Below are 55,304 nucleotides of genomic sequence, written 5' to 3'. Positions count from 1 at the left end.
ACGCGCGCGGTGCTGCGGCGGCTGGAGGGGCGGCTGCCGGGGTACGGGACGCTGTTCGAGGTGGCGGGGGCTGCCGTGGCCGAGGCGGAGTGCGCGGCGCTCGCGGAGGCGGTGCGCCGGGTGGCCGTGGTGGCGGACGGGAGCAGCCCGGTGCGGCTGGACTTCTCGGCCGCCGAGGGCTCGCTGCTGGTGCGGGCGGGATACGGGGACGACGTGGCGGCGCAGCGCCTTCCGGTCGCCCTGAACGGGGCGGACGAGGTGACGGTGGCCTTCAATCCGTCGTACCTGCTCGACGCGCTGAACACCTTCGAGGGCGGTGAGCTGCGGCTGGAGATGCTGGGGGCGGGCCAGCGGGTGCTGCTCGGCGCGGGCGGGCCGCGGTCCGCGCACCGCCATCTGCTCATGTCCGTGAAGCAACTGGTCTGAGCTGGGCATTTTCGGACTCGGGGGGCCATTGTCAGTGGGCTGCGGTAGCTTCCGAAGTGCTGGGGCGCGAGGGTGCGCGAACAGGACGGCCACAGGGGTGGGTGGACGATGGGTGACAGCACGGCGACGGTGGACCTGGACGTCGCACTGGAGAAGCACCGGACCGAGCTGACCGGATACTGCTACCGCATGCTCGGCTCCTCCTTCGAGGCCGAGGACGCGGTGCAGGACACCCTGGTGCGGGCCTGGCGGAGCTACGAGAAGTTCGAGGGCCGCTCCTCCCTGCGCTCGTGGCTGTACCGGATCGCGACGAACGTGTGCCTGGACATGCTGACGGCGGGCAACAAGCGGGCGAGGCCGATGGACCTGACGGAGTCGACCCCACTGGCGCAGGCGGCGCTCTCCCCCCGCCCGGAGAACACCTGGCTGGAGCCGATGCCGGACGCGCGGGTGCTGCCCCAGGTGCAGGACCCGGCGGAGGCAGCCGTCGCCAAGGAGTCCATCCGGCTCGCGTTCATGGCGGCACTGCAGCAACTGCCGCCCAAGCAGCGGGCGGTGCTGATCCTGCGCGAGGTGCTGGCCTGGAAGGCGAGCGAGGTCGCCGAACTGCTGGGCACCTCGGTCGCGTCGGTCAACAGCGCGCTCCAGCGGGCCCGGGCCACGCTCGCGGAGCGTGCCGACGCAAGCCCCGAGGGCGCGGTGTCCGACCCGCTGGACGAGGAGCAGCAAAAACTCCTGGAGCGGTACGTCAAGGCCTTCGAGGGCTACGACATGGCGGCGCTCACGGCGCTGCTCCACGAGGACGCCGTCATGACGATGCCGCCGTTCGACCTGTGGCTGCGCGGTACGGCGGACATCACCGGCTTCATGACCACCCTCGGCGCCTCCTGCGCGGGCTCCCGTCTGCGGCCGGTCATGGCCAACGGCCTGCCGGGCTTCGCGCACTACAAGCCGGACGAGGAGAAGGGCGGGTTCAGCCCCTGGGCGGTGCAGATCCTGGAGATCTCAGACGGCCGGATCACCGGTTTCCACTGCTTCCTCGACACCCGGCGCTGGTTCCCCCTCTTCGGTCTGCCCCTCCACCTGGAAGCGGAGTCCGACGAGGTCGAGAAGGGAGAGTAACGACGGGGCGGGATCCCGCAGCCGTATCCGCCCGCCGGCCCGGCGGGCGGTCAGCTCCAGCCGCGCCAGCAGATCGACGGCGCCCAGCCCCGGGGGCCCGAGCCCGCCCACGTCACACACGACGACCCGTGCACCGGTCGCCGCCAGCAGCGCCCGCACGTCGTCGCACAACTCCGGCACCTGGTCACGGCTGACGGCGCCGGGCAGCACGAACACGGCAGGTGTCTCGGCATTCACGACCGGTAGACCGCCGGGGCGGTCGTAACTCATCGCGCACGCCGAAGGGGACCGGCGCAGGTCCACCGATCCCCTTCACCCGAACGGGAAATCCCCTGGTCAGGCGATCCGCTCCAGCACCACCGGCGACGCCGTGAAGTCCGTGCCGGCCGGGGCGATGTCGTACGAGCCCTCCACGGCCTCCAGCGCGTAGGCGAAGCGCTCGGGGGTGTCCGTGTGGAGGGTCAGGAGGGGCTGGCCCTCCTTGACCGTGTCGCCCGGCTTGGCGTGCATCTCGACGCCAGCGCCCGCCTGCACCGGGTCCTCCTTGCGCGCACGCCCCGCGCCCAGGCGCCAGGCGGCGACGCCGATGTCGTACGCGTCCAGACGGGTCAGCACGCCCGTGGACGGGGCCTTGATGACGTGCTGCTCCTTCGAGGTGGGCAGCGTGGCGTCCGGGTCGCCGCCCTGGGCCGCGATCATGCGGCGCCAGACGTCCATCGCCGAGCCGTCGGCCAGGGCCTTCGCCGGGTCGGCGTCCTTGATGCCGGCCGCGTCGAGCATCTCGCGGGCCAGGGCCAGCGTCAGTTCCACGACGTCCGCCGGGCCGCCGCCCGCCAGGACCTCGACCGACTCGCGGACCTCCAGGGCGTTGCCCGCCGTGAGGCCCAGCGGGGTCGACATGTCCGTCAGGAGGGCGACCGTCCGCACGCCGTGGTCGGTGCCGAGGCCGACCATCGTCGAGGCCAGTTCGCGGGCGTCCGCAAGTGTCTTCATGAAGGCGCCCGAGCCCACCTTCACGTCCAGGACCAGCGAGCCCGTGCCCTCGGCGATCTTCTTCGACATGATGGAGGACGCGATCAGGGGGATCGCCTCGACCGTGCCGGTGACGTCGCGCAGTGCGTAGAGCTTCTTGTCCGCCGGGGCCAGGCCGTCGCCCGCCGCGCAGATCACCGCGCCCGTGCCGTCCAGCACGGACAGCATCTCCTCGTTCGAGAGCAGCGCGCGCCAGCCGGGGATCGACTCCAGCTTGTCCAGGGTGCCGCCGGTGTGGCCGAGGCCGCGGCCGGAGAGCTGCGGGACCGCCGCGCCGCAGGCCGCGACCAGCGGGGCCAGCGGGAGCGTGATCTTGTCGCCGACGCCGCCCGTGGAGTGCTTGTCCGCCGTCGGGCGGGACAGCGACGAGAAGTCCATGCGCTCGCCCGACGCGATCATCGCCGCGGTCCAGCGGGCGATCTCGCGCCGGTTCATGCCGTTGAGCAGGATCGCCATCGCCAGCGAGGACATCTGCTCGTCGGCGACCTCGCCCCGCGTGTACGCGTCGATGACCCAGTCGATCTGCTCGTCGGTCAGCTCGCCGCGGTCCCGCTTGGTGCGGATGACGGAGATGGCGTCCATGGCCATGGCGTTCCCTTCGGAAGATGTGCGAAGTGTGCGGCCCCCCTGCGCGGATGCGGGTCAGGGGGGCCGTACACCGGAGTTACTTGGTGAGATGGGCCGGGCCGAAGGCCTGGGGCAGCATCTCGGAGAGGGGCAGGACGCCCTCCGGGGTGTCCAGGAGGAGGTCCGGGCCGCCGAACTCGTGGAGGAGCTGGCGGCAGCGGCCGCAGGGGACCAGCAGGGCGCCCTCGCCGTCGACGCAGGTGAAGTGCGTCAGCCGGCCGCCGCCCGAGCGCTGGAGGTCCGAGACCAGACCGCACTCGGCGCACAGGCTGAGTCCGTAGGAGGCGTTCTCCACGTTGCAGCCGGTGACCGTGCGGCCGTCGTCGACCCGGGCCGCCACGCCGACCGGGTAGCCGGAGTAGGGGGCGTACGCGCGGGACATCGCCTCGCGCGCCACCACCCGCAGGGCCTCCCAGTCGAACACTGCGGCTGCGCCCGTCACTTGCCCTGGCCCTTCCGGTAGCGCATGCCGTCCGCCTTGGGCATCCGCAGGCGCTGTGCCGACAGGGACAGCACCAGCAGCGTGACGACGTACGGGGTGGCGCCGACGAAGTCGCTCGGAACCGTGTCGGTGAGCAGGTACCAGACCAGGATCACCGCGGCCACGGCGAGGCTGACCACGCCCTGGAGCATCGCCTTGCGGTACAGCTTCCAGGCGGCCAGGGCCACCAGCAGCACCACCAGCAGGAGCAGCAGCGCGTGGACGGTCGTACCGCCGTTGCGCAGCTGGAGCGCGTCGGAGTAGCCGAACAGGCCGGCGCCCATGGCCAGGCCGCCCGGACGCCAGTTGCCGAAGATCATCGCCGCGAGGCCGATGTAGCCGCGGCCGCCGGTCTGGCCCTCCAGGTAGGTGTGCGAGGTGACCAGGGCGAGGAAGGCGCCGCCGAGGCCGGCGAGGCCGCCGGAGACGGCGACGGCCGCGTACTTGTAGGAGTACACGTTGACGCCGAGCGACTCCGCGGCGGTCGGGTTCTCGCCGCAGGAGCGCAGCCGCAGGCCGAACGGGGTGCGCCACAGCAGCCACCAGGTGCCGGCGAACAGCAGCGCGGCCAGGACCGTGACGACGGACAGGTGGGTGACCAGGCCGCCGAGGATGCCGGCGAGGTCGGAGACCAGGAACCAGTGGTGTTTCTCGATCGACTGCAGGCTGTCGGAGAGGCCGGGCACGGTGACGTCGGGCAGCGCGGCCACCGGCGGGGACTGCTTGGGGTTGCCGCCCGCGTTGGCCGCCGCGCCGCTGTTGAAGAACAGCTTGGCGAGGTACTGCGTGGCGCCGAGGGCGAGGAGGTTGATCGCGACACCGGAGACGATGTGGTCGACGCCGAAGGTGACGGTGGCGACGGCGTGCACCAGGCCGCCGAGGACGCCGAAGGCGATGCCCATCAGCAGGCCGAGCCAGGGGTTGGTCTGCCAGCCGATCCAGCCGGCGCCGAAGGTGCCGAGGATCATCATGCCTTCGAGGCCGATGTTGACCACGCCGGCCCGCTCGGACCACAGACCGGCGAGACCGGCGAGGCCGATCGGCACGGCGAGGCCGAGGGCGGCGCTGACCTGTCCGGTGGAGTCGAGGTCCTGCGAGCCGGTGATCACGCGGACGGCGGCGAGGAGCAGCAGTCCACCGGCGACGATCATGAGGATCTGGCCGACGGAGCGGCCCGAGCGCTGCGGCGCGCCCGCCGCCTTGGGCGCCGCGGGCGGCGGCGTGTCGGTCATCGTGGCAGTCATTACGCCACCTCCTGCTTCTTCGTCGCGGCGGCCTGGGCCGCGAGTTCGGCGCCGACCTTCTGCTGCTGGCGCTTGAGGCCGTAGCGGCGCACGACCTCGTAGGCGATGACGACACACAGGACGATGACGCCCTGGATGACGCCGAGGATCTCCTTGTCGTAGCCCTGGAACTCCAAGTGGTTGGTGGTGCGTTCCAGGAAGCCCCACAGCAGGGCGCCGATGGCGATGCCGATCGGGTTGTTGCGGCCGAGCAGGGCGATGGCGATGCCGGTGAAGCCGATGCCGGTCGGGAAGTCGCTGCTGAACTGGTAGCTGTCGTTGAGCAGGGTCGGCATGCCGATCAGACCGGCCACCGCACCCGAGATGATCATGCTGGTGGCGACCATCTTCTTCACCGACACACCGCTCGCGGCGGCGGCGCTCTCGGACTGGCCGACGGTGCGCAGGTCGTAGCCGAAGCGGGTGCGGCCGAGGATGAACCAGTACGCGATGCCGACCGCGGCGGCGATGAAGATGAAGCCCCACAGCTCGCCGGACGGGCCGGTGTTGATGTTGAAGAAGTGCGACGAGGACGGCAGCGGCTTGGTGGCGACGACCGTGCCGCCCTGGTAGAGCTGGGCCAGCTTTCCGGGCTGCAGCAGGTAGGCGATGATCGCGGTGGCGATCGAGTTCAGCATGATCGTCGAGATGACCTCGCTGACGCCCCGGGTCACCTTGAGGATGCCGGCGATGGCCGCCCACAGGGCGCCGGTCGCCATGGCGCAGATCAGGATCAGCGGGATGGCGAGCCAGCCGGGGACGGTCAGCGCGCCGCCGAGGACGGCGGCGAAGAACGCGGCGAGCCGGTACTGGCCGTCGACACCGATGTTGAACAGGTTCATCCGGAAGCCGATGGCCACCGAGACACCCGCGAGGTAGTACGTGGTCGCCTTGTTGAGGATGTAGACCTGGCTGTCGCTGGCGAAGCCGTAGGTCAGCATGTCGTTGAAGGCGGGGCCGGGGTTCTTGCCGGTCGAGAGGATCACCAGGGCGGTGACGACGAGCGCGGCGACGACCGCCAGCAGCGGCGCGGCGAGGCCGAGAAGCAGCCGCTCCTTGTCGATCCGTGAGGTCAGCTTGTTCATCGCTCGTCGTCCTCTGTGTGCTCCAGGTGGCCGGAGGCCGCACCCGTCATGGCGGAGCCCAGCTCCTCGGGGGTGATCGTGGCGGGGTCGGCGTCGGCGACCAGGCGGCCGCGGTACATCACCCGCAGGGTGTCGGAGAGCCCGATCAGCTCGTCCAGGTCCGCGGAGATCAGCAGCACGGCCAGGCCCTCGCGGCGGGCCTCGCGGATGTAGTCCCAGATGGCGGCCTGGGCGCCGACGTCCACGCCGCGGGTGGGGTGGGCGGCGATGAGCAGCTTGGGGTCGTGGCTCATCTCGCGGCCGACGATCAGCTTCTGCTGGTTGCCGCCGGACAGCGAGGCCGCGGTGACGTCGATACCGGGGGTGCGGACGTCGTACGCCTCGACGATCCGCTCGGTGTCGGTGCGGGCGGCCTTGATGTCGAGCAGCGCGCCCTTGGAGTTGGGCTTCTCGGTGACGTGGCCGAGGATGCGGTTCTCCCACAGCGGCGCTTCGAGGAGCAGGCCGTGGCGGTGGCGGTCCTCGGGGATGTAGCCGATGCCGGCCTCGCGGCGGCGGCGGGTGGGGGCGTGGGAGATGTCGGCGCCGTCGAGGGTGATCACGCCGGCGTCGGGGTCGCGCATGCCCATGATCGCCTCGACCAGCTCGGACTGGCCGTTGCCCTCCACGCCGGCGATGCCGAGGACCTCGCCCTTGTGGATGGTGAAGGAGACCTGGTCGAGGACGATGCGCTCGATGCCGTCGAGGTCGGTCTGCGCCAGGTGCAGGCCGTCGACGTCGAGCATCGGGACGTCCGTGACGGTGGACTCCGTGGTCTCCGGGGTGGGCAGCTCGCTGCCGACCATCAGCTCGGCGAGCTGCTTGGGGGTGGTCCTGGACGGCTCGGCCGTGCCGACCGTCGTGCCGCGCCGGATGACGGTGATCTCGTCGGCGACGGAGAGCACCTCGCCCAGCTTGTGGGAGATGAAGATGACGGTGAGGCCCTCGGCCTTGAGCTCGCGCAGGTTGTCGAAGAGCGCGTCGACCTCCTGCGGCACGAGGACGGCGGTGGGCTCGTCGAGGATGAGGGTCTTGGCGCCGCGGTAGAGGACCTTGAGGATCTCCACGCGCTGGCGGTCGGCGACGCCGAGCTCCTCGACGAGGACGTCCGGGCGGACGTTCAGGCCGTACGCGTCGGAGATCTCCTTGATCTTGGCGCGGGCCCTGCCGCCGATGCCGTACAGCTTCTCCGCGCCGAGGGCGACGTTCTCCAGCACGGTGAGGTTGTCGGCGAGCATGAAGTGCTGGTGCACCATGCCGATGCCGCGGGCGATGGCGTCGCCGGGGTTGTGCAGGACGACCTGCTCGCCGTTGACCGTGATGGTGCCCTCGTCCGGCTGCTGCATGCCGTAGAGGATCTTCATCAGGGTGGACTTGCCGGCGCCGTTCTCACCGCACAGGGCATGGACGGTGCCCGTGCGGACGGTGATGTCGATGTCCTTGTTGGCGACGACGCCGGGGAAACGCTTGGTGATGCCGCGCAGTTCGACGGCAGCGGGAGGGCTGGACGCGTTGATGGCGCACTCTCCTCGGGGAAAGGGGCTGCATAGGGGAGGTGGCAGGCGTCGGCGACGCTAGCGCGGCAACTCCACGCTACACGCGTAGAGTTGACACATTGTTATGGCTCGGCGAGGGGTCGTGGGGACGACGCTCCCTCACCGAGCCGAGTCCGGCGAACCGGCCGGGTCCCTCAGCGGGAACCGGCCGGATCCGTCAGGTCACGGGGTGGTCTTGACCTTGATCTGACCGGCGATGATCTTCTGCTTCGCGGCGTCCAGCTTGGGCTGGATGTCGGCGATGAAGCCGCCGCTCGTGGCGAGCGAGACGCCGCCCTTGGCGAGCGAGTAGACGTTGTTGCCGGTCAGCGGCTTGCCGTCCTTGACGGACTTGATGAAGTCGTAGACACCGACGTCGACGTTCTTGACCATCGAGGTCAGGATCGAGCTCTTGTACTGGGCGAGACCCGGGATGTTGTACTGGTCGGAGTCCACGCCGATGGCCCAGGCGCCCTTGGCGCCGTGCACGGCCTCGATCGCGCCGTTGCCGGAGGAGCCGGCGGCCGAGTAGACGACGTCGGCGCCGTTGTCCAGCATGCCCTGCGCGGCCTGCTGGCCCTTGTCCGGGCTGGAGAAGCCGGAGGTGTCCGCGCCGTGGCTCAGGTACTGGGTGTCGACCTTGATCTTGGCGTTGGTGTCGTGGACACCCTGGACGTAACCCGCCTCGAACTTCTTGATCAGCGGGCTGTCGACACCGCCGATGAAGCCGACGTGGTCCTTCTTCGTCTTCAGCGCGGCGGCCACACCGGCGAGGTAGGAGCCCTCCTCCTCGGTGAAGGTGATGCTGTTGACGTTGCTGCCGGGCACGACGGAGTCGATGAGGCCGAACGAGGTCTTCGGGAACTGCTTCGCCACCTGCTGCACGGCGGGCGCGTAGGTGTAACCGACGGCGACGATCGGGTTGTACCCGGCCTGGGCCAGGTCCGTGAGGCGCTGCACCCGGTCGGCCGGGGTGTCCGAGGTCTTCGCGGTCAGTTCCTTGATGGAACCGCCGAACTCCTTCTCGGCCTTGTCGGCGCCGCGCGCGGCGGAGTCGTTGAACGAGCGGTCACCGCGGCCGCCGACGTCGTAGGCGAGACCGATCTTTACGCCGCCCTTCGCACCACCCGAGGAGGAGGAGCTGGCATTGTTGTCGGAGGACGTGCTGCCACACGCGGTGGCAGTCACGGCGAGTGCCGCGGTCGCGAGACACGCAGCGGAAAGCTTGGCTACCCGGCGCACGGGAGGCTCCTTCACCTGACCTGAGCGCCGTGTCGGCGCTTGATGGGAGCACCTTGCCGGTGCTCCAGCCGGGACGCTCCGTCGGCGTCGGCTTCGCGGCATCGTAACGCGCGTAGATGTCGCAAAAAACCCCCTCTCGAAGCCGTTATCGATTCGAGGCAAACAGCATCTGAACTCACCCTCTTCGCCCCTGACACGGGGGTGTCGCGGTGTGTGCACGAATGGCTTACGGGCGTGTTGCGCCAGTCGGCGGAATGAGTAAGAACGAGTAAGAAAGAGCCCCCGACGAGGCCCCTTCTTACTCTTCCTTCCCCTCCGGGCTCAGGCCGGGGCGCCGTTCGCGTCCAGGAAGGCCGCTGCCGTGAACATCTCCACGCCGACCGTGATCGCGTGCTCGTCGGCGTCGAAATCACCCTGGTGCAGGTCGCGGACCGTGCGCTCGCCGGGGCGCCGGACCCCGAGCCGGGCCATGGCGCCCGGGACGCGCTCCAGGTACCAGGAGAAGTCCTCGCCGCCGAGGCTCTGCTCGGTGGACTCCACGGACTCCCGGCCCCGGCGCGCGGACATCGCCCGGCGCAGCAGGTCGGCGGACTCCTTGTCGTTCACGACCGGCGGCACCCCGCGCACATAGGTGATCTCGGACTTGGCGCGGTGCATCGTGGCGACCTCGTCGATGGCCGCGTGGATGATGTCGGGCGCCTGCCGCCAGGCCTCCAGGTCCAGGCAGCGCACGGTGCCGGACAGCTCGGCGTGCTGCGGAATGACGTTCGGCGCGTGCCCCGACTGGATCCGGCCCCAGGTCAGCGCCAGCCCGACCCGGGTGTCGACCCGGCGGGCGATCAGCGCGGGCACGTCGACGGCGACGCGGGCGGCGGCGGTGACGAGGTCAGTGGTCAGATGCGGCCGTGCGGTGTGCCCGCCGGGGCCGTCGAGCGCGATGTCCAGCCGGTCGCAGGCGCTGGTGATCGGCCCGTGCCGCAGCCCGACCCGCCCGGCGTCGACGCGCGGGTCGCAGTGCACGGCGAGGATCCGGCCCACGCCCGCCAGCACGCCGTCCTCGATCGCGTCCAGGGCGCCGCCGGGCATCACCTCCTCGGCGGCCTGGAAGATCAGCCGCACGGGCCGGGGCAGCAGGCCCTTGCCGTGCAGGTCCGCGAGGACGAGCCCGGTCCCGAGCACGACGGTGGTGTGCACGTCGTGCCCACAGGCGTGCGCGCGGTCGGGCACGGTGGACCGGTAGGGACAGTCGGTCTTGGTGTCCGGGATGGGCAGGGCGTCGATGTCCGCGCGCAGGGCGAGCAGCGGTACCGCCGTCCGCTCACCCTCGGTGAGCCCGATGTCGCACACGAGTCCCGTTCCCTTGCCGAGCACGCGGGGCTTGAGCCCTGCCTGCTCCAGCCGCTCCTTGATCGCGGCCGTCGTACGGAACTCCTGGTTGCCCAGCTCGGGGTGCATGTGCAAGTCGCGGCGGAAGGCGACGAGTTCGGCGTGCAGGGCTTCGCTCAGCGCGCCGGGGAGCACATCCCCCGCGAGGCCGGCCTCGGACTCTAGGGACATCAATTGCTTCACCCTCTGAAGGGTAGGACGCCCGGGTGGTCAACTGCCCCTCGATCAACAAAAGTTCAGCCCGTTAGGGGAGAAAATCTGACCAGCGGACGCATGGCGGCGGACTCTGACGGGTAAAACCACTGTTTCTCCTTCCACGGATACCATGCCTCACTACAGTCCTGCTCGACGTGTCCAGGAACCGGACCGGAGCCGCACCCCCTCCCGATAGGGTCCGGACGCGTGACCGACGCGACGGAGACGTTCCTCCATCCCACCCGGACCTCGTACGACACGATCGCGAAGGAGTACGCGGCCCGGTACCCGACCGGGCTCACGCACCCGCTGGACCGCACCCTGATCACGGCCTTCGCCGAGCTGGTCACGGCGAACGGCCCGGACCCGGTCGCCGACCTGGGCAGCGGCCCCGGCGGGGTCACCGCGCTCCTGCACTCCCTCGGGATCCCGGTCTTCGGTGTGGACCTCTCCCCCGCCATGGTGGCCCTGGCCCGCGAAACTCACCCCGGCCTGCGCTTCCATGTGGGTTCGATGACCGCCCTGGACCTCCCGGACGCCACGCTGGGCGGCATCCTCGCCCTCTACTCCACGATCCACGTCCCCGACGACCACCTGCCGGCCGCCTTCGCCGAATTCCGGCGCACCCTGCGCCCCGGCGCCCACGCCCTGCTCGCCTTCCAGACCGCGGACGAGCCCGGCCGCCTCCACCTCCCGGAGCGCTTCGGCCACGAGATCGACCTCGACTACTACTGGCGTACGCCGGAGCAGGTCACGGCGCTGCTGGCGGGGGCCGGGCTGGAGCCGGTCGCGACGGTACGGCGGGAGCCGTCCGGCGAGGAGCGCCGGGCGCGGGCGTTCGTGCTGGTGAGAAAGGCCGGCTGAGCCCCGGCCTGGCCCGAACCTTCCTCGCGCGCGGTGTCGTACACGATGCCGAGCGGCCGGCCGGGATCTTCGGCGATCGCGCCGGTTACCGGCGGTACGCGCTCCTGGCGCCGTCTGGTGACGAACGCACGGCGTCGCGAGAATCACCCTGAGTCACTACCTCCGAAAGAGGGGCTGCACAGTGGGCGTTCTCTCGCGGGCCGCATCCTGGCCGACGGCCGTGCTCCTGACCGCGTTCCTGTCCTGCGCGCCGACCGCCTGGGCCGGGCCACCGACGCCGGGGCCACCCGCGTTCCCCTCACCCGGGTGGACGGTGCCGGTCGCCGGGCAGTGGAACGCGCCGCCCTCGGCACCAGCCCCGAACGCCGTGGTGTCCGAGGTCAACAGGCGCCGTTCCGAGGAGGGTTGCGCAGCGGTACGACTGCGCACCTCGCTCGACCGGGCCGCCCAGGCACACAGCTCGGACATGGCCGCACACCGGCTCCTCACCCACACCGGTACGGACGGCAGCGCCCCCGAGAACCGGATGCGGACCGCCGGCTACCGCCCCGTCGCCACCGGCGAGACCATCGAGATCGGCCCCGCCGACGCGGGCGCGGCCGTCGCCGCGTGGATGGCCAGCCCGCCGCACCGCGCCATCCTTCTCACCTGCCGCTACACCGACGCCGGCGTCGGCAGGACGGACGGCCCCGACGGCGCCTGGTGGACCCTGGACCTGGCCTCGCGCGACTGACTTCTTCAGCCAGAGAACGCCACCGTCTGCAGCCGGTGCACGTCCTTGGCCGTTCCCGTGACGCCCGACAGGAAGCCCTGGGCGCGGGGGGACGCAGTCTCCGTCAGCCAGGTCGGGTCGATGTCGAAGACGGCCACCTTCACGCCCGTGCCCACCAGCGCGAGCGGCAGGGTGTGGACGACCGTCGAGGGGAAGCTGAGGATCGTGCGGCCGATCGGGCCGCGGCGGGCGATCAGTTCGAGGGGGAGGTCCGGGCGGACGATCTCCAGGCCCGTCTCGGTCGCCAGGCGGTGGAGTTTGTCCGTGCTCTCGCGGCGGTGGGCGAAATAGCGCGTCGCGCCGTGGGTGCTGGAGAGGGTGCGGACCGCTTCCACGTAGTGGTCGGCGTCCACCACGCCCGTCTCCACCAGTGACGTTCCGACCATGTCCGCGCCCTTGGTGATGCGCGGCGGGCCGAAGCGGGCGCGGGTCCACGAGAAGTCGTTGGCCGTGACCGTCACGCCCTCGGGCGTCTCCGTCACCGGCATCGAGGAGAAGACCTCCACCCGGCGCTTGGCGTTCGGCGTGAGCCGGCGGCGGGCCGAGGCGGAGACCGGGGCGAAGAGCAGGTCGCGCGGGCCGGGGCGGCCGCCCTTGCGGTGCCAGCGGACCAGGCGTTCGCCGCGGGCGAGCTGGGCCACGAACTCCATCGTGGCCGTGCCGTCGTCCACCACGACCAGGTCGCGGGCCTTGGTGATCGTCAGCAGCAGTTGGACGTAGCGGGAGAACGGGTCTCCCATCACGATCCGGTCGGCCCGGCGGAGCGCGCCCGCCAGGCCGCCGATCGTCGCGAAGGGCGCGGCCGGACCGCCGCGCGCCTCCTCCCAGCGCACCGTGTGCCCCTCGTCCCGGGCCAGCTCCGCCATGCGGCGCAGCTGGCCCCGGGTCATCGGGTCGGTCGGCGACAGCACGACGAGGGTGAGTTCCGCGCCGGCCGCTGAGGGGTCACCGGCCATCGTCCGCCGCACCTGCGCGGGCACGGACGGCAGCGGGTCCGGGGCCGGGCCCTGCAGTCCGTGCAGGTGTGCCCACTCCAGTACGTTCAGCAGCTGGACCGGGCTCTCCACGAAGGCGAGCGTGCGGGGAGGTTGGCCGGGCTGACCGGCGCGGGGGCTCATCGGCGTACGACCGTCCCGTCGTAGGACACGTAAGGGGCTCAACAGGCCGGGGCCGGGGGTCAGACCGTGACCGGCTCGCCCGCCGCCGCGGCGATCTCCGCCTCCGCGACGACACCGGCGACGCGGCGCAGCTTCTTCATCGGGCCCAGCTCGGAGTCGTAGACCTTCTTGACGCCGTCGCCGAGGGAGGCCTCGATGGTGCGGATGTCGCGGACGAGGCGGGTGAGGCCCTGCGGCTCGACGGAGGCGGCCTGGTCGGAGCCCCACATGGCGCGGTCGAGGGTGATGTGGCGCTCGACGAAGGTGGCGCCGAGGGCGACGGCGGCCAGCGTGGTCTGCAGGCCCGTCTCGTGGCCGGAGTAGCCGATCGGGACGTTCGGGAACTCCTTCTCCAGCGTGTTGATCACGCGGAGGTTCAGCTCCTCGGCCTTCGCCGGGTAGGTCGAAGTGGCGTGGCACATCAGGATGTTGTCGCTGCCCAGGACCTCGACCGCGTGGCGGATCTGCTTCGGGGTGGACATGCCGGTGGAGAGGATGACGGCGCGGCCGGTGGCGCGCAGAGCCTTCAGCAGCTCGTCGTCCGTCAGGGAGGCGGAGGCCACCTTGTGGGCGGGGACGTCGAACTTCTCCAGGAAGGCGACGGCCTCGGTGTCCCACGGGGAGGCGAACCAGGCGATCCCCTTCTCCTTGCAGTACTCGTCGATCTGGCGGTACTCGTCCTCGCCGAACTCCACGCGGTGGCGGTAGTCGATGTAGGTCATCCGGCCCCAGGGGGTGTCGCGCTCGATGTCCCACTGGTCGCGCGGGGTGCAGATCTCCGGGGTGCGCTTCTGGAACTTCACGGCGTCGCAGCCGGCCTCGGCAGCCACGTCGATCAGCTTGAAGGCGTTCTCCAGCTCACCGTTGTGGTTGATGCCGATCTCGCCGCAGATGTAGACGGGCTTGCCGGGGCCGACCTCGCGCGAACCGAACGAACGCATACGGGAGTTGGTGCTCATGGCAGGAGATGTCCTTACTTGGGGAGGGAATCGAGAGAGGGGCCGAGGATCCAGCTGGCGATCTCTCGGATCGCGCCGTCACCGCCGGGGAGGGTGGTGACCGCGCGTGCGGCGCCGCGTACGACGTCGTGGGCGCTCGCGACCGCCACGGGCCAGCCGACGAGGGCGAAGCACGGGAGGTCGTTGACGTCGTTGCCGACGTAGAGCACGCGCTCCGGCGCGATGCCCTGCTCCTCGCACCACTGCTTCAGCGCGAGGTCCTTGCGGTCGATGCCGTGCAGCACCGGGAGCTTGAGCTTCCGGGCGCGGGCGGCGACCACAGGGTTCTGTTCCGTGGACAGGATGAGCATCTTCAGGCCGCTCTTGCGCAGGGCCGCGATGCCGAGTCCGTCGCCGCGGTGCACGGAGACGAACTCCCGTCCGTCGGAGTCGATCAGCACCCGGTCGTCGGTCTGGGTGCCGTCGAAGTCCAGTACGACCGCGTCGACGTCCTCGGCGGTCGGCAGCGAACCGGGGCGGTCCGCGTCGAAGAGGGGGGCCAGCGCGCGGGCGCGGGCCAGGTCGTGCGGGTCGTCGATCTCCAGCACGCGCGCGGGGTCCGTGCGGACGAGTTCCGTACGGCCGAAGAAGCGGTGCTGGTGCTTGCGGAAGCCGGCCGCGTCCATCGCGTAGGCGGCGCCGGTCTCCAGGAAGTCCTGGGGGCGGTCCTGGCGGCGGGGGCGGAAGGACTTGTCGTGGTTGACGCCCACGCCGCCCTCGGCCTCCGCGTCGGCCTCGCGCCAGACGAAGCCGTGGAAGGGGGCCACGGTGACCGCCGTGTCCGCGCCGTTCTCCACGACCGCGCCGGCCACCCCGTCGATGTCCTCGCGGACGATGAACGGACTGGTGCACTGCACGAGCAGGACCGCGTCGACCGCCGCGCCGTGCAGCGCCTCGTGGGCGTCCATGGCGTGCAGGACGGCGGCCTCGGAGGTGGCCGTGTCCCCGGCGATGGCGGCGGGCCGCAGCACGACCTCGGCGCCGGCCTGCCGGGCGGCGGCCGCGATGGCCTGGTCGTCGGTGGACACGACGACGTCGGTCACCAGCCGGGTCGCCCGGCACTCGCGCACCGCGCGCGCCACCAGCGGCACACCGCCGACGGGGGCCAGGTTCTTGGCGGGCACGCCCTTGGAGCCGCCGCGCGCGGGGATCACCGCGAGCACCCGGCGCAGCGTCGCGCCCGGTCCCGCCTCGGGGTTGGACATGGAGTCTCCTTGGAAGGTCACAGCTCCCCCATCCGCCGGATCACGGGGGCCACGCGCTGCACGCCGTGGCGGTAGGCCCCGCGCGCGGCGCGGCGCACGATCTGGCGCACCGGGCCGGGTTCCTTGTCGGCGGCGGGCGCGCCGGGCAACGGGGCGCCGTCGGGGCCGAGGTGGTGGCGGGCGAGGATGCCGGGCAGGTATCCGGGCGCCGTCTCGGGTGTGTAGTAGGGGTTCAGCGGGGGCAGCCCGCCGGGCCGCTCCAGCAGCCCGGCGATGCGCTCGCGCGCGGTGTCGAAGGCCGTCTCGTACGAGCCGTCGACACCGACGCCCTGCCGGGCCACCCACTCCTCGTCCGCCGTCGGCCGGTGCCCGGCGTCGAGCTGGTCCCAGGAGGCGAGGCACCCGGAGCCGGTGAAGTGGTGGTTGCCGAGCACCTCGCGCACGCCCAGGTCGGTGAGGACGACCGTGGGGACACGCCGGTGCAGGGCCTCCAGGGCGGCCGTGGAGCTGACGGTGACCAGCAGGTCGGTGCGGTCCAGCACCTCGCCCATGTGCCCGTACACCAGCCGGAAGTTGGCGGGCACGGACATGCCCTGGACCAGCTTCTGGTACGGCAACTCCTCGATGTGGGTGGTGTGTTCACCCGGCTTGGAGCGCAGCTTCAGCAGCACCTCGCGCTCGGGGTGCCTGCGGGCGTGCTCGATGAGCCGGTTCAGCAGGTACGTACGGTCCTTGCGGCTGTCCGGGACGGACGGCTGGGCCGCGAACACCACGGTGTACGGCTCGTGTTCACCGGTGTACGGCGCCCCGCCGAGGAAGGGCAGGGCGACCTCGGTGACCGCGGAGGCGTCCGCGCCCACGCCCTCGTACACGGCCCGGAACCGGTCCGCGTCGTGCCGGGAGTTGGCGAGGACGAGGTCGGCGCCGTGCCGCAGCAGCAGGCCGTCGGCGAGCTTCTCGTAGACGACGCCGACGTAACCGGTGACGACCACCGGGCGCTCGCCCGAGCCCCAGGCGCCCCGCAGTCCGTGCAGCATCGCCTGGACACCGCCGCCGACCAGCGCGAGGACGAGGAGGTCGTAGGGCTCCCCGGTCGTCGAGTCGGTCATGGCGCGCAGGAACTCGACGCCGGTGACCTCGCGGAGCGAGTCCGCCCGGACGCCCACTTCCCTCAGCTGGCGGGCCGTGGGGGTGGCGCGCCCCCGCAGGAGGTAGCCGTCGAGCCGGATCTCGGAGTCGGTGGGGGCGAGGCGCTGCGCGGTGAGCGCGCCCCACTTCCACCGGGTGTCGGAATCGGCGAGGACGGCGACCCGCAGGGACTTCGTAGCTCTTGCTGGCACGCCGAAGACGCTAGGAAGCGATTCCGTTGTGCGGCCCAACCCGAATGCAACAAACGGTTAACAGCACATCGCCGAATGGCGAATCGGGCCGTCAACTCGCCGGAAAAAAGCCCGGTTCACAGCTTCGCCACGTGTCGTTCACCCAGCATCAAGCAAGGCGTCAAGACGAATCACGGGCTTCCCCCTAACGTCCCTGACGTGGTCAAGCTCTCCGTCATCGTGCCGTTCTACAACGTGCAGCAATACGCTCCCGACACCCTCAGGAGTCTGAAGGCGAATGCCCGGGACGACTTTGAGTTCATTCTCGTGGACGACTGTTCCCGCGACGGGACACCGGACATTCTCGCGCGCGCGGAGCGCGAGCTGCCCGGGGCGGTCCATGTCCGGCACGAGCAGAACGGGGGGCTGGCGACCGCGCGCAACACCGGGATCGACCGGGCGCGCGGTGAGTACCTGACGTTCCTGGACGGCGACGACTGGCTCGCCCCCGGCTACTTCCCCCAACTGGTCGCCGCCATAGACGAGTTGGGCTGCGACTTCATCCGTACCGACCATGTGCAGTGCACCGCGCGCTCGCGCCAGGTGCACCGGGTGCCGGTCGGCCGGCGGGGCGTGGTGACGAGCCCGCGCGAGGCGATCCTGCCCGCCGACCGCTCGACGTCCGTCGACTACGCGTACGCGTGGGCCGGCATCTACCACCGGCGGCTCGTGGACAAGGGCCTGCTGCACTTCACCGACGGGCTGCGCACGGCCGAGGACCGGCCGTGGATCTGGAAGCTGCACCGGGAGGCGGAATCCTTCGCCGCGGTGAGCATGCTCGGTGTGTTCTACCGGCGCGGGGTCGCCTCGTCGCTCACCCAGATCGGCGATGTCCGGCAGCTGGATTTCATTCGCGCGTTCGACCAGGTCGTCGCGGAAACCGCCGAGGATCCGCAGGCCGATGAACTGCTGCCGAAGGCCGTCCGTACCTATTGCGCCATCATTTCCCATCATCTGGGATCCATCGAAAGGTTCGAGCCCGCGGTGGCGAAAAAGCTGAAATCCATGAGTGCCGCGGCCCTGCGGCGCATGCCGCAGGACGTGCTGGACGACGCGCTGGACTCCATGGACTTCCAGCGCGCCTCCAAGCTGCGCCGGCTGCGCCGCCGTCCCGCCCCCGCGGGGGCCGCCGCGTGACGACCCAGATCTTCCAGGCGTCGACGCTGTACGGCACGGCCACGCTCGCCGCCGCCCTGGACTCCGGCTGCTTCGGCCCGGCCGACCGGCGGATCCTGCTGGTCTGCAACAACTCCACCACCCCGGAGACGACGCCCGCCCTGGACGAGGCACCCGGCTTCGAGAAGCTGCGCGACCGCTTCGACGAGGTGATCTCGTACAACGAGACGATCTTCCCGTTCCACCCGGGCGGCTGGGCCCCGCGGGTGGACGACATGCCGCTGTGGGAACGCTTCCTGCGCCACGAGTGGCGGCTGGGCGAGGACGACGTCGAGCTGGCCGTCGAGTCGATCCAGGTCAACCCGTCGCTGGCGCTCGGCCAGATCTTCACCGGCGCCCCCGTGACGGTCTACGCCGACGGCCTGATGAGCTACGGCCCCACCCGCAACAAGATCGACCCGCTGGTCGGCACCCGGGTGGACCGGGTGCTGCACCTGGACCTCGTCCCCGGCCTGAAGCCGCTGCTGCTCACCGAGTTCGGCGTCGAGGGCGAGATCGTGCCGACGGCCGCCTTCACCAAGGTGCTCGCCGGCCTCGGGCCCGTGAACCCCGAGGACGCGGAACTGCCGGACGTCGAGGAGCCGGCGCTGCTGCTCGGCCAGTACCTCTCGGCGCTGGAGATCCTCACCGCCGAGCAGGAGGACCAGCTGCACGTGCGGATGCTGCGGGGCGCGGCCGCGCTCGGGCACACCAAGGTGGTGTTCAAGCCGCACCCGTCCGCACCGGCGAGCTTCACCCGCTCGCTGGAGCAGGAGGCGCGGAAGCTGAAGGTCGAGCTGACCGTGCTCGACACCCCGGTCCTCGCCGAGGTGCTGTACCAGCGGATGCGTCCCGCGCTGGTCGTCGGCTGCTTCTCCACCGCCCTGCTCACGGCCCAGGCGCTCTACGGCCTGCCGGTCGCCCGGATCGGCACCGAGCTGCTGCTGGAGCAGGTCACGCCGTACGAGAACAGCAACCGGATCCCGGTCACCATCGTCGACGCGCTGCTGCCCGCGCTGGGCGACAGGGCGGCCGTCGAGGAGCAGCGCCGGGGCATGGACGTCGAGGAACTCGGTGCGCTGGTGCGGGCGGTGGGCTTCGCGATGCAGCCGAAGATCCTGCCGGGGCTGCGGCCCGAGGTCGAGGGCTGGCTGACGCGGAACCAGAACCCGCGGACCCTGCGCTACTTCAAGCGCCGACGGCTGACCTCCCTGGCCCTGCCCGGCGGGGTGCCGGCCCAACTGGCCTTCATCCCCCGCAACGCCACGGTGCGCCGGGTGGCCCGCAAGGCCCGCAGCCTGCGCCGGGGCGCGCGCAACTGAACCGGGCCGCGGGTCAGGGGCGCGCGAGCGGCCGGGCCCGGCGACGGCAGAACTGTGAAGACCATCCAGGAAGGACATGACCTCCATGGCAGCGTCACCGTCACCCCCCGGCCTCGCCGCCGCGCCCGGCCCGTTGATACCCCGCCCGGCCGCCGCACCGTCCGCCGCCGGTGGCGGACGCGCGAGCCGCCTCATGGCCCTGGACGGTCTGCGGCTCGTGGCCGCGCTGATGGTCTGCCTCTACCACTACACCGGGCGCGGCGGCACGGTCTCCGCGTCCTGGCACGGCAGCCCGGCGCACCTCTTCCCGACCCTGTCCCGGGCGGCCGTCTACGGCAACTTCGGGGTGCAGTTCTTCTTCGTCATCAGCGGCTTCGTGATCTGCATGAGCAGCTGGGGCCGTACGCTCGGCGACTTCTTCCGCTCCCGCGTGTCGCGCCTGTACCCGGCCTACTGGGTGGCGCTGTTCCTGGTCACCGGGGCGTCGCTCGCCATGCCCGTCGTCGTCCACGCGGTCCGGCTGGACGAGTTCCTGGTCAACCTGACGATGCTCCAGCAGCCGATGGGCGCGAAGCGGGTCCTCGGCGTGTGCTGGACGCTCTGGGTCGAACTGCGCTTCTACGTGCTGTTCGCGCTGCTCGTCGTGGTGCGCGGGGTGACCCGGCGCCGGGTGGTGCTGTTCGCCTGTGTGTGGACGCTGGCGGCGGTGCTGTGCCACAGCTCCGGGAACGAGCTGCTGAACCAGGTGATCATGCCCGAGTACGCCCCCTTCTTCATCGGCGGCCTGGCGCTGTACCTGATCCACCGCTTCGGCAGCGACCTGCTCTCGTGGGGCATCGTCGCGATGTCCTGGCTGCTGGCCCAGCGGGAGGCCACCACCGGCCTGTGGGGCCACCACCCGCACCGTGATCCGTACGTCGTCATCCTGATCGTCACCATCGCCTTCGCGGCCGTCGCCGTCGTGGCGCTCGGCTGGGCGAGCTGGGCCAGGTGGCGCTGGCTGGTCACGGCGGGCGCGCTGACGTACCCGTTCTACCTGGTCCACGAGCACCTGGGCTGGTTCGTCATCCGGGTGCTGCACCGGAGCCTGGGCCTCGGCCCGTGGCCGACGCTCGTGGTGACCGTGCTGGGCATGCTGGCGCTGGCGTGGCTGATCCACCGGTTCGTGGAGAAGCCGTTCGGGCCCCGGTTGAAGCGGGCCCTCAAGACGGCGGGCACCGGTGTCCCGGAGCGGGCGGTCAGCTGACTCCGTACCGCGCCCCGATCCCCGCGACGACGACCGCCAGTCCTTCCTCGAACTGGCGGTCGTAGTCGTCGAAGAGCAGCTCGCCGGCCGCCGCCGCGAGCGGGAAGTCCGCGAGCCGCCGGGCCCGTTCCCCGACGTCGTACCCCTCCCGGCGCTCGCCCGGCAGGGGCCGCACGCCCTGTTCCTCGGTGACGAAGCCGATCGTGTACGCGTTCGCCGTCCGGCCCGCGTCGACCGCCTGGGCGAGGGTGAACCCGGCGTCCGTCAGCAGCCGCAGGTTCGCCTCCAGGGCGGGGGCGTGCTCGGTGCCCGTGAAGCGTGAGCCGCTGTAGACCTTGGCGCCGTCGCGATAGCCGAGCAGCGCGCCGCGCAGCCCCCGGCCCGTCTTCAGCAGCCGCTCCTGCCAGCTGTCGTCCGGATCGAGCGGCGTGGCGGCGACCATCCGCCGGTACATCTCCGTCGCCATCTCGTCCAGCAGCGCCTGCTTGTCCTTGAAGTGCCAGTACAGGGCGGGCGCCTTGACGTCCAGTTCATGGGCGATGGCGCGCACGGTCAGGCCGTCCAGTCCCGCCTCGTTCAGCAGCCGCAGGGCGGTGTCGGCGACGCGGCGGCGGTCCAGGGGGGCGCGGGGTGTGCGTTTCTCGGGGCTCACACTTGACAGCTTAACAGCGTTAAGGGCACCCTCATGGGCGACGGCACTTAACGCCGTTAAGGAGACGAAGGAGCATCGCGATGGACGTTCTGATCGTGGGCGCGGGTCCGACCGGTCTCGCCCTCGGCGCCGACCTGGCCCGGCGCGGAGTGGAGGCGCTCGTGGTGGAGCGGGCCGACGGCCTGTTCCCCGGCTCGCGCGGCAAGGGGATCCAGCCCCGCACCCAGGAGGTCTTCGACGACCTGGGCGTACTGGCCCAGATCCGCGCGGCGGGCGGACCGTACCCGGACCGGATGATCTGGAAGGACGGCGAGCGCGTCGGCGGGGAGCCGATGTTCGACACGGTCGCGCCAGACGAGGGCGCGCCGTACACCGAGCCGCTGATGGTCGCGCAGTGGCGCACGCAGGAGGTGCTGTACGCGCGCCTGCTGGAGCTGGGCGGCCGGGTCGCCTTCGGGTGCGAGGTGACGGGCGTCGCGCAGGACGCGGACGGGGCGGCCGTGGAGCTCGCCGACGGTACGGCGCTGCGCGCGCGGTACGCCGTCGCGGCCGACGGCGGACGCTCGGTGATCCGGCGGGCGCTCGGGATCGGCATGGCCGGCGAGAGCGTGGACCCGGCGCCGTTCATGGTGGCGGACGTCCGGGTACGGGGCCTGGACCGCGTGCACTGGCACACGTTCCCGAAGGACGACGGCACGGTCGTGGGCCTGTGCCCGCTGGCCGGCACGGACGACTTCCAGCTCCAGGCCCGCCTCCCCGAGGGCACGGCCCCCGACCTGTCCCTGGACGGCATCCGCACGCTGGTCGCCGCGTACACGCACCTGGACCGCGCCGACGTGACGGAGCTGCGCTGGGCGTCCGACTTCCGCCCGCGCGCCGCCCTGGCGGACCGCTTCCGGGTGGGCCGGGTCCTGCTCGCGGGCGACGCGGCCCACGTCCACTCCCCGGCGGGCGGCCAGGGCCTGAACACCAGCGTCCAGGACGCCTACAACCTGGGCTGGAAACTGGGCGCGGTGCTGCGGGACGGCGCCCCGGACACCCTCCTCGACACCTATGAGGAGGAGCGCCGGGCGAACGCGGCGGCCATGCTGGACCTGTCGACCGGGGTGCACCGGGGCGAGGTGCGACGCGGGCGCGAGACGGTCCAACTCGGCCTGGGCTACCGGGAGTCGAGCCTCACCGAGGAGACCCGCGCGAACCCGGCCGGGGTGCGGGCCGGCGACCGCGCGCCCGACGGCACGGCGGGCGGCGTACGCCTCTTCGACGCGTTCCGGGGGCCGCACTGGACGCTGCTGGGCGCTCCCGACGGCACGGTCCCCGGGGTGCGCTCGCTCCCGGCGGCCCCGGAGTCGTACGGCCCGGGTGTCTTCCTGGTCCGCCCGGACGGCTACGTGGGCTGGGCGGGCGAGACCACGGACGGGCTCGCGGCCTATCTCTCCCGGGTCGGCCGCTGAGGAGCGCCGGTCCCCTGGGAGCTGCGAGGGCTACGAACTCGCCAGCGACAGCTTCACGGCGAAGCCGAGGAACAGCGCGCCGGCCGCCGACGTGGCCGTGGCCGACAGCCGCTTGCGGCGCCGGAACGCGGCGGCGAGCCGGGTGCCGCCGAATATCAGCGTGCTGAGGTACAGGAAGCTGGCCAGCTGGCCGAAGGCGCCGAGGATGGCGAAGGAGAGGGCCGGGTAGGCGTAGCCCGGGTCGACGAACTGCACGAAGAAGGCGACGAAGAACAGGATCGCCTTGGGGTTGAAGAGGCTCACGACGAGGGCCCGCCTGAAGGGCCGCTCCCCGGCGGCCCGCTCGGGCTCCGCCTGCGCCACGTCCTGCTCCCGCCGCGTCCGCCACAGCTGCCAGGCGGACCGCAGCATCCCCGTCGCCATCCAGGTCAGATACGCGGCGCCCGCGTACTTCACGATCCCGAACAGCACGGCGTCGGCCTTCAGCAGGGAGGCGACACCGGCCGCGGACAGCGTCATCAGCACGGTGTCCCCGCAGAACACGCCCGCGGCGGCGGTGTATCCGGCCCGCACGCCGCGGCGGGCGGCGACGGACAGCACGTACAGCGAGTTGGGACCGGGCAGCAGCACGATCAGGGCGAGGCCTGCCAGGTAGGTGGGGAGATCGATGACGCCGAACATGCGAATGAGTGTCGCACGGAGGTCTGACAATCCCCCCTGCCCGGCCGCTCAGAAGACGTCATGGGGTTCGTACCTCCCCCACACCTCCCGCAGCGCGTCGCACACCTCCCCGACCGTCGCCCGGGCCCGCAGCGCCTCCCGCATCGGATACAGCGCGTTGTCCTCGCCCCCGGCCGCCTTCTTCAGCGCGGCCAGCGCCGAGTCCACCGCCCGCCGGTCGCGCCGCGCCCGCAGCCGCTCCAGCCGCTCCGCCTGCCGGGCCTCGATCGCCGGGTCGACCCGCAGCGGCGCGTACGGCTCCTCCTCGTCCAGCCGGAAGCGGTTGACGCCCACGACCACCCGCTCGCCGGAGTCGGTCTCCTGGGCGATGCGGTACGCGTTCCGCTCGATCTCGGCCTTCTGGAAGCCCTGCTCGATGGCGGCCACCGCCCCGCCGAGATCCGCGACCCGGCGCATCAGGGCGAGGGCCGCCGCCTCGACGTCGTCCGTCATCCGCTCCACCGCGTACGACCCCGCGAACGGATCCACCGTCGCCGTCACGTCCGTCTCGTACGCCAGCACCTGCTGGGTGCGCAGCGCCAGCCGGGCGCTCTTGTCCGTCGGCAGCGCGATCGCCTCGTCGAAGGAGTTGGTGTGCAGCGACTGCGTGCCGCCGAGCACCGCGCCGAGGGCCTGGACGGCGACCCGGACGAGGTTCACCTCCGGCTGCTGCGCGGTCAGCTGGACCCCGGCGGTCTGGGTGTGGAAGCGCAGCATCAGCGACCTGGGGTTGCGCGCGCCGAACTCGTCCCTCATCACCCGCGCCCAGATCCTGCGCGCCGCACGGAACTTGGCGATCTCCTCCAGCAGCGTCGTACGGGCCACGAAGAAGAACGACAGCCGGGGCGCGAACGCGTCCACGTCCATGCCCGCCGCCACCGCCGTGCGGACGTACTCGATGCCGTCGGCGAGCGTGAACGCGATCTCCTGCACGGGCGAGGCGCCCGCCTCGGCCATGTGGTAGCCGGAGATCGAGATCGTGTTCCACCGGGGGATCTCGGCGGCGCAGTACCTGAAGATGTCCGCCGTCAGCCGCAGGGACGGCTTCGGCGGGAAGATGTACGTCCCGCGCGCGATGTACTCCTTCAGCACGTCGTTCTGGATCGTGCCGGTCAGCCGGTCCGCCGGGACGCCCTGCTCCTCCGCCACCAGCTGGTACAGGAGCAGCAGCAGGGCCGCCGGGGCGTTGATCGTCATCGACGTCGAGACCTGGTCCAGCGGGATGCCGTCGAACAGCGCCCGCATGTCCTCGACCGAGTCGACGGCCACGCCGACCTTGCCCACCTCGCCGTGCGCGAGCGGCGCGTCGGAGTCGTGGCCCATCTGGGTGGGCAGGTCGAAGGCGACGGACAGGCCGGTGGTGCCGTGCGCGATCAGCTGCCGGTAGCGGGCGTTGGACTCGGCGGCCGTGCCGAAGCCGGCGTACTGGCGCATCGTCCAGGGGCGGCCGGTGTACATGCTCGGATAGACCCCGCGCGTGAACGGGTACCCGCCCGGCTCGCCCAATTGCCTCGCCGGGTCCCAGCCGGTGAGGTCGGCCGGCCCGTAGACCGGCTCGATGGGCAGCCCGGACTCCGACTCGCGTGCCTCCGGCTCAGCTGCCATGAACGCCTCCGCCCGCCGTACGTTTTGTCCCCTCTCACCATGCCCCGTAGTTCGGCGGCGGTCACGCGGGGAAGCATCCCCGGCATGAGGATCAGGGGCATCAGGGGCCCGCTCGCCGCCGTACGCATCTCCTCCGCCGCTCTCGCCGCCCTCACCGCCCTCGTCGGCTGCACCGTGCAGCCGATGACCGGCGCCGACGGCAAACCCGTCCCGCCCGTGCGCGTCGGACCGCCGTCGGGCGGCGCTCCCCGCACCGCCCGGACGGCCCCGGCCCCGACCGCCGCACCGCCCTCCCCGGCACTGTGGTCGCCGGGCGACAGCGGGCCCGGCGTACGGGAACTCCAGGCCCGGCTGCGCCAGCTGGACTGGCTGTTCGACGGGCCGACGGGGTCGTACGACGATCTGACCGAGCGCGCCGTCGAGGGGTTCCAGGGCAGGCGCGGGCTGCCCCGGACCGGGCGGACGGACACCGTCACCTGGCAGCGGCTGGTGGCGATGACGCACCCGCCCGGCGAGTGGGAGCTGTACCTGATGGGCGGTCAGCCGGCCGGCCCGCCCGACCCGCGCTGTCTGACCGGGCGCGTGCTGTGCATCGACAAGACGACTCGGACGCTGCGCTGGATGGTCGACGGGCGGACGGTGTCGGCCATGTCGGTGCGCTTCGGCGCGCAGTACTCACCGACCCGCGAGGGCGTCTTCCACGTCTACTGGAAGGCGCGGACCTGGACCTCCACGCTCTACCACTCGCCGATGCCGTACGCGATGTTCTTCAGCGGCGGGCAGGCGGTGCACTACTCCTACGACTTCGCGGCGCGCGGCTACGCGGGCGGCTCGCACGGCTGCGTGAACGTCCGCGACGGGGCGGCGATCCAGGAGCTGTTCGCGCAGGTACGGGTGGGCGACAGGGTCGTCGTCCACTGGTGACGGACCCGTCGGCGACGGAGTGAAGGAGACGACGAAGGAGATAGGGCGCGGGCGGGACCGGGGGAACGTGTCCCGCCCGCGCCAGGTGCACGAGCCGTGGGTACGGGGGGAACCCCGGCTCAGTGCGACGGCCGATGACCAGTCGGCTCACTCTGTACTGCGTCGCAGGCTCCGGAAACGTCACACCCCGCGCCGAAAAAATTTCGTCGGTCACAAACGAGCAGGTCAGGAGCTTGACGGAGCGGAGTCGCCGTGGGATCCGCCGCCGTTGCCGCCCTGGCCGTGACCGCCTCCGTGACCGGGGCGGTCGCCGCCGTGGTCGCCGCCTCCCGGGTGACCGCCGCCGTCACCCTGCCCCTGGTCGTCACCGCCCTTGCCCTGGCCGCCGCCGTTCCCCTGGCCCTTGCCCTTGTCCTTGCCCAGGGGCTTTCCCTGGTCGCCGCCGTTGCCGCCGGACGCGGAGTCGAAGGCACCCAGGACCACCTTGCAGAAGCGGTCGATGTGCGAGGACCCGCCCGCCAGGTTCTCCAGCGTGCGCATCCGGCCGGAGTCCGGCGCCTTGCCGTCGCGGATGGCCCGGCAGGCCCCGGCGACGTCCTGCCAGCCGCCGCCCGGAACCCCGCTCGGGGCGCCCGCGGGTCCGCCGGGGCGCGGTCCGGTGCTCGCGCCCGGGGTGGCACCCGGGCTCGCGCCCGCGCCGCTCGGCACACCCGGACCCGGGCTCACCGGGGCGGACGGCGAGACCGAGGCGAGCGGTGAGGCGGAGCTCTGGTCGGCCGAGACGGAGGTGGCGGGGGCGGGCCGCTCGGTCCCGAACGTGGGCAGCACCCCGCTCCCGACGGCCATGGCGACCCCGCCGAGCATGCCCGCGCTCACTCCCGCGGCGAGCGCCAGGCGCGCGGGGCGGGCCCAACGGGGGCGACGGGGACGGCCGCCCGGGATTCCGGTACGGGCCGTGGGGGCCGGGCGGGCCGGGGCGCCGATGCGGATCAGACCGGCGTCGGAGGGCGAAGTGGGCGTGCCGGAGCGCTCGCCGGAGGCGTCCTCGGCGAGGGCGGCGGCGGTCCGCTCGGCCTCGGCGGCCTCGCGAGCCTTGCGGAACGCGGCCAGGGCGGCCTGTTCGCCGGGGAGTTCACCGGTGGCGGCAGCGCCCTGCGCGGACAGCGCGCCGAGCGCGCGGGAAAGTCGTTCGGCCTGGTCACGTGCGCGAGCGTCGACGACTTCCAGCGACTCACCGCGCAGCAGACGTTCCGCCGTCTCACGGTTCAGCCACTTGTCGTGCTCGTCGGCCATCACATGTCCTTCTGCGTCCGCGTACGCGTATGCGTCACAGTTGCGGACGACACCGCGCCGCGGCGCGGTTCTCGCTGGGGTGGGAGCGCGTCGAGGGCGCCCGCCGATTCCGGATCCTGGCCGAGCAGCTCCGCGAGCCGCTTCAGGCCTCGGTGCGCCGCGGTGCGTACGGCGCCGGCGCGTTTGCCGAGCGTCTCGGCGGCGGTCTTGGCGTCGAGGCCGACCACCACGCGCAGGACGACCGCCTCGGCCTGGTCCTGCGGGAGGCGCGCGATGAGGGAGAGGGTGCTGTCGGTGGCCAGCGCCTCGATGGCCTCGCCGGCCGTGTCGGACTCGGCGGCCCGGCCGGTCAGCTCCGTCTCGTCGCCGCCTATGGCGGGGCGCCGGCCGCGCATCCGTATGTGGTCCAGAGCGCGGTTGCGGGCGATCCGGGCGGCCCAGCCGCGGAACCTGTCGGCGTCTCCGCTGAACCGGTCCAGGTCGCGGGCGATCTGCAACCAGGCCTCCGACGCGACGTCTTCGGCGTCCGGATCCCCGACCAGCGTGCGGACGTAACCGAGCAGCCGCGGTTGCACGGCGCGGTACACCGTACGAAATGCGGTCTCGTCCCCGTCCTGTGCCGCACGCACCGCGGCGGTCAGCTCCGCGTCGTCCCCCAGCACGTGACTCCCTTTACGCCTGTTTCCTGGTCCGGCGCGAAAGGCACGTTACGGCGTCAAAGCGGTCCTCGTCCATGTCCGTCGACGAGTCTGTAGACGATGCAACTAACTCGTGACCAGGTGCGGGAGTGCGCAGGGTGAGCATCCGCGGGATCGGGGTGTGACAGAAAACGCACGCATGGCGCTGTAGGAAGTACGGGCCGCGCGCGGCCCGTCCGCGCGACGGCCGGGGCCTCTCCTGTGGGGGGTGGCGGCCCCGGCCGTTGCCCCGGCGGACCGCTGTTCCTTCTCCCGAGCCGTTACTTCTTCTTGTGGGACGGCTTCGAATTCGCCGCAGAGCGGCCGGATTTACCACTTCCGTCCTTGACAGCAGGGCTTTGGGGCTTATCAGTGGACTTATCAATGGATTTACCGGTTTTGCCCCTGCTGTCGGTCTTCTGCTGCTGGGCGCAGTAGGCCGCGACATGGTCCCTGCCGCCCGCGGCCGTCAGCAGCCGCTGCCAGGCCGTGGCGTCGAGCGCCTTGCCCTCACCCTCGACCTGCTCGTACGCGCGGCAGTGCGCGAGGGTGTCCTTGGCGGTGTCCGGGCGGTCCGGGTGCGCGCCGGGGGCGGCGGACGACCCGGCGGACGCGCCGGCACCGGCCCGCCCCGGGGCGCTCGTCACCGGGTGCGCGGGGTGCCCGGCGCCGTGGTCGCCGCCCGACGAGGAGCCGACCGCGCCGATCGCCGCCACGGCGACGCCGCCCAGCGTGAGGCTCGCGGCGAACACCGAGAGCGTGGCCTTCACCGACAGCCGCGCACGCCACGGCTGCCGGGGCCGCCAGTCGTCCCGGCGCCGGGTCCGCGCCCGGTGCGGGCCGGCGTCCCGTGCCGCGCGGAACGCGCTCACCGCGTGCTGCTCGCCGTCGGGGGCGACGGGGCCGGTGCGCAGGACGTCCGCGAGGCTCGCCTCCAGCGCGGCGAGGCCGGCGCCGGGGACATCGGCGATGGACCGGGATCCGGGGGCGGCGTCCGCGCCGGGGTGTACGTGCCGACGGCCGGGCAGTCCGCCGCCGCTGTGCCGTTCACCCATGTCAGTTCCCGTCCCTGTCCGATCTGTCCGCCACAACTGCCGCACGCATGCCGTCCGCCTGGCCGGTCGCACGCCGCACGTCGCACGGGGCGCACGCGGCGTCCCGGCCCGGCCTTGTTCCATACGGCCCGTGGCCGCCGGCGTTCATCCGCGCGGTCGCGGGTGCCGGTCCGCCGTGGTTCATGTCGACTCCCCCAGCGTGCCGGCGCCGTCATCCGTCACACCCAGCTGGCGGGCGAGACGTTTCAGGCCCCGGTGCGCGGCCGTGCGCACGGCGCCGGGCCGCTTGCCGAGGACCCGCGCGGCGGCCGGTCCGTCCAGTCCGACGACGACGCGCAGCAGCACCGCCTCCGCCTGGTCGGGGGGCAGTGACCGGACCAGTTCGAGGGCGCGCTCGGTGGACAGGGACTCCAGCGCCTGGTCGTGGGTGCTGTGCGGTCCGGGCAGGTCCAGTACGTCCTGTTCGAGCGCGGTCGCCCGGGGCCGTACCCGCTGCCGGCGCAGATGGTCCAGGGCCCGGTGCCGGGCGATGGTGGCGCTCCAGCCGCGGAATCCGGCCCCGTCGCCCTTGAACCGGCGCAGGTCCCGGGCGACCTCCAGCCAGGCGTCGGAGGCCACGTCCTCCGCGTCGTCGCCGACCAGGCCGCGCAGATAGCCGAGCAGCCCGGGCTGGACGATGCGGTACGCGACCGCGAAGGCGGACTCGTCCCCCGCCTGGGCACGTGCGACGGCCTCGCCCAGCTCGGCGTCGTGCGCCTGCCGGCGCCGGCGTTCCCCTCCGTGACCCAAGAACCGTCCTCGTCCGTACCCAGCGAATGTGCGCGGTGCGATTCGGTGCGCTCCCGCCGCGCTCGTCCCCCCAGCCAGATCAGCGCCGGAGCTCACAGAAACGTCACAGTGCCGGGGCCTCCCGCACGTCGTGCGAACGTCACCGGACGGTGCTCGCGTCGCGGCACAGCAGACGCAGGGAGCCGTGGCCGCCGTAGGCGCGGCGGGCCTCGTCGATGGGGTCCCAGATCCGGCCGTCGGGGGTGCGCACCCAGTGCTCTCCGCCGGTCGCCCACCACTCGGCGCCCGTCTGGCGGACGATCACCTCGCCGGCGTAGGCGCCGAAGCCGCGCAGCGCGCTCTCGACAGCGGCGTACGGCGGGCTCTCGCGGCGGATCTCGTCGATCATGCGGTCCACCCGCCACAGGCTCTGCGCCGAGTAGTCGAGCCGCACCCGGGCGCCCTCGCGCGCCATCGCCACGGTGTCGGCCGCCCACCGCAGCGGCTTCGCCGCGGCATGCGGCCGGGTCTCCTGCTGTGCTGTCACGTCCTGGGCTGTCACATAGGGAAGAGCGACCCGGACGGGCGAAGCGTCACCGTGTTCCGGATCGATTCGCCAACCGTTTCAGGACCACCCCAGGTCCACCCCAGGTCCGCCGCAGGCCGATCACAGGACCGCCCGCCGGCGTACCTCCCCGGCGCCTTCACGGAGCACTGCGCGCCCGCCTCGACACCACCGCCCGCAGCACCCGGCGCCCCTCCACCGAGACGTCCAGGGCGCCGCGCAGTCCGTGGGTGCCGTGCTCGGCGAGGAGGTCCAGGACGGTGCGCTGGCGGCGCAGCTCCGCGGCGACCAGCGGCGGCAGGTCCTCCGTGTCTCCCGCGCGCCCGGAGTCGAGGACCTGGGCGCGCGGGGTGTCGTCGGCGGCGGGGTCCAGCAGCCGGTGGATCCGCAGCGAGGCGACCGAGCAGGCGTCGGCCCAGGGCCGTACCGCCGCGGCGGTGCGCACGGCCGGAGCCCCCTCCAGCATCCGCCGCGCCAGCCGCTCGGCCTCGTTCCCGGCCGGTTCGGCGGCGTCGACGCTGTGCCGGGCCCGCTCCAGGCTCGCGGCCCAGTCGGAGCCGTCGGCGAGGCTCGCCCACAGGGGCCGCAGCAGCTCGTCGTCGGCGCCGAGCAACGGCAGGCACCGATCCAAACAAGCCAACCCACTGGCGGCCAGCCCGCGTTCGTCGGCCTGCGCGATCTGCTCCACCAGGCTCATGAATGTCTCCCTCGACGCCAGGGCGCCGACCGGTACGGACCCCGTCCTTCCCCTTACTGCGTCGGGACTCCACCGGGTGTCACAGGGAGCTCACGCTCACCGCCCGTTCACCCCAGCGTGGCCGAAAGTCGCTGGAAGTCCGCCCAGGACAGGTCCGGCTTGCCCGGGTCCCACAGCTTCTGCACCGTCGCCCGCAACGGCAGCCGGATCCCGGCCGCGACCTGCGCCTCGGTCTGCGCGTTCGGGAAGTCGCACCACACGGCGAACGACCCGCCGAGGATCTGCCCGTCGTAGCGCGCCGGTACGGCGGACGTGCCGCGCAGCACCCTGGGGGTCCACTGCTCGTAGATGCGCCGCCCGGTCGGGTAGACGAAGGTCTGCGGCTGGCCGAGGACGTAGTAGAGGAACTCGTCGTTGTAGTTGACGACCTTCCGGCCCGCGCTCAGGTACTCCGCCGGCTGCCGGGCGCCCAGCTCCTTGCCGGTCCAGTAGGCGACCTGGAGGTCCCCCGCAGGCTGCACGGAGGTGTCCTTGAAGAAGCCGTCGTTCCAGACCCGGACGGTCCGGTCGTGGGCGCGGACGGTGTCGGCGCGGTCGGCCAGCCAGCCGGTGGTCAGGTCGGCGACGGTGCCGCCGGAGCCGTAGGCCCGGCGCGCGGCGGCCCCGAGCTGCGGGTACGAGACCTGCGGGTTCGTCACGGTCAGCGCCTGGTACTCGTCGCCGCCCAGGTTCCACCGGTTGCCGGTGAACAGGCCCGCGTACTCGTTCAGCAGATCGTCCACGATTTTCGCGGACGCGGGCTTGGAGATGTCGATCGCGCCTGTCGTCGGCACCCCGTTCGCGTTGCGCAGGCGCAGGTCGGGGTGGGCGGCGAGGACGGCGCCCAGATGCCCCGGCGAGTCGATCTCGGGCACGACGGTGAGGTGCCGGCTGTCCGCCAGCGCCACGATCTTCTGGACCTGCGCCCTGGTCAGATGGTCCGGGGAGACGATCTCGGGGTGACTGCCGGACTCGATCCGGAAGGCCTGGTCGTCGGAGAAGTGCAGCCCCAGCTCGTTGAACTTCAGGTCCCCCAGCTCGCGTATCCGGTCCTCGATCCAGGACTCGGAGAACGGCTTGCGCGCGATGTCGAGCATGAATCCGCGCACCTGCTTGGCAGGTTCGTCCCGCACGACCCCCTCCGGCGCCGTACCGCCGCCGTGGACCTCCTGCTTCAGCGTGCGGGTCCCGTAGAACACCCCCGCCGCGCCGGGTCCGCCGATGTCCACCCGCCCGTCGCGGACGGTCATCGTGTACGACTCCTGGTTCCCGTCCCCGCCGCCGAGCGCGAGCCGGACGTCCCCCGCCCGGACGTCGTCCTTGTCCTTCTGTCCCGCGTAGGCGATGCCCAGCTCCCCGGCGATGAGCCGCCCCGTGCCTGCCAGTGCGGCGTCGCCGATCACCACCCGGTCGCCCTTCTGCGGACTCCAGCCCGGACCGCGCGCCGCCGTGAAGGCGCGCACCGCGGGTATCGTCTCCGGCGCCCGGGACAGCGGGTAGGACCGGCTCGGCGTGGGGCTCGCGGCCGCCGCGCCGCCGGACGCCGACTGCGCCGCGCCTCCCGTCCCCCCGCCGCCCGACGAGGCCCACACACCGACCCCGACGCCGAGCGCGACGGTCCCGACGAACGCGGCCGCCACGACGGCCCGCTTGCGTATCACCTGCTGCGCCGAGTCACGGCGCCTGTGCTGGGTCACCGGGCCAACGTACGGGTGTTCCCGCGTTCACCCGTCATCTCCGCGTTCCGAAACACTTCCATACGAGTGAATTTCAGGCATCGCGAAGACACAGAGTGACCACTCTCGATAACCTGACGACACATCTTTCACAGCATCCCCTGCACACCACATGTGACGCGAGGACCCACGCTGCCCGCCCACCGCCTGCCGTCTCTCCCCAGGCCCCTCGACGCCTTCAACGCGGCCCCCACCGACGAGGCCCACGCCCTCCTCCTGCGCTGCCTGCACAGCCTGCGCTGGTCCCGCCGCATCGCGGACCACCGCCCCTACCCCGACCTGGACGCCCTCCTGGCCGCGGCGGACGAAGCGGCGTACGACCTGTCCCCGGGCGACCTGTCGGAGGCCCTGGCGGGCGAGTCGCTGCCCGAGCTCCCCGAGGGCACGTATTCGGCGGCCCACATGGCACTGAGCGCGGCACACGCGGCGTACGAGGCCCGATTCGGCCACACGTTCGTCATCTACCTGGGCGACGTCCACCCGGACGAGGCCCTCGACCGCGTCCTCGAAGCCATCCGATCACGATTGACAAACGATCCGGAGGAGGAGCGGGTGGTAGCCGCGGAGGAGCTCCGCCGCCTTGCAAGGAACCGGCTGGCAGTTTCCCTGGGGGGCGCGGGGCTGCATCCGTCAGCGGCTCCGCCGCGGGGCGCGGCCAGCCCCAACGCACCGGCAGTCGGCAGATAACCGGACACCCCACCCCAGTAGCCGCCCGGCCGATACCCCATCCGGTGCCAGTTTGATCACACCGGTAGGCCCCCCGTAAGCGCCACCGCACCGCATGGATACGATGCTGGGGGCCGGTGGACCGTACCCGGCCGGGCCCGACCGACAGAGAAGCCGGCGCGGCCCCAATCCCCGCTCCCGGAGGGACTTCCGTGCCGGCTGGAACGCTGTACCGCGGCCGGGAAGGAATGTGGTCCTGGGTGGCTCACCGAGTCACCGGCGTCCTCATCTTCTTCTTCCTGTTCGTCCACGTGCTGGACACCGCTCTCGTGCGTGTCTCCCCTGAGGACTACGACAAGGTCGTAGCCACGTACAAGACGCCGATCGTCGCGTGCCTCGAATACGGCCTCGTCGCCGCCATCCTCTTCCACGCACTCAACGGCCTGCGCGTCATCGCCGTCGACTTCTGGTCGAAGGGCCCGCGCTACCAGAAGCAGATGTTCTGGACCGTGATGGGTGTCTGGATCGTCCTGATGGTCGGCGCGATCTACCCCGTGCTCGGCCACGCCGCTCGTGTCCTGTTCGGGAGCTGACGCCGATGTCCACGACTGAAACCACCGCGTCCGGTGTCGGCCCCGTCGAGGGCGGCTCGTTCTACGACGTCGACAACCCGGCCCCGCTGATCGAGGCCCCGCGCAAGCGCACGAAGAAGACCCCCAAGTCCACCCGGGGCAACTTCGAGCTGGCCGCCTGGCTGTTCATGCGCCTGTCCGGCGTCGTGCTGGTCGTCCTGGTCCTCGGCCACCTGCTGATCCAGCTCGTGCTGGACGGCGGCGTCTCCAAGATCGGCTTCGCCTTCGTGGCCGGCCGCTGGGCCTCCCCGTTCTGGCAGGTCTGGGACCTGCTGATGCTGTGGCTCGCCATGCTGCACGGCGCCAACGGCCTGCGCACGGTCATCAACGACTACGCGGAGCGCGCGAACACCCGGCTGTGGCTCAAGGGCCTGCTCTACACCGCCACGGTGTTCACCATCCTGCTTGGCTCGCTGGTGATCTTCACCTTCGACCCGAACATCCGCTAGGCACGGGGCTGCGAGAATCATGAAGATCCACAAGTACGACACCGTCATCGTCGGCGCCGGCGGCGCGGGCATGCGTGCGGCCATCGAGTCGACGAAGCGCAGCCGCACCGCCGTGCTGACCAAGCTCTACCCCACCCGCTCCCACACGGGCGCCGCGCAGGGCGGCATGGCCGCCGCGCTCGCCAACGTGGAGGAGGACAACTGGGAGTGGCACACCTTCGACACGATCAAGGGCGGTGACTACCTGGTCGACCAGGACGCCGCCGAGATCCTGGCGAAGGAGGCCATCGACGCCGTCCTCGACCTGGAGAAGATGGGCCTGCCGTTCAACCGGACGCCCAAGGGCGAGATCGACCAGCGCCGCTTCGGCGGTCACTCCCGCAACCACGGCGAGGCCCCGGTCCGCCGCGCCTGCTACGCGGCCGACCGCACCGGCCACATGATCCTCCAGACGCTGTACCAGAACTGCGTCAAGGAGGGCGTGGAGTTCTTCAACGAGTTCTACGTCCTGGACCAGCTGATCACCGAGGTCGACGGCGTCAAGCACTCCGCCGGTGTGGTGGCGTACGAGCTGGCGACCGGTGAGATCCACATCTTCCAGGCGAAGTCGGTCATCTACGCCTCCGGCGGCACCGGCAAGTTCTTCAAGGTGACCTCCAACGCGCACACCCTGACCGGTGACGGCCAGGCCGCGTGCTACCGCCGGGGTCTGCCGCTGGAGGACATGGAGTTCTTCCAGTTCCACCCGACCGGCATCTGGCGCATGGGCATCCTGCTGACGGAGGGCGCCCGCGGTGAGGGCGGCATCCTGCGCAACAAGGACGGCGAGCGCTTCATGGAGAAGTACGCGCCGGTCATGAAGGACCTCGCGTCCCGTGACGTCGTCTCCCGCTCCATCTACACGGAGATCCGCGAGGGCCGCGGCTGCGGTCCCGAGGGCGACCACGTCTACCTGGACCTGACCCACCTGCCGCCGGAGCAGCTGGACGCCAAGCTCCCGGACATCACCGAGTTCGCGCGGACCTACCTCGGCATCGAGCCGTACACGGACCCGATCCCGATCCAGCCGACCGCGCACTACGCGATGGGCGGCATCCCGACGAACGTCCAGGGTGAGGTCCTGTCGGACAACACCACCGTCGTCCCGGGCCTGTACGCGGCCGGCGAGGTCGCCTGTGTCTCCGTGCACGGCGCCAACCGCCTCGGCACCAACTCGCTGCTGGACATCAACGTGTTCGGCCGCCGTTCGGGCATCGCCGCCGCCGAGTACGCCCAGAAGGCCGACTTCGTCGAGCTGCCGGAGAACCCGGAGGCGTTCGTCGTCGAGCAGATCGAGCGGCTGCGCGAGTCCACCGGCAACGAGCGGGTGGCCACGCTCCGCAAGGAGCTGCAGGAGACCATGGACGCCAACGTCATGGTGTTCCGCACCGAGCAGACGATCAAGACGGCCGTCGAGAAGATCGCCGAGCTGCGCGAGCGCTACAAGAACGTCTCGATCCAGGACAAGGGCAAGCGGTTCAACACGGACCTGCTGGAGGCCATCGAGCTGGGCAACCTGCTCGACCTCGCCGAGGTCATGGCGACCTCCGCCCTGGCCCGCAAGGAGTCCCGCGGCGGTCACTACCGCGAGGACTACCCGAACCGCGACGACGTCAACTTCATGCGCCACACCATGGCGTACCGCGAGGTGGGCGACGACGGCACCGAGTCCATCCGTCTCGACTACAAGCCGGTCGTCCAGACCCGCTACCAGCCGATGGAGCGTAAGTACTGATGGCTACCCCCGTTCTGGACAAGGTGGAGGCGGAGGCCGCGGCCTCCTCGCACCTGATCACGGTCACCTTCCGGATCCGCCGGTTCAACCCGGAGGTCTCGGCGGAGGCGACCTGGGAAGACTTCCAGCTGGAGATCGACCCGAAGGAGCGTGTCCTCGACGGCCTCCACAAGATCAAGTGGGACGTCGACGGCACCCTCACCTTCCGCCGCTCGTGCGCGCACGGCATCTGCGGCTCGGACGCAATGCGGATCAACGGCAAGAACCGCCTCGCCTGCAAGACGCTGATCAAGGACATCAACCCCGAGAAGCCGATCACGGTCGAGCCCATCAAGGGCCTGACGGTCCTGAAGGACCTGGTCGTCGACATGGAGCCGTTCTTCCAGGCGTACCGGGACGTCATGCCGTTCCTGGTCACCAAGGACACGAACGAGCCGACGCGTGAGCGTCTGCAGTCGGCCGAGGACCGCGAGCGCTTCGACGACACCACCAAGTGCATCCTGTGCGCCGCGTGCACGTCGTCCTGCCCGGTGTTCTGGAACGACGGCCAGTACTTCGGTCCGGCCGCGATCGTGAACGCCCACCGCTTCATCTTCGACAGCCGTGACGAGGCGGGCGAGCAGCGCCTGGAGATCCTGAACGACCGTGACGGCGTGTGGCGTTGCCGCACGACCTTCAACTGCACGGACGCCTGCCCGCGCGGTATCGAGGTCACGAAGGCGATCCAGGAGGTCAAGCGCGCCCTGATCACGCGCCGCTACTGAGCCTCACGGCCCACCGCACCGAGGGCCCCGCTTCCGACTCCGGAAGCGGGGCCCTCGGGCGTTTTGGTCGGGTTTCCCGGCGGGCCGGTTCTAATCTGACGTCATGTCAGACGATGAGTCGTACGAACTGCTCGGCTTCGACAACGTCCTGCTGCCCGTCGGCGACCTCGGCGAGGCCGTCGCGTTCTACGAGCGGGCCGGATTCGGCGTGAGGTTCCGCTTCGACGAGGCCGGGATCGCGCAGCTGCGGGTCGGCGCGGAGACGCCGGGGATCCTGCTGCGGGTCGAGGAGGCGCTGATGCGCCGGACGCCGCCGTGGCCGTCCCCGCGGATCTGGCTGGAGGTACCGGACGCGCGGACGGCGGCACGGCGGCTGACCGAGGCCGGGATCCCGCCGCTCGACGAGGCGTTCCGGACGGTCACCGGCTGGACCGTCGAGATCGCCGACCCCTGGGGCAACATCCTCGGCTTCACGGACTACACCAAACGCCGGGAACTGGGACGCAGGGGCTGACGGCGGGCCCGCCCGCACTGACTAGGCTCTTCTACCGTGCCCGCGATGAACGACGGCCCGGAGCCGGCCGACTCCCCCAGCAGCAAGTCCGAGCAGACCCGTGCGCTGATCCTGGAGACCGCGATGCGGTTGTTCCAGGAGCGCGGGTACGACAAGACCACGATGCGGGCCATCGCGCAGGAGGCCGGGGTCTCCGTCGGCAACGCCTACTACTACTTCGCGGGCAAGGAGCACCTGATCCAGGGTTTCTACGACCGGATCGCCGCCGAGCAGCAGGCCGCGGTGCGGGAGGTCCTGGACCGGGAGACGGGCCTTGAGGAGCGGCTCGCGGGCGTGCTCACCGTGTGGCTCGACATCGCCCGGCCGTACCACGAGTTCGCCGTGCAGTTCTTCAAGAACGCCGCCGATCCCGACAGCCCGCTCAGCCCCTTCTCGCCGGAGAGCGCGCCCGCCCGCGCCCAGGCGATCGCCATCCACCGGGAGGTGCTGGCCGGGTCCAGGTCCAAGGTGTCGCCCGAACTGCGGGACGTGCTCCCGGAGTTGATGTGGCTCGCCCAGATGGGGCTCGTCCTGTACTGGATCTTCGACCGGACCGAGGGGCGCGAGCGCAGCTACCGGCTGGCCCGGCGCGGCGCCCGGCTGACCGCCCGCGGCGTGGCGCTCGCCCGCTTCCGGGTGCTGCGCCCCCTGGTCCTGGAGGTCCACGAGCTGTTCACGGACTTCCTGCCCGGCATGACCCGCGCCCTGCCGGACCCCCGGACGAAGGAGCCCAAGGACTCCAAGGGGCGTGCGCGGCAGGGCGGTTGATCAGATCCAGTTCAGGCGCCACAGCCGGAAGACGCCCGTGCCGTCGTCCAGGTACTGGCCGCCGCCGACGTCCTCGGTGCTGACCACGTAGTCCTTGCGCTGCCACAGCGGGATCAGCGGGACGTCCTGGGCGACGTCCGCCTGGATGTCCTTGAAGTCGTTCACGGTCTCGCTGCGGTCGGCGAACTGCTGGCTGTCCTGGATGAGATGGTCGACCACCTTGTTGCTGTAGCCGGTGCTCATCGTGGAGCCGGAGCCGACGAGGGCGGCGCCGAAGGTGTCCGGGTCGGGGTAGTCGGCCACCCAGCCGACCGCCCACGCGTCCATCTTCCCGGCGGCCCAGCGCTTCTGGAAGTCGGTCCACTCGTAGCCCTTGACGTCCACCTGGAACAGGCCGCTCGCCTCCAGCTGCTGCTTGAGCTGCGCGGCCTCCTCGGCGCCGGCGCCGTGCCCGATGCCGTAGCCGAAGGTGAAGCGCACCGGCAGGCTCACGCCGGCCTGGGTGAGCAGCGCGCGGGCCTTGGCGACGGACTGCGCCGGGTAGTCGTCGAAGAAGGACGTGGCATGGCCGGTGATACCGGTCGGGATCAGCGAGTACAGCGGGTCGACGGTGCCCCGGTAGACCGTCGCGGCCAGCTGCTCGCGGTTGACCAGCCAGGCCATCGCGCGGCGCACCCGCACGTCGTGCAGCGGGGAGTTCGCGCGCGTGTTGAGGTACAGGTTGCGGGTCTCGGCGCTGTCGGTCTCGGTGACGCGCTTGTTGGGGTCGCTCGGGTTCAGCTGGGCGAGCACGCCCGGCGACAGGGTCCGGGTGGCGACGTCGACCTGCCCGCCCTTCCAGGCGCTGTCGAGCTTCGCCGAGTCGGTGTAGTAGCGCAGCTCGACCGGCCGTCCGGTGCCGCCGATGTCGCCCCTGTAGCGCTTGTTCGGCGCGAGTTCGGCCTTCTCGTCCTTCGTGTACGACGTCAGCGTGTACGGGCCGGTGCCGTCGACCGAGGCGCCGGTGCGCAGGGCCTTCGCCGGGTACGCGTCCTTGTCGACGATCGACCCGGCGCCGGTGGCGACCTTCAGCGGCCAGGTGGCGTCCGGGGAGGTCAGATGGAAGGTGACGGTGGTGGCGTCGTCGGCGCTCACCGAGCCGAGCGTGGAGAACAGCGACGCCGGGCCGACATCGGAGTTGATCTTCCTGACCCGGTCGAAGGAGTACTTCACGTCCTCGGCCGTCATCGCGCGCCCGCTCGGGAAGGTGATCCCGGAGCGCAGGGTGCAGCGGTACGTCTTCAGGTCCGAGCCCTGGAAGGCACAGCCCTTCGCCGCGTCCGGGACGGGGGTGACCCCGCCCGGCTCGAAGGTCAGCAGCGACTGGAAGACGTTGCTGAACAAGGCCCAGGAACCGGCGTCATAGGCGCCGGCCGGGTCCAGGTCCGTGACGGCGTCCGTCGTACCGACCGTGATCGTCTTGTTCTTGTTCTCCTGCGACGGCAGCAGTTGCCAGCCGCCGATTCCCACGACCGCGAGCACGAGCAGCGTCACGAGAATGCGCATGCGAACAGATCGCATGGATGGTGCCCTCCCCAGGACCCCTACAGGCCCTACCCCTGGCCAGCACGATTTGGCCACTCCCCCAAGTGACGCGGCTCACCTAATCACAGGAGTTTGATCCGGGGGAAGGGCTTTCTGACCAGATGAGCAAGAACTTACCCAGGAGTTGTTTCTTCCGGGTTTCACAGGTCCTGCACAGGGATGGGAGCGATTCCAGTCAGGGAGGGCACCATCGCGACGCTGTCCTACAGGACGGCGGCCGTCTCCGTGTCGCCGTACCTGAAGCCGTCGTTGTCGAAGTAGAAGACGGTGACCTCGACCTTGTCCCCCTTGTCGAAGTGCGAGCCCGCGGCCGGGCGCATGGTCACCAGCGCGACATGCTGGTCGTAGTCGCAGACCAGCCGGTCCTTCTTGACGGTGCCCGCGGCGATGGACTGGTCGTGCGGGCTGTGGTTGAGCGTCGTGGCGTTGGCCACCAGTTCGTGGTCCATGCCGACGTCGCAGGAGTAGGTGACCTTCACCTGCAGCCCGGGGGTGTGCAGGGACACCTTGTCGATGGACAGCAGGTTGGCCTTGGCCGCCGCCGACGGCGCGGCCGCCAGGGCGCCGGCACCGATCAGAAGAACGGTGGCGGCGGTTCCGGCGACGCGCCGGCGCAGACTCGATGACGTCATCCTGGTCTTTTCCTTCCCCCTTGCGCGATCGTCCCTGGTCGGGGCATGGAGGTCTTTCTCCAGCCAAGCGGACAACCGCGACAGTTGGTCAATTCGACCTGGATGTTACGTGATCATCGGACCGGACGAACCCGGTTATGACGTGCGGCGCAGTGTGCGCAGACCACGCAACCCGATGCCCCCGATGACCGTCCCCAATACGAAGGAGACGACGGCCAGCAGCAGGTGCACCCAGAAGTACGCGGTCGGACGACCATGGTCGAAGGCCAGCCCGCTGCCGTCCTTGACGAGGTTCTTGACGAAAGTGATCCAGATGACCCAGCTCCACACCCCGAAGGCGAGCAGGAACCAGGAGAGGCGGCGGCTGAGCGTCATGGGTCCAGTATCGCCGGGCCGTGTCCGGTTCCCCGCCGGGGGTGGGGGTGGATACGGGACGTCGCCGTCCGTGCCGGGTACGTTTCCGACCGTGTCCGCAACGAAGAAGCGCGTCCAGCGATCACTGCTGGCCACCTCCGCCACACTGCTGTCCCTCTCCGCCACCGTTCCCGCCGCGCTCGCCGCCCCCGCCCCCTCGACAAGCCCGACGGCCACGCCCCCGGCCCGGATGTCGGTCGTCGGCGGCACCCGGCTCGGGCAGCCCGGTACGCAGGTGAACCTCGCCTCCGGCGTGCCGGTGCTGCCGAAGGACATCACCGCCCGCTCCTGGATCGTCACCGACGCCGAGTCGGGCGACGTGCTGGCCGCGCACAACGCCCACTGGCGGCTGCCGCCGGCGAGCACGCTGAAGATGCTGTTCGCGGACACCGTGCTGCCCCGCTTCCCCAAGGGCACCACGCACAAGGTGCTGCCCTCGGACCTCGCGGGCATGGGCGACGGCTCCAGCGTGGTCGGGATAAAGGAGGGCAACAGCTACAGCGTCCACGACCTGTGGCTCGGGGTCTTCCTGCGCTCGGGCAACGACGCCGTGCACGTGCTGGCCGCGATGAACGGCGGGGTCGAGCAGACGGTCAGGGACATGCAGAACCACGCCGACGAGCTGCAGGCCCTCGACACGCACGTGGTGACCCCGGACGGCTACGACGAGGCGGGGCAGGTCTCGTCGGCGTACGACCTGACGCTGTTCGCCCGCTCCGGGCTCCAGAAGAAGGACTTCCGGGAGTACTGCTCGACCGTGCAGGCGAAATTCGGCCCGGGCGAGATCCGGAACACCAACCGGCTGCTCAGCGGTGACGCCGACGTCCCCGTCTACCAGGGCATCGCGGGCGTGAAGAACGGCAACACCACGCATGCCGGCGCCACCTTCACCGGAGTCGCCGAGCGGAACGGCCGGGTGCTGCTCGTCACGGTGATGAACCCCGAGAAGCACGAGCACAACGAGGTCTACAAGGAGACGGCGAAGCTGTTCGACTGGGGTTTCCAGGCGGCCGGGAAGGTCAAGCCGGTGGGCGAGCTGGTGCCGCCGAAGAACGCCGTGCCGAGCCCCGGGCCGAGCGCGTCCGGCGCGGGTGCGGGGCACGGGTCCGGCGCGAAGCCCGTCGCGGGTGCCGCGGCCGGCTCCGGCTCCGGGATGGGCATCGCCGCGGCGATCGCGGGCGGGCTGCTGGTGCTGCTCGCGGGCGGGGCGTACCTGGTCAACCGCCGCTGGCCGCTGCCGGACCTGCTGCGCCGCCGGAACCGCCCGTGACCTCGGGAATGTCCCCGACCGGCTCGGGCTGCCCGTTCTGCGTCGCCGTCCAGGCGGCGCAGAACAGGACGAGTTTCGCGGTGAAGTTGATCCACAGCAGCAGCGCCACGGGGACGCCGAACGCGCCGTACATGCTCTTCGCCGCGACCCCCTGGATATAGCCGCTGAGCAGGAACTTCAGCAGCTCGAAGCCGACCGCGCCGAGCAGGGCGGCCACCAGCAGGCGGCGGCGCGGCGGCTCGACGCCGGGCAGCAGGGTCAGGACGTAGAGCAGGATGAGGAAGTCGGCGAGGACGGCGACGGCGACGGCGGCCGCGCGCAGCAGCGCGCTGCCCCAGCCGTACTCGGCGAGGCCCAGATGGCGCGAGACCAGGCCGACGGTGGCCGAGGCGAGCGTGGACGCGGCGAAGGTGAGCAGCAGGGCGCCGCCGAGGCCGACGAGGATGCCGGCGTCCTTGGCCTTGGCGAGGAACGGGTTCTCCGCCTTGTCCGGCAGCTCCCACACCGTGCGCAGGCAGCCGCGCATCTGGCCGACCCAGTTGATGCCCGTGAGCAGCAGCACGGCGCCCGCGATGAGACCGACGGTGCCGGCGTTGTGCACGAGCGTGGTGATGTTCAGCTGGTCCGAGACGACGCCCGGGAACTGCTCGGCGATCTTCTGCTCGACGTTCTTCTGCCGGGCCGGGCTGAGGGTGGCGGCGGTGATCGCGGCGGCCACGGTCAGCAGCGGGAACAGCGCGACGAAGCTGATGAACGTCATGGCGGCGGCCAGCCGCGACCACTTCACCCGGTCCAGCCGCTCGTAGCAGTGCCACGCGTGCGTGGTCATCAGGCGGGTGACGATCGGCCCGATGCCGGGGAGTCTCTTCAGCCAGTCCATGATCCGTTCCTGCCCCCGCCCACGCGCTCGTATGACATCCCACTAATCACCCGTTGTGTGCAGTGCGCGAATGTTCCGTAACTAACCTCCCATACCGGGACGATACGGTCCCCGACATGTCAGGAGACACGGTTCCCGTCATCCGTCCGCGGACTCACGAGGAGGCCGCGGTCGCCGTCCGCGCGTGCGGGGCGCGGGGCGCCGTCGCCCGGGGCGGACCGGACCGGGCCCTCGGGGACGCGGCGCGGAACGCGGGCGGTGCCGTCCTCGACATGACCGGGCTGGACCGCGTCCACGTCGTCGACGCCGCCGAGGGCATCGTGCTGTGCGACGCGGGCATCGGCCTGCGCCGGCTGGCCGAACTCCTGCTCCCGCTCGGCTGGTTGGTGCCCGCCTTCCCCGCCGCCCGGCACGTCACCGTCGGCGGCGCGATCGGCGCCGACCTGCACGGCGGCGACCACGACGGCGCCGGCTCCGTCAGCCGCCATGTGGTGGCCCTGGAACTGCTCACGGCCGACGGCGAGGTCCGCGCGGTCCGCCCGGACAGCGAGCTGTTCGAGGCGACGGCCGGCGGGCTCGGCCTGACCGGGGTGATCCTGACGGCCACGATCCGGCTGCTGCCGGTGGAGACGGCGTACCTGACCGTCGGCACCGAGCGCGCCACCGGCCTCGACGACCTGCTGGCCCGCCTGGCGGCCACCGGCACCGGCCGCTCGCACCGCTACGCGGCCGCGCACATCGACCTGACGGCCCGGGGCGCGGCCACCGGACGGGCGGTCCTCACCCGCGCCGGCCACACCCCGCGCGAGGCCCTGCACGTCGCGGCTGCGCGCGCACGGCGGCACCCGCTCGCCCCGCGCGCCCTCCAACTCCTTCCGCCCGTCGGCCCGTTGGCCTCCCTCGTGCCCGCCGGGATCCGGTACCTCACGGCGCCCCGCGCGCACCCCGGCCGGCTCCGGCACCTGTCCGCGTTCGGCCACCCGCTGGACACCGTCTCGCTCGGCGGCCGCTGCTACGGCCGTCTCGGCCGTGTGCGCTACCAGTTCGCCGTCGGCCACGGCCAGGAGGAGGCCCTGCACCGCATCGTGCGGCGGGTCGCCGACCGCCGCTGTCCGTCGGCCCGCGCCGTCCTCCAGCGCCTCGGGGCGGGCGGTCCCGGCTGGCTGTCCTGTGCCGTGCCCGGCTGGTGGCTGGCCCTGGACCTGCCGGTCGCGCTGCCCGGCCTCGCCGCCTTCCTCGACGGACTCGACGAGGAGGTGGCCGCGGCCGGCGGCCGGGTCGGGCTCGCGCGGGACTCCCGGCTCCGCCCCGACCTGCTCACCGCCATGTATCCGCGCGCCGCCGACTTCCGCGCCCTGCGCGCCCGGCTGGACCCGCGCGGCGTCTTCACCTCCGACCTCTCCCGCCGCCTCGCCCTCTGACTCCTAGGAGCTGACGTGAAGGACGCCTTCGGTCTCCCCCAGTCCCTGCTCGTCCTCGGCGGCACGTCGGAGATCGCGCTGGCCACCGCGCGCCGGCTGATCGCCCGCCGCACCCGCACGGTGTGGCTGGCCGGGCGCCCCTCGCCCGCCCTGGAGGAAGCCGCCGAGAGCCTGCGCGGGCTCGGCGCCGACGTGCGTACGGCCGACTTCGACGCCCTCGACCCCGGCTCCCACGAGACCGCGCTCGGCAAGGTCTTCGCCGAGGGCGACATCGACCTGGTGCTGCTGGCCTTCGGCATCCTCGGCGACCAGGCCGAGGACGAGCGCGCACCGGCACGGGCCGTGCGGGTCGCCCAGACCAACTACACCGGGGCGGTCTCGGCCGGCCTGGTCGCCGCGGGCGCCCTCCAGGCGCAGGGCCACGGCTCGCTGGTCGTGCTGTCCTCCGTCGCCGGTGAGCGGGCCCGCCGCGCGGACTTCATCTACGGCTCCAGCAAGGCCGGCCTCGACGCCTTCGCCCAGGGCCTCGGCGACGCCCTGCACGGCACCGGCGTGCACGTCATGGTCGTACGCCCCGGGTCCGTCCACCGGCCTGAGACGCCGTTCGCCACCACCCCGGAGGCCATCGCCACGGCGATCGAGCTGGGCCTGCGCCGCCGCGCGGAGACCGTGTGGGTACCGGGCGTGCTCAGGGTGGTGATGGCCGCGCTGCGGCACACACCGAGGGCGCTGTTCAGGAGACTCCCGGTCTAGCGCACCCGTTCCACCTCGGCGCCGCTCGCCTGGGGCGGGACCACGGAGCCCCCGAACGTGTACTCCCGCAGCTTGCGCCAGACGCCGTCGAGGCCCTGTTCGTAGAGGGCGAAGCCGGTGCACGGCCAGTCGGCCTCGAAGCCGGACAGCTCCGCGAAGGCGCGGTCCATGGCGGCCTCGCAGATGCCGTGCGCGACGGTGACGTGCGGGTGGTACGGGAACTGGAGCTCGCGCGGCACCGGCCCGGAGGCGTCCCGCACCCGCTGCTGGAGCCGGGCGCACTCCTCGGCGCCCCGGACGACCCGGACGTAGACGACGGGCGAGAGCGGGCGGAAGGTGTCCGTGCCCGACAGCTTCATCGGGAAGGGGCGGCCGGCCGCGGCGACCTCGGTGAGGTGCGCCTCGACGGCCGGCAGGTCCGCCGCGTCGACCTCGGTCGGCGGCAGCAGCGTGACATGCGTCGGGATGCTGTGAGCCGCGGCGTCGCCGAAGCCCGCGCGCCGCTCCTGGAGCAGGCTGCCGTGAGGCTCCGGGACCGCGATCGACACGCCGATCGTTACGGTCCCCACGTCGTCTCCTGTCGTCCGCGCCCTGTGTTCTTACCGCGTTCTTCCCCGCCCGTGGCTATTGACTGTACGGCCACGGGTGTCCTGTGGGCAGGCGCGAGGGAAGTGATGTGCAGCGCTCTGTCCGGTGCGGCAGCCGGCTCAGTGCTTCGCCGGCAGGAATCCCACGCGGTCGTACGCCTGCGCGAGCGTCTCCGCGGCGACGGCGCGCGCCTTCTCCGCGCCCTTGGCCAGGATCGAGTCGAGCGTCTCGGAGTCGTCCAGGTACTGCTGGGTGCGCTCCTTGAACGGCGTCACGAACTCGACCATCACCTCGGCGAGGTCGGTCTTCAGGGCGCCGTACATCTTGCCCTCGTACTCCCGCTCCAGCTCGGCGATCGTGCGGCCGGTGAGCGTGGAGTAGATGGTGAGCAGGTTCGACACGCCCGGCTTGTGCTCCACGTCGTAGCGGATCACGGTGTCGGTGTCGGTGACGGCGCTCTTGACCTTCTTGGCGGTCGTCTTCGGCTCGTCGAGGAGGTTGATGAGGCCCTTCGGCGTGGACGCCGACTTGCTCATCTTGATCGTCGGTTCCTGGAGGTCGTAGATCTTCGCCGTCTCCTTGAGGATGTACGGCGACGGGATCACGAAGGTCTCGCCGAAGCGGCCGTTGAAGCGCTCGGCCAGGTCCCGGGTCAGCTCGATGTGCTGGCGCTGGTCCTCGCCGACCGGCACCTCGTTCGCCTGGTACAGCAGGATGTCGGCGACCTGGAGGACCGGGTACGTGAACAGGCCGACGCTCGCCCGGTCCGCGCCCTGCTTGGCGGACTTGTCCTTGAACTGGGTCATGCGGCTGGCCTCGCCGAAGCCGGTGAGGCAGTTCATGACCCAGGCGAGCTGGGCGTGCTCGGGGACATGGCTCTGCACGAAGAGGGTGCAGCGGTCCGGGTCCAGGCCGGCGGCGAGCAGCTGGGCGGCGGCGAGCCGGGTGTTGGCACGCAGCTCTGCCGGGTCCTGCGGGACCGTGATCGCGTGCAGGTCGACGACCATGTAGAAGGCGTCGTGCGACTCCTGGAGCGCCACCCACTGGCGGACGGCGCCGAGGTAGTTGCCGAGGTGGAACGAGCCGGCGGTGGGCTGGATACCGGAGAGCACGCGGGGTCGGTCAGCAGAGGCCATGTTCATCATTCTCTCAGGTGTGGACAGTGGCGACGGCACCGATCCGACCCCGCGCGCGGCAGCGGGTCAGCCCAGGTCGACCTCGGGGTACAGCGGGAAGCCCGCCACCAGGTCGGTCGCCCGCTGGGCGATCTCCTCGGCCACCTTCGCGTCCAGGACGTGGGAGGCCTTGCTCGGGGTGCCGGACTTCGTGGTGCCCGGTTCCGTCGTCGCAAGGACGCGGTCGATCAGGCCCGCGACCTCGTCCATCTCCGCCGTGCCCAGGCCGCGGGTGGTGAGCGCCGGGGTGCCGATGCGGATGCCGGAGGTGTACCAGGCGCCGTTCGGGTCGGCCGGGATGGCGTTGCGGTTGGTGACGATGCCGGAGTCGAGGAGGGCCGACTCGGCCTGGCGGCCGGTGAGGCCGTACGACGTGGCCACGTCGATCAGGTTGAGGTGGTTGTCCGTGCCGCCGGTCACGAGCGTGGCGCCGCGGCGCGTCAGGCCCTCGGCCAGCGCGCGGGAGTTGTCGACGATGCGCCGGGCGTAGTCCTGGAAGGCGGGCTGCCGAGCCTCGGCCAGGGCGACGGCCTTCGCGGCCATGACGTGCGGGAGCGGGCCGCCGAGGACCATGGGGCAGCCGCGGTCGACCTGGTCCTTGAGGGAGTCGTCGCACAGGACCATGCCGCCGCGCGGGCCGCGCAGCGACTTGTGGGTGGTCGTGGTGACGATCTGGGCGTGCGGGACCGGGTCGAAGTCGCCGGTCAGGACCTTGCCGGCGACCAGACCGGCGAAGTGCGCCATGTCGACCATCAGCGTCGCGCCGACCTCGTCGGCGATCTCGCGCATGATCCGGAAGTTCACCAGCCGGGGGTACGCCGAGTAGCCCGCGACGATGATCAGCGGCTTGAACGCGCGGGCCTGGGCGCGCAGCGCCTCGTAGTCGATCAGGCCGGTCGCCGGGTCGGTGCCGTAGGAGCGCTGGTCGAACATCTTGCCGGAGATGTTCGGGCGGAAGCCGTGGGTGAGGTGGCCGCCCGCGTCCAGGGACATGCCGAGCATGCGCTGGTTGCCGAAGGCCTGGCGCAGCTCGGCCCAGTCGGCCTCGGTGAGGTCGTTGACCTGGCGGGCGCCCGCCTTCTCCAGGAAGGGGACCTCGACGCGGTCGGCGAGGACGGCCCAGAAGGCGACGAGGTTGGCGTCGATGCCGGAGTGCGGCTGGACGTAGGCGTGCCGGGCGCCGAACAGCGCCTTGGCGTGCTCGGCGGCGAGGGACTCCACCGTGTCGACGTTGCGGCAGCCGGCGTAGAAGCGGCGGCCGATCGTGCCCTCGGCGTACTTGTCGCTGAACCAGTTGCCCATCGCCAGCAGCGTGGCCGGGGAGGCGTAGTTCTCGGAGGCGATCAGCTTGAGCATCTCGCGCTGGTCGTGCACCTCCTGGCCGATGGCGTCGGCGACGCGCGGCTCGACGGCGCGGATCACGTCGAGGGCGGCGCGGAAGGCGGTGGACTCGGTGGAAAGGGGCTGCTGCTCAGGCATCGGGGACCTCCGGACGGTGTGCGTACAGCGTTCACGTTCGGCCCAGGCGCACGGCACTGTTTTCCCGCGGGATCGCTGTCCCGCAGGGCCGCTCCCTGATGGTCGGTCCCATCCCAGCGCGCCAGTCACGGCCCGTTGATCAGCCTACCGGGCGGGCCGCGCACGACAGGCCGCGCGTCCACCATGCGAGCGAGGATGGGGTGAGGGCATCGAAGGGGGCACCGCCGCACCGGGAGCGATCATGACCACCGCCGAAGATCTCATCGCCGCCGCCGACGCGCACTGCGCGCCCACGTACGATCCGCTGCCCGTCGTCGTGGCCACGGCCGAGGGGGCGTGGCTGACGGACGTGGCGGGCCGCCGGTACCTGGACATGCTGGCCGGGTACTCCGCGCTGAACTTCGGGCACGGCAACCGGCGGCTGATCGAGGCGGCGACGGCGCAGCTGGGGCGGGTCACACTGACGTCGCGCGCCTTTCTGCACGACCGGTTCGCCGCCTTCTGCACCGAGCTGGCCCAGCTGTGCGGGATGGAGATGGTGCTGCCCGTGAACACCGGCGCGGAGGCGGTGGAGAGCGCGGTCAAGACGGCCCGCAAGTGGGGGTACAAGGTCAAGGGCGTGCCCGCGGAGATGGCGAAGATCGTGGTCGCGGGCGGCAACTTCCACGGGCGTACGACGACCGTGATCAGCTTCTCGACCGACCCGGAGGCCCGGGCGGACTTCGGGCCGTACACGCCGGGCTTCCAGATCGTGCCGTACGGCGATCTGACCGCGATGCGGGCGGCGCTGACGGAGAACACCGTTGCGGTGCTGCTGGAGCCGATCCAGGGCGAGTCCGGGGTGATCGTGCCGCCGGCCGGCTATCTGGCGGCGGTGCGGGAGCTGGCCCGGGAGCGGAACGTGCTGTTCGTCGCCGACGAGATCCAGTCGGGGCTCGGGCGGACCGGGCGGACCTTCGCGTGCGAGCACGAGGGGGTCGTGCCGGACATGTACGTGCTGGGCAAGGCGCTGGGCGGCGGGATCCTGCCGGTGTCGGCGGTGGTGTCGAGCGCGGAGGTGCTCGGGGTGTTCCGGCCGGGCGAGCACGGGTCGACGTTCGGCGGGAATCCGCTGGCGTGCGCGGTGGCGCTGGAGGTGATCGCGATGCTGCGCAGCGGCGAGTTCCAGGCGCGGGCGGCCGAGCTGGGCGCGCGGATGCACCGGGCGCTGGCACAGCTGCCGGCCACCGGCGCGGTGACGGCGGTGCGGGGGCGCGGGCTGTGGGCCGGGGTGGACGTCGCCCCGCACGTCGGCAGCGGGCGGCAGGTCGCGGAGCGGCTGATGGAGCGCGGGGTGCTGGTGAAGGAGAGCCACGGCGCGACGATCCGCCTCTCGCCGCCACTGGTCGTCTCCGAGGCGGACCTGGACTGGGGGCTGGAGCAGGTGCGGGCGGTGCTCGAAGGGGCCTAGAGGATCACGTGCGGCACGAAGCGGGCGTACTCGTTCGTGATCAGGCCCGAGGACTCGCGGATGCCCAGGCCCGCCGGTTCGCCCTGGACGACCCAGGCGCCGAGGACGACGTGGTTGCCGTCGAAGGCGGGCAGCGGGGCGAGCTGCTGGTAGCAGCAGGGTTCGTCGCGCGAGGCCGGCGCGGTGCCCGGCCGGTGCACCGTGACGCCCGCGCCCTCGCGGCCGAGCAGGGGCTTGGCGACGTAGCCCGCGGTCGTGGCCAGCTCGCGCGGGCCGTCCAGGTAGGCGGGCAGGAGGTTCGGGTGGCCGGGGTACAGCTCCCAGAGGATCGCCAGCAGGGCCTTGTTGCTCAGGAGCATCTTCCAGGCGGGCTCGATCCACAGCGTCGAGCCCGTGCCGCCGCCGTTGTCGAGGGTGTCGAGGACGTGTCCGGCGAAGGCGTCCGTGGTCAGCCACTCCCACGGGTAGAGCTTGAAGATGCCGCGGATGAACCGGAGCCGGTTGTCGACGAAACGGCCGGAGAGGGTGTCCCAGCCGATCTCCTCCATGGCCAGCCAGTCGGTGTCGAGCCCGGCCTGCTCGGCGGTCTCCTTCAGATAGGCGACCGTCATCAGGTCCTCGCCGAGTTCGTCGGCCGCGGAGTGCGCGAAGTGCAGCGGGGCGCCGGGCGGCAGCAGCGCGGCCTGGGTCCGCCAGGCCGCGACCAGGCGATCGTGCAGGGAGTTCCACTGGTCGGCGCCGGGGAAGCGCTCCTCCATCCAGAACCACTGCGGGGAGGCCGCCTCGACCAGCGAGGTCGGGGTGTCGGCGTTGTACTCCAGGAGTTTCGCCGGGCCGGTGCCGTCGTGGCGCAGGTCGAACCGGCCGTACAGGGAGGGGAGTTCGGCCCGGCGCCGCCAGGACTCGGTGACCGCGGCGGCCACGCGCGGGTCGGTGATGCCGAGGTCGGCGAGTCGGTCCTGCGCCACGAGGTGCCCGGCGGCGGCGAGGCACATGGCGTGCAGTTCGGCGACGGTCTCCTCCAGCGCCTCGACCTCGTCCAGGGTGAAGACGTACGCGGCGCTCTCGTCCCAGTACGGGCGCAGGGAGTCGTCGGGGTGGCGGGTGAGGGGGTAGATCAGCCCCTGTTCCTCGACCGTCCGCTGCCAGCCGGGGCGGGGGGTGAGGGTACGGCGCTCCATACGGGCCTCAGCCGCCGGAGCTGTGGTGGCCGCCGCCGAAGCCGCCGCGGTGGACTCCGCCGTGGCTGCTGCCGGAGCTCTTGCGGGGCCTGGTGAAGGAGCCGCCGTCCGCCCAGGAGCCCTTCTTCGTGCCGCCGTAGTACCAGCCGCCGTCGACCGACGCCTTGGTGGACGTGCAGTTCTTGTCGGAGACGATCCTGTAGCCCCGGGCGAAGTCGTAGCTGCCGCGGTCCACGCAGCGCTTGTCCGGCTCGGACGAGCAGGCGGTCAGGGCGGCGGCCAGCAGGCCCATGCCGCCGAGGACGACCGTGCCGGAGCGCAGCCGGCGGCGCGTGTTCTCCATGGTGGAGTCTCCCCCGTATCGGACTTTGGTTCGTAGGACGTTCGGATCAGCCTAGAGATCGGTGAGAACCGCCGTTCAGGCGGCCTGCGGCTTTACCACTCGCCTAGAGTCCCTTTGTGTTGTTTGGAATGGTGTGCGCCCTGGGCGCGGCGGTCTGCTTCGGTACCGCGACGGTGTTGCAGGCGGTGGCCGCGCGGACGGCCGGTACGGGCGAGGGCGGTGAGGCCGCGCTGCTGCTGCGCGCGCTCAGACAGTGGCGGTACCTCGCCGGGCTGTCGCTGGACGGGCTCGGCTTCCTGTTCCAGATCGTGGCGCTGCGGTCCCTGCCGATCTACGCCGTCAGCGCCGCCCTGGCGTCGAGCCTGGCGGTGACCGCCGTGGTGGCGGCGCGCCTGCTGCGGGTACGGCTGAACGGCACGGAGTGGGGCGCGGTGGCCGTGGTGTGCGCCGGGCTCGCGATGCTGGCGCTGGCGTCCGGGCCGGAGGGCAGACAGGACGGATCGGACACCCTGCGGTACGTGATGCTCGCGGTGGCCGTCGGCATGCTGCTGCTCGCGCTCGCGGGCGGGCGGCTGACCGGGAAGGGCCGGTCGCTGGTCCTCGGGCTGGGAGCCGGGTTCGGGTTCGGGGTGGTGGAGGTGTCGGTGCGCCTGATCGACTCGCTCCGGCCCGCGCAACTGCTCACCAACCCGGCGACGTACGCGCTGGTCATCGGCAGTGGCGCCGCGTTCATGCTGCTGACCTCCGCCCTGACCCGGGGTGCGGTGACCACGGCCACGGCCGGCCTGGTGATCGGCGAGACGCTCGGACCGGCGGCGGTGGGCGTCGTCTGGCTGGGCGACCGCACCCGGGAGGGGCTGACCTGGCTGGCGGTCCTGGGCTTCCTGGTGGCGGTGGCGGGCGCGATGGCGCTGGCGCGCTTCGGAGAGGCACCGGGGGCCGAGGAGTCCGTCGCCTGAGAGCCGCCTGTGGTCAGGGCAGCACCCGGCACAGGGCCTCCAGTGCGCCCGCCCACGCGCTGTCCGGCGGGGTCGCGTACCCCACCACCAGCGCGTCCAGCGGCTCGGCGGCCGCCTCCGGGTGACGGTGGAAGGACAGGCCCTGGAGGGCCAGGCCCTGCCAGGCGGCGGCCTGGACCACCGACTCCTCCAGGCCCGGCGGCAGGCGCAGGAGGGCGTGCAGGCCGGCCGCGATGCCCGTGACCGTGACCTCGGGGGCGCGGGCGGCGACCGCCTCGGCCAGGGCGTCGCGGCGGCGCCGGTAGCGCTGGCGGGCGGAGCGGACCTGGCGGTCGTACGCGCCGGAGGTGATGAACTCGGCGAGGGTGAGCTGCTCCAGCACCCCCACGGTGTCGTGCGTGCCCTTGGCCTCGATCGCCTCCTGGGCCAGAGCGGGCGGCAGTGCCATCCAGCCCAGCCGCAGGCCGGGGGCGAGGGACTTGCTGGCGGTGCCGAAGTAGATCACGTGGTCGGGGTCCAGGCCCTGGAGGGCCCCGACGGGCTGGCGGTCGTAGCGGAACTCGCCGTCGTAGTCGTCCTCCAGGATCAGCCCGCCGGTGCGCCGTGCCCGGTCCACGACGGCGGCCCGCCGGTCGGGGTGCAGCGGCAGGCCCATCGGGAACTGGTGGGCGGGGGTGAGCAGGACCGCGCCGGCGTCGCCCGGCACCCGGGGGTCCGTGCCGAGTTCGTCGTACGGGAGCGGGGGTGTCGCGAGGCCCGCCTGCCGGAGCAGGCGCCGGTACGCGTCCAGGCCGTACGACTCCACCGCCACCGCGGGCACCCCGCGCGCGGCGAGGACGGGGCCGATGATCCGCAGGGCGTGGGCGAAGCCGGAGGTGACGATGAGGGTCTCGGGGTCGGTGCGGACGCCGCGGACGCGGGCGAGGTAGCCGGCGAGGGCGGTGCGCAGTTCGGGGCGGCCGCGCGGGTCGCCGTAGCCGAGGGCGTCGTGCGGGGCGGTGGCCAGAGCGCGGCGGGCGGCTTTCAGCCACGCGGCGCGCGGGAAGGCGGCCAGGTCGGGGGTGCCGGGCAGGAGGCTGTACGTGGGGCGCGCCGGTGCCGTGCGCCGTGGGGCCGCCGCACCGCTGCGCGCCGGGTCCGCCGGGGTGACGGCGGCCCTTTCGGCCACGCGGGTGCCGGAGCCCTGGCGGGCGGTGAGCCAGCCCTCGGCGACCAGGTCGGCGTAGGCCTCGGCGACGGTGTTGCGGGCGATGCCGAGGTCGGTGGCGAGGGTGCGGGAGGACGGCAGCCGGGTGCCGGGGGCGAGGCGGCCGGTGCGGACGGCGTCGCGCAGGGCGTCGGTCAGGCCCCGGCGCAGCCCGCCCGCGCCGGTCGGTTCGAGGTGGAGGTCGACGCCGAGAGTGGCCCAAGGTTTCGCCATGGAAATGGACCATACCCCTGGGCTGCCTCGCTCGTAGGGTCGACGGCATGAGCACTGACATCAGCACCGAGAAGCAGGCCGAGTACGTCGCCGAGCACACGCCCCGGATGCAGTTCGCCGAGCACGCGCCCGAGGTCTACAAGGCGATGGTCCGGCTGGACGCCGCCGCCCGGCGGGGGCTGGACCCCACGCTGTACGAGTTGGTCAAGATCCGCGCCTCGCAGCTCAACCACTGCGCGTTCTGCCTCGACATGCACACCAAGGACGCGCTCGCGGCCGGTGAGCGCGTGGAGCGGATCGTGCAGCTCAGCGCGTGGGAGGAGTCGAAGCACTTCTACACGGAGAGGGAACTGGCGGCGATCGAGCTGACCGAGGCGATCACCGTCCTGACTGGGGGCACCTCCCGGACGGAGTCTGGGGGAGGCTTCGTGCCGGATGAGGTGTACGAGCGGGCCGCGAAGCAGTTCGAGGAGCCCGAGCTGGCCCAGCTGATCGCCGCGATCACGGTGATCAACGCCTGGAACCGGATCGGCGTGAGCACCCGGATGGTGCCCGGCCACTACCGGCCGGGGCAGCACGCGTGAGCCGTGGCGGCACGGTCGAGGAGTTCCGCGCGCTGCACCTGGGGCGCGCCCCGGGCGATCCGCTGGTCCTGCCCGGCCCGTGGGACGCGGCCAGCGCGCGGGTGTTCGCGGCGGCCGGGTTCCCGGCGCTGGCCACGCCGAGCGCGGGCGTGGCCGCGTCGCTCGGGTACGAGGACGGGGCGGTCCCGGCCGACGAGATGTTCGCGGCGGTCGCCCGGATCACCCGGGCCGTGGACGTGCCGGTGTCGGCGGACATCGAGGCCGGGTACGGGCTCGCGCCGCGGGAGATCGTGGAACGGCTGCTGGAGGCGGGCGCCGTCGGCTGCAACCTTGAGGACTCCGCCGGAGGTGTCCTGAAGGACCCGCACGAGCAGGCGGAGTTCCTCGCCGAGTTCCGCGCGGCCGCGGGCGACCGGCTGTTCCTCAACGCCCGCGTCGACACCTTCCTGCGCGGCGAGACGGATCCCGAACGGGCCATCGAGCGGGCCGCTTTGTACGTGGCGGCGGGCGCGGACTGCATCTTCCCTATCCGCGCCCCCGAGGACGTACTGCCGCTGCTGCGGTCCGGCATCCAGGGCCCGGTCAACGTCCACGGCCACCTGGACGCCACGGGCCCCTCGCTCGCCGAACTCGGCGAACTCGGGGCCACGCGACTCACGTTCGGACCGAAGCAGCAGCGCTGGGCGGCGCTGGCACTGCAGGGGATGACCGAACAGCTGAAGAAGCAGCTGAAGACGTAGGGCGGTTCAGGACAGCCACTTCTTCCACACGTCCGGGTGGCTGTCCACCCACTTCTTCGCGGCGTCCTGCGGGGACAGCTTCTGGTCGG

The 55,304-nt window shown here is 71.8% G+C and carries 56 protein-coding genes (2 of these 56 cut by a window edge); 23 read left to right on the top strand and 33 right to left on the bottom strand.

Going from position 1 to position 55,304, the window contains the following annotated elements; translation table 11 throughout:
• Both dnaN and ACFC8N_RS29590 read left to right on the top strand, forming a co-directional pair.
• A protein-coding gene (gene dnaN / locus ACFC8N_RS29595; protein ID WP_376291164.1) for a DNA polymerase III subunit beta crosses the window boundary here: on the top strand, positions 1–426 show its final stretch. Its footprint begins 702 nt before the window's first position; 426 of the gene's 1,128 nt are visible here — the last part of the coding sequence; its start codon lies beyond the left edge, outside the window; it ends in the stop codon at positions 424–426.
• 108 nt (positions 427–534) lie between these two features.
• On the top strand, positions 535–1,548 hold the full coding sequence (locus ACFC8N_RS29590) for a sigma-70 family RNA polymerase sigma factor (RefSeq protein WP_356030247.1): 1,014 nt from the start codon (positions 535–537) through the stop codon (positions 1,546–1,548).
• On the opposite strand, the gene ACFC8N_RS29585 is transcribed toward ACFC8N_RS29590, so the two are convergent.
• The 8 genes from ACFC8N_RS29585 to ACFC8N_RS29550 form a co-directional block, all read right to left on the bottom strand.
• Complete coding sequence (locus ACFC8N_RS29585; protein ID WP_356030246.1) at positions 1,432–1,818, bottom strand: STAS domain-containing protein; 387 nt, start codon at positions 1,816–1,818, stop codon at positions 1,432–1,434. The genes ACFC8N_RS29590 and ACFC8N_RS29585 overlap by 117 nt on opposite strands.
• Before the next feature lie 66 nt (positions 1,819–1,884).
• Positions 1,885–3,162, bottom strand: coding sequence for a thymidine phosphorylase (locus tag ACFC8N_RS29580; RefSeq protein WP_376291161.1), 1,278 nt, complete (start codon positions 3,160–3,162; stop codon positions 1,885–1,887).
• Between the two features lie 82 nt (positions 3,163–3,244).
• Positions 3,245–3,649, bottom strand: a complete 405-nt coding sequence (locus ACFC8N_RS29575) for a cytidine deaminase (RefSeq protein ID WP_376291159.1) — start codon at positions 3,647–3,649, stop codon at positions 3,245–3,247.
• A complete protein-coding gene (locus ACFC8N_RS29570) occupies positions 3,646–4,932 on the bottom strand; it encodes an ABC transporter permease (protein ID WP_356030242.1) in 1,287 nt (428 codons plus the stop codon). Before ACFC8N_RS29570 ends, ACFC8N_RS29575 begins: the two co-directional genes overlap by 4 nt.
• The gene (locus ACFC8N_RS29565; protein ID WP_356030241.1) at positions 4,932–6,056 is read right to left on the bottom strand and encodes an ABC transporter permease; all 1,125 of its coding nucleotides are present in this window, start codon (positions 6,054–6,056) and stop codon (positions 4,932–4,934) included. The genes ACFC8N_RS29570 and ACFC8N_RS29565 overlap by 1 nt, the downstream gene beginning before the upstream one ends.
• Positions 6,053–7,579, bottom strand: coding sequence for an ABC transporter ATP-binding protein (locus ACFC8N_RS29560; protein WP_356030287.1), 1,527 nt, complete (start codon positions 7,577–7,579; stop codon positions 6,053–6,055). The genes ACFC8N_RS29565 and ACFC8N_RS29560 overlap by 4 nt, the downstream gene beginning before the upstream one ends.
• 234 nt (positions 7,580–7,813) lie before the next feature.
• Entirely contained in the window at positions 7,814–8,872 is a 1,059-nt protein-coding gene (locus ACFC8N_RS29555; RefSeq protein ID WP_356030239.1) for a BMP family ABC transporter substrate-binding protein, read from the bottom strand.
• A 321-nt stretch (positions 8,873–9,193) separates the two neighbouring features.
• Positions 9,194–10,429, bottom strand: coding sequence for an amidohydrolase (locus ACFC8N_RS29550; protein WP_376291155.1), 1,236 nt, complete (start codon positions 10,427–10,429; stop codon positions 9,194–9,196).
• A 231-nt stretch (positions 10,430–10,660) separates the two neighbouring features.
• Here ACFC8N_RS29550 and ACFC8N_RS29545 point away from each other — a divergent pair, with 231 nt between their 5' ends.
• Positions 10,661–11,317, top strand: a complete 657-nt coding sequence (locus ACFC8N_RS29545; RefSeq protein ID WP_356030237.1) for a class I SAM-dependent methyltransferase — start codon at positions 10,661–10,663, stop codon at positions 11,315–11,317.
• Between the two features lie 181 nt (positions 11,318–11,498).
• The gene (locus ACFC8N_RS29540) at positions 11,499–12,050 is read left to right on the top strand and encodes a CAP domain-containing protein (RefSeq protein WP_376291153.1); all 552 of its coding nucleotides are present in this window, start codon (positions 11,499–11,501) and stop codon (positions 12,048–12,050) included.
• A gap of 5 nt (positions 12,051–12,055) precedes the next feature.
• Here ACFC8N_RS29540 and ACFC8N_RS29535 read toward each other — a convergent pair whose 3' ends face one another.
• From ACFC8N_RS29535 to ACFC8N_RS29520, 4 genes are read right to left on the bottom strand one after another with little or no spacing between them, the layout of a single operon-like run.
• Complete coding sequence (locus ACFC8N_RS29535; protein ID WP_376291151.1) at positions 12,056–13,207, bottom strand: hypothetical protein; 1,152 nt, start codon at positions 13,205–13,207, stop codon at positions 12,056–12,058.
• Positions 13,208–13,266: 59 nt separating this feature from the next.
• Positions 13,267–14,205, bottom strand: a complete 939-nt coding sequence (locus ACFC8N_RS29530; RefSeq protein ID WP_356030232.1) for an N-acetylneuraminate synthase family protein — start codon at positions 14,203–14,205, stop codon at positions 13,267–13,269.
• A 14-nt stretch (positions 14,206–14,219) separates the two neighbouring features.
• A complete protein-coding gene (locus tag ACFC8N_RS29525) occupies positions 14,220–15,449 on the bottom strand; it encodes an N-acylneuraminate cytidylyltransferase (protein WP_356030230.1) in 1,230 nt (409 codons plus the stop codon).
• Between the two features lie 17 nt (positions 15,450–15,466).
• Positions 15,467–16,789: a DUF6716 putative glycosyltransferase gene (locus ACFC8N_RS29520; RefSeq protein WP_362818276.1), complete on the bottom strand. Its 1,323-nt coding sequence runs from the start codon at positions 16,787–16,789 to the stop codon at positions 15,467–15,469.
• 198 nt (positions 16,790–16,987) lie between these two features.
• Between ACFC8N_RS29520 and ACFC8N_RS29515 the strand changes: the two genes are divergently transcribed.
• From ACFC8N_RS29515 to ACFC8N_RS29505, 3 genes are all read left to right on the top strand, one after another.
• The gene (locus ACFC8N_RS29515) at positions 16,988–17,965 is read left to right on the top strand and encodes a glycosyltransferase family 2 protein (RefSeq protein ID WP_356030227.1); all 978 of its coding nucleotides are present in this window, start codon (positions 16,988–16,990) and stop codon (positions 17,963–17,965) included.
• Positions 17,962–19,305: a polysialyltransferase family glycosyltransferase gene (locus ACFC8N_RS29510; protein ID WP_356030225.1), complete on the top strand. Its 1,344-nt coding sequence runs from the start codon at positions 17,962–17,964 to the stop codon at positions 19,303–19,305. The genes ACFC8N_RS29515 and ACFC8N_RS29510 overlap by 4 nt, the downstream gene beginning before the upstream one ends.
• 85 nt (positions 19,306–19,390) lie before the next feature.
• Entirely contained in the window at positions 19,391–20,551 is a 1,161-nt protein-coding gene (locus ACFC8N_RS29505; RefSeq protein ID WP_362818274.1) for an acyltransferase, read from the top strand.
• On the opposite strand, the gene ACFC8N_RS29500 is transcribed toward ACFC8N_RS29505, so the two are convergent.
• Positions 20,544–21,203: a TetR/AcrR family transcriptional regulator C-terminal domain-containing protein gene (locus ACFC8N_RS29500; RefSeq protein ID WP_362818273.1), complete on the bottom strand. Its 660-nt coding sequence runs from the start codon at positions 21,201–21,203 to the stop codon at positions 20,544–20,546. The two genes, ACFC8N_RS29505 and ACFC8N_RS29500, sit on opposite strands and share 8 nt — an antisense overlap.
• 74 nt (positions 21,204–21,277) lie before the next feature.
• Here ACFC8N_RS29500 and ACFC8N_RS29495 point away from each other — a divergent pair, with 74 nt between their 5' ends.
• Entirely contained in the window at positions 21,278–22,657 is a 1,380-nt protein-coding gene (locus ACFC8N_RS29495) for an FAD-dependent monooxygenase (RefSeq protein ID WP_376291277.1), read from the top strand.
• Positions 22,658–22,687: 30 nt separating this feature from the next.
• Here ACFC8N_RS29495 and leuE read toward each other — a convergent pair whose 3' ends face one another.
• Together leuE and ACFC8N_RS29485 are read right to left on the bottom strand one after the other, a co-directional pair.
• Positions 22,688–23,338 (bottom strand): leucine efflux protein LeuE, encoded by a 651-nt coding sequence (gene leuE, locus ACFC8N_RS29490; protein ID WP_356030220.1) that lies wholly within the window; start codon positions 23,336–23,338, stop codon positions 22,688–22,690.
• Between the two features lie 48 nt (positions 23,339–23,386).
• Positions 23,387–24,982 carry a methylmalonyl-CoA mutase family protein gene (locus tag ACFC8N_RS29485; protein WP_356030218.1) on the bottom strand — a complete coding sequence of 532 codons (1,596 nt, stop codon included), beginning with the start codon at positions 24,980–24,982 and terminating at the stop codon, positions 23,387–23,389.
• Positions 24,983–25,066: 84 nt separating this feature from the next.
• On the opposite strand from ACFC8N_RS29485, the gene ACFC8N_RS29480 reads away from it, so the two are divergent.
• Positions 25,067–25,906 carry a L,D-transpeptidase family protein gene (locus ACFC8N_RS29480; RefSeq protein WP_356030216.1) on the top strand — a complete coding sequence of 280 codons (840 nt, stop codon included), beginning with the start codon at positions 25,067–25,069 and terminating at the stop codon, positions 25,904–25,906.
• Between the two features lie 225 nt (positions 25,907–26,131).
• On the opposite strand, the gene ACFC8N_RS29475 is transcribed toward ACFC8N_RS29480, so the two are convergent.
• From ACFC8N_RS29475 to ACFC8N_RS29445, 7 genes are all read right to left on the bottom strand, one after another.
• Positions 26,132–27,199 (bottom strand): hypothetical protein, encoded by a 1,068-nt coding sequence (locus tag ACFC8N_RS29475; protein ID WP_376291146.1) that lies wholly within the window; start codon positions 27,197–27,199, stop codon positions 26,132–26,134.
• Positions 27,199–27,861 (bottom strand): RNA polymerase sigma factor, encoded by a 663-nt coding sequence (locus ACFC8N_RS29470; protein ID WP_356030214.1) that lies wholly within the window; start codon positions 27,859–27,861, stop codon positions 27,199–27,201. Before ACFC8N_RS29470 ends, ACFC8N_RS29475 begins: the two co-directional genes overlap by 1 nt.
• A gap of 296 nt (positions 27,862–28,157) precedes the next feature.
• On the bottom strand, positions 28,158–28,931 hold the full coding sequence (locus ACFC8N_RS29465; RefSeq protein WP_376291142.1) for a hypothetical protein: 774 nt from the start codon (positions 28,929–28,931) through the stop codon (positions 28,158–28,160).
• A 180-nt stretch (positions 28,932–29,111) separates the two neighbouring features.
• A complete protein-coding gene (locus ACFC8N_RS29460; protein WP_356030210.1) occupies positions 29,112–29,720 on the bottom strand; it encodes an RNA polymerase sigma factor in 609 nt (202 codons plus the stop codon).
• A gap of 139 nt (positions 29,721–29,859) precedes the next feature.
• The gene (locus tag ACFC8N_RS29455) at positions 29,860–30,246 is read right to left on the bottom strand and encodes a hypothetical protein (protein WP_356030208.1); all 387 of its coding nucleotides are present in this window, start codon (positions 30,244–30,246) and stop codon (positions 29,860–29,862) included.
• 157 nt (positions 30,247–30,403) lie between these two features.
• Positions 30,404–30,961, bottom strand: coding sequence for a hypothetical protein (locus tag ACFC8N_RS29450; protein WP_376291140.1), 558 nt, complete (start codon positions 30,959–30,961; stop codon positions 30,404–30,406).
• A gap of 107 nt (positions 30,962–31,068) precedes the next feature.
• Positions 31,069–32,697: a glycoside hydrolase family 20 protein gene (locus tag ACFC8N_RS29445; protein WP_376291138.1), complete on the bottom strand. Its 1,629-nt coding sequence runs from the start codon at positions 32,695–32,697 to the stop codon at positions 31,069–31,071.
• 153 nt (positions 32,698–32,850) lie between these two features.
• On the opposite strand from ACFC8N_RS29445, the gene ACFC8N_RS29440 reads away from it, so the two are divergent.
• The 7 genes from ACFC8N_RS29440 (at position 32,851) to ACFC8N_RS29410 (ending at position 38,342) form a co-directional block, all read left to right on the top strand.
• Complete coding sequence (locus ACFC8N_RS29440; RefSeq protein ID WP_356030204.1) at positions 32,851–33,423, top strand: 2-oxo-4-hydroxy-4-carboxy-5-ureidoimidazoline decarboxylase; 573 nt, start codon at positions 32,851–32,853, stop codon at positions 33,421–33,423.
• Between the two features lie 191 nt (positions 33,424–33,614).
• Positions 33,615–33,995: a succinate dehydrogenase, cytochrome b556 subunit gene (sdhC, locus tag ACFC8N_RS29435; RefSeq protein ID WP_079173146.1), complete on the top strand. Its 381-nt coding sequence runs from the start codon at positions 33,615–33,617 to the stop codon at positions 33,993–33,995.
• Positions 33,996–34,000: 5 nt separating this feature from the next.
• The gene (locus ACFC8N_RS29430) at positions 34,001–34,483 is read left to right on the top strand and encodes a succinate dehydrogenase hydrophobic membrane anchor subunit (protein ID WP_356030203.1); all 483 of its coding nucleotides are present in this window, start codon (positions 34,001–34,003) and stop codon (positions 34,481–34,483) included.
• A gap of 19 nt (positions 34,484–34,502) precedes the next feature.
• On the top strand, positions 34,503–36,257 hold the full coding sequence (sdhA, locus tag ACFC8N_RS29425; protein WP_362818256.1) for a succinate dehydrogenase flavoprotein subunit: 1,755 nt from the start codon (positions 34,503–34,505) through the stop codon (positions 36,255–36,257).
• Positions 36,257–37,021, top strand: a complete 765-nt coding sequence (locus tag ACFC8N_RS29420; protein ID WP_356030199.1) for a succinate dehydrogenase iron-sulfur subunit — start codon at positions 36,257–36,259, stop codon at positions 37,019–37,021. Before sdhA ends, ACFC8N_RS29420 begins: the two co-directional genes overlap by 1 nt.
• Before the next feature lie 103 nt (positions 37,022–37,124).
• Positions 37,125–37,535, top strand: coding sequence for a VOC family protein (locus ACFC8N_RS29415; protein ID WP_356030197.1), 411 nt, complete (start codon positions 37,125–37,127; stop codon positions 37,533–37,535).
• Between the two features lie 36 nt (positions 37,536–37,571).
• Complete coding sequence (locus ACFC8N_RS29410) at positions 37,572–38,342, top strand: TetR family transcriptional regulator (protein WP_376291133.1); 771 nt, start codon at positions 37,572–37,574, stop codon at positions 38,340–38,342.
• Here the strand turns inward: ACFC8N_RS29410 and ACFC8N_RS29405 are convergent, their stop codons facing one another.
• The 3 genes from ACFC8N_RS29405 to ACFC8N_RS29395 form a co-directional block, all read right to left on the bottom strand.
• Positions 38,343–39,887 carry an ABC transporter substrate-binding protein gene (locus tag ACFC8N_RS29405; RefSeq protein ID WP_356030194.1) on the bottom strand — a complete coding sequence of 515 codons (1,545 nt, stop codon included), beginning with the start codon at positions 39,885–39,887 and terminating at the stop codon, positions 38,343–38,345.
• A 242-nt stretch (positions 39,888–40,129) separates the two neighbouring features.
• Positions 40,130–40,558, bottom strand: coding sequence for a hypothetical protein (locus tag ACFC8N_RS29400; RefSeq protein ID WP_376291131.1), 429 nt, complete (start codon positions 40,556–40,558; stop codon positions 40,130–40,132).
• A gap of 135 nt (positions 40,559–40,693) precedes the next feature.
• Positions 40,694–40,933: an SCO4848 family membrane protein gene (locus ACFC8N_RS29395; RefSeq protein ID WP_071370040.1), complete on the bottom strand. Its 240-nt coding sequence runs from the start codon at positions 40,931–40,933 to the stop codon at positions 40,694–40,696.
• A gap of 91 nt (positions 40,934–41,024) precedes the next feature.
• On the opposite strand from ACFC8N_RS29395, the gene ACFC8N_RS29390 reads away from it, so the two are divergent.
• Positions 41,025–42,242 (top strand): D-alanyl-D-alanine carboxypeptidase family protein, encoded by a 1,218-nt coding sequence (locus ACFC8N_RS29390; RefSeq protein WP_376291128.1) that lies wholly within the window; start codon positions 41,025–41,027, stop codon positions 42,240–42,242.
• On the opposite strand, the gene ACFC8N_RS29385 is transcribed toward ACFC8N_RS29390, so the two are convergent.
• A complete protein-coding gene (locus ACFC8N_RS29385) occupies positions 42,190–43,122 on the bottom strand; it encodes a YihY/virulence factor BrkB family protein (protein WP_376291126.1) in 933 nt (310 codons plus the stop codon). The genes ACFC8N_RS29390 and ACFC8N_RS29385 overlap by 53 nt on opposite strands.
• A gap of 116 nt (positions 43,123–43,238) precedes the next feature.
• On the opposite strand from ACFC8N_RS29385, the gene ACFC8N_RS29380 reads away from it, so the two are divergent.
• Entirely contained in the window at positions 43,239–44,543 is a 1,305-nt protein-coding gene (locus ACFC8N_RS29380) for an FAD-binding oxidoreductase (RefSeq protein ID WP_356030188.1), read from the top strand.
• Between the two features lie 15 nt (positions 44,544–44,558).
• Positions 44,559–45,296 (top strand): decaprenylphospho-beta-D-erythro-pentofuranosid-2-ulose 2-reductase, encoded by a 738-nt coding sequence (locus ACFC8N_RS29375; RefSeq protein WP_356030186.1) that lies wholly within the window; start codon positions 44,559–44,561, stop codon positions 45,294–45,296.
• Here ACFC8N_RS29375 and ACFC8N_RS29370 read toward each other — a convergent pair.
• The 3 genes from ACFC8N_RS29370 to ACFC8N_RS29360 form a co-directional block, all read right to left on the bottom strand.
• Positions 45,293–45,865, bottom strand: coding sequence for a 2'-5' RNA ligase family protein (locus tag ACFC8N_RS29370; protein ID WP_376291123.1), 573 nt, complete (start codon positions 45,863–45,865; stop codon positions 45,293–45,295). The two genes, ACFC8N_RS29375 and ACFC8N_RS29370, sit on opposite strands and share 4 nt — an antisense overlap.
• A 138-nt stretch (positions 45,866–46,003) precedes the next feature.
• Positions 46,004–47,029 carry a tryptophan--tRNA ligase gene (gene trpS / locus ACFC8N_RS29365; RefSeq protein WP_376291120.1) on the bottom strand — a complete coding sequence of 342 codons (1,026 nt, stop codon included), beginning with the start codon at positions 47,027–47,029 and terminating at the stop codon, positions 46,004–46,006.
• 57 nt (positions 47,030–47,086) lie between these two features.
• On the bottom strand, positions 47,087–48,538 hold the full coding sequence (locus ACFC8N_RS29360; protein ID WP_356030182.1) for a glycine hydroxymethyltransferase: 1,452 nt from the start codon (positions 48,536–48,538) through the stop codon (positions 47,087–47,089).
• Positions 48,539–48,779: 241 nt separating this feature from the next.
• Here ACFC8N_RS29360 and rocD point away from each other — a divergent pair, with 241 nt between their 5' ends.
• Entirely contained in the window at positions 48,780–49,988 is a 1,209-nt protein-coding gene (rocD, locus tag ACFC8N_RS29355; protein WP_356030181.1) for an ornithine--oxo-acid transaminase, read from the top strand.
• Here rocD and ACFC8N_RS29350 read toward each other — a convergent pair.
• Both ACFC8N_RS29350 and ACFC8N_RS29345 read right to left on the bottom strand, forming a co-directional pair.
• On the bottom strand, positions 49,985–51,169 hold the full coding sequence (locus tag ACFC8N_RS29350; RefSeq protein ID WP_362818237.1) for a glutathionylspermidine synthase family protein: 1,185 nt from the start codon (positions 51,167–51,169) through the stop codon (positions 49,985–49,987). The two genes, rocD and ACFC8N_RS29350, sit on opposite strands and share 4 nt — an antisense overlap.
• A 7-nt stretch (positions 51,170–51,176) precedes the next feature.
• Positions 51,177–51,512 carry a hypothetical protein gene (locus tag ACFC8N_RS29345; protein ID WP_356030177.1) on the bottom strand — a complete coding sequence of 112 codons (336 nt, stop codon included), beginning with the start codon at positions 51,510–51,512 and terminating at the stop codon, positions 51,177–51,179.
• A 128-nt stretch (positions 51,513–51,640) separates the two neighbouring features.
• Between ACFC8N_RS29345 and ACFC8N_RS29340 the strand changes: the two genes are divergently transcribed.
• Positions 51,641–52,471: a DMT family transporter gene (locus ACFC8N_RS29340; protein ID WP_356030284.1), complete on the top strand. Its 831-nt coding sequence runs from the start codon at positions 51,641–51,643 to the stop codon at positions 52,469–52,471.
• A 13-nt stretch (positions 52,472–52,484) separates the two neighbouring features.
• Here the strand turns inward: ACFC8N_RS29340 and ACFC8N_RS29335 are convergent, their stop codons facing one another.
• The gene (locus ACFC8N_RS29335; RefSeq protein ID WP_356030176.1) at positions 52,485–53,891 is read right to left on the bottom strand and encodes a PLP-dependent aminotransferase family protein; all 1,407 of its coding nucleotides are present in this window, start codon (positions 53,889–53,891) and stop codon (positions 52,485–52,487) included.
• A 47-nt stretch (positions 53,892–53,938) separates the two neighbouring features.
• Between ACFC8N_RS29335 and ACFC8N_RS29330 the strand changes: the two genes are divergently transcribed.
• Entirely contained in the window at positions 53,939–54,475 is a 537-nt protein-coding gene (locus ACFC8N_RS29330) for a carboxymuconolactone decarboxylase family protein (RefSeq protein ID WP_362818235.1), read from the top strand.
• Positions 54,472–55,215 (top strand): isocitrate lyase/phosphoenolpyruvate mutase family protein, encoded by a 744-nt coding sequence (locus tag ACFC8N_RS29325; RefSeq protein ID WP_376291114.1) that lies wholly within the window; start codon positions 54,472–54,474, stop codon positions 55,213–55,215. Before ACFC8N_RS29330 ends, ACFC8N_RS29325 begins: the two co-directional genes overlap by 4 nt.
• A 6-nt stretch (positions 55,216–55,221) precedes the next feature.
• Here the strand turns inward: ACFC8N_RS29325 and ACFC8N_RS29320 are convergent, their stop codons facing one another.
• Positions 55,222–55,304, bottom strand: partial view of an ABC transporter substrate-binding protein gene (locus tag ACFC8N_RS29320; RefSeq protein WP_376291112.1) — the 3' portion only. The gene runs 871 nt beyond the window's last position; 83 of the gene's 954 nt are visible here — the last part of the coding sequence; its start codon lies off the right edge, out of view — the gene reads right to left on this strand; the stop codon is at positions 55,222–55,224.

It is taken from the genome of Streptomyces sp. NPDC055966 (assembly GCF_042269865.1).
Lineage (GTDB): Bacteria > Actinomycetota > Actinomycetes > Streptomycetales > Streptomycetaceae > Streptomyces.
This window is presented reverse-complemented; position numbering and strand designations above follow the sequence as displayed.

Bases quoted from the DNA above. Each gene is read 5' to 3' on its own strand.
- ACFC8N_RS29350 (WP_362818237.1), bottom strand. From the start codon at position 51,169: ATGGAGCGCCGTACCCTCACCCCCCGCCCCGGCTGGCAGCGGACGGTC.
- ACFC8N_RS29335 (WP_356030176.1), bottom strand. From the start codon at position 53,891: ATGGCGAAACCTTGGGCCACTCTCGGCGTCGACCTCCACCTCGAACCG.
- ACFC8N_RS29505 (WP_362818274.1), top strand. From the start codon at position 19,391: ATGGCAGCGTCACCGTCACCCCCCGGCCTCGCCGCCGCGCCCGGCCCG.
- ACFC8N_RS29590 (WP_356030247.1), top strand. From the start codon at position 535: ATGGGTGACAGCACGGCGACGGTGGACCTGGACGTCGCACTGGAGAAG.
- ACFC8N_RS29340 (WP_356030284.1), top strand. From the start codon at position 51,641: ATGGTGTGCGCCCTGGGCGCGGCGGTCTGCTTCGGTACCGCGACGGTG.
- ACFC8N_RS29565 (WP_356030241.1), bottom strand. From the start codon at position 6,056: ATGAACAAGCTGACCTCACGGATCGACAAGGAGCGGCTGCTTCTCGGC.
- ACFC8N_RS29580 (WP_376291161.1), bottom strand. From the start codon at position 3,162: ATGGACGCCATCTCCGTCATCCGCACCAAGCGGGACCGCGGCGAGCTG.
- ACFC8N_RS29330 (WP_362818235.1), top strand. From the start codon at position 53,939: ATGAGCACTGACATCAGCACCGAGAAGCAGGCCGAGTACGTCGCCGAG.
- ACFC8N_RS29525 (WP_356030230.1), bottom strand. From the start codon at position 15,449: ATGTCCAACCCCGAGGCGGGACCGGGCGCGACGCTGCGCCGGGTGCTC.
- sdhA (WP_362818256.1), top strand. From the start codon at position 34,503: ATGAAGATCCACAAGTACGACACCGTCATCGTCGGCGCCGGCGGCGCG.
- leuE (WP_356030220.1), bottom strand. From the start codon at position 23,338: ATGTTCGGCGTCATCGATCTCCCCACCTACCTGGCAGGCCTCGCCCTG.
- ACFC8N_RS29530 (WP_356030232.1), bottom strand. From the start codon at position 14,205: ATGAGCACCAACTCCCGTATGCGTTCGTTCGGTTCGCGCGAGGTCGGC.
- ACFC8N_RS29465 (WP_376291142.1), bottom strand. From the start codon at position 28,931: ATGGGTGAACGGCACAGCGGCGGCGGACTGCCCGGCCGTCGGCACGTA.
- ACFC8N_RS29585 (WP_356030246.1), bottom strand. From the start codon at position 1,818: ATGAGTTACGACCGCCCCGGCGGTCTACCGGTCGTGAATGCCGAGACA.
- ACFC8N_RS29475 (WP_376291146.1), bottom strand. From the start codon at position 27,199: ATGGCCGACGAGCACGACAAGTGGCTGAACCGTGAGACGGCGGAACGT.
- ACFC8N_RS29345 (WP_356030177.1), bottom strand. From the start codon at position 51,512: ATGGAGAACACGCGCCGCCGGCTGCGCTCCGGCACGGTCGTCCTCGGC.
- trpS (WP_376291120.1), bottom strand. From the start codon at position 47,029: ATGATGAACATGGCCTCTGCTGACCGACCCCGCGTGCTCTCCGGTATC.
- ACFC8N_RS29420 (WP_356030199.1), top strand. From the start codon at position 36,257: ATGGCTACCCCCGTTCTGGACAAGGTGGAGGCGGAGGCCGCGGCCTCC.
- ACFC8N_RS29395 (WP_071370040.1), bottom strand. From the start codon at position 40,933: ATGACGCTCAGCCGCCGCCTCTCCTGGTTCCTGCTCGCCTTCGGGGTG.
- ACFC8N_RS29570 (WP_356030242.1), bottom strand. From the start codon at position 4,932: ATGACTGCCACGATGACCGACACGCCGCCGCCCGCGGCGCCCAAGGCG.
- ACFC8N_RS29450 (WP_376291140.1), bottom strand. From the start codon at position 30,961: ATGAGCCTGGTGGAGCAGATCGCGCAGGCCGACGAACGCGGGCTGGCC.
- ACFC8N_RS29380 (WP_356030188.1), top strand. From the start codon at position 43,239: ATGTCAGGAGACACGGTTCCCGTCATCCGTCCGCGGACTCACGAGGAG.
- ACFC8N_RS29535 (WP_376291151.1), bottom strand. From the start codon at position 13,207: ATGAGCCCCCGCGCCGGTCAGCCCGGCCAACCTCCCCGCACGCTCGCC.
- ACFC8N_RS29400 (WP_376291131.1), bottom strand. From the start codon at position 40,558: ATGACGTCATCGAGTCTGCGCCGGCGCGTCGCCGGAACCGCCGCCACC.
- rocD (WP_356030181.1), top strand. From the start codon at position 48,780: ATGACCACCGCCGAAGATCTCATCGCCGCCGCCGACGCGCACTGCGCG.
- ACFC8N_RS29430 (WP_356030203.1), top strand. From the start codon at position 34,001: ATGTCCACGACTGAAACCACCGCGTCCGGTGTCGGCCCCGTCGAGGGC.
- ACFC8N_RS29480 (WP_356030216.1), top strand. From the start codon at position 25,067: ATGAGGATCAGGGGCATCAGGGGCCCGCTCGCCGCCGTACGCATCTCC.
- ACFC8N_RS29405 (WP_356030194.1), bottom strand. From the start codon at position 39,887: ATGCGCATTCTCGTGACGCTGCTCGTGCTCGCGGTCGTGGGAATCGGC.
- ACFC8N_RS29550 (WP_376291155.1), bottom strand. From the start codon at position 10,429: ATGTCCCTAGAGTCCGAGGCCGGCCTCGCGGGGGATGTGCTCCCCGGC.
- ACFC8N_RS29385 (WP_376291126.1), bottom strand. From the start codon at position 43,122: ATGGACTGGCTGAAGAGACTCCCCGGCATCGGGCCGATCGTCACCCGC.
- ACFC8N_RS29485 (WP_356030218.1), bottom strand. From the start codon at position 24,982: ATGGCAGCTGAGCCGGAGGCACGCGAGTCGGAGTCCGGGCTGCCCATC.
- ACFC8N_RS29360 (WP_356030182.1), bottom strand. From the start codon at position 48,538: ATGCCTGAGCAGCAGCCCCTTTCCACCGAGTCCACCGCCTTCCGCGCC.
- ACFC8N_RS29415 (WP_356030197.1), top strand. From the start codon at position 37,125: ATGTCAGACGATGAGTCGTACGAACTGCTCGGCTTCGACAACGTCCTG.